At 70.4% G+C, this 57,671-nt stretch carries 52 protein-coding genes (1 of these 52 cut by a window edge); 33 read left to right on the top strand and 19 right to left on the bottom strand.

Features of this window, described 5'->3' with window-relative positions; genetic code table 11:
• Window positions 1-161 precede the first annotated feature (161 nt).
• From FB384_RS08460 to dnaB, 10 genes are all read left to right on the top strand, one after another.
• Window positions 162-1,106 carry a hypothetical protein gene (locus tag FB384_RS08460; RefSeq protein WP_183781141.1) on the top strand — a complete coding sequence of 315 codons (945 nt, stop codon included), beginning with the start codon at window positions 162-164 and terminating at the stop codon, window positions 1,104-1,106.
• A gap of 213 nt (window positions 1,107-1,319) precedes the next feature.
• On the top strand, window positions 1,320-1,652 hold the full coding sequence (gene rpsF / locus FB384_RS08455) for a 30S ribosomal protein S6 (RefSeq protein WP_183781138.1): 333 nt from the start codon (window positions 1,320-1,322) through the stop codon (window positions 1,650-1,652).
• A 10-nt stretch (window positions 1,653-1,662) separates the two neighbouring features.
• Window positions 1,663-2,169: a single-stranded DNA-binding protein gene (locus FB384_RS08450; protein ID WP_183781135.1), complete on the top strand. Its 507-nt coding sequence runs from the start codon at window positions 1,663-1,665 to the stop codon at window positions 2,167-2,169.
• A gap of 59 nt (window positions 2,170-2,228) precedes the next feature.
• The gene (gene rpsR / locus FB384_RS08445; protein ID WP_030530255.1) at window positions 2,229-2,477 is read left to right on the top strand and encodes a 30S ribosomal protein S18; all 249 of its coding nucleotides are present in this window, start codon (window positions 2,229-2,231) and stop codon (window positions 2,475-2,477) included.
• A 14-nt stretch (window positions 2,478-2,491) separates the two neighbouring features.
• A complete protein-coding gene (rplI, locus tag FB384_RS08440; RefSeq protein ID WP_183781132.1) occupies window positions 2,492-2,947 on the top strand; it encodes a 50S ribosomal protein L9 in 456 nt (151 codons plus the stop codon).
• A 310-nt stretch (window positions 2,948-3,257) separates the two neighbouring features.
• The gene (locus FB384_RS08435) at window positions 3,258-3,701 is read left to right on the top strand and encodes a hypothetical protein (RefSeq protein ID WP_183781129.1); all 444 of its coding nucleotides are present in this window, start codon (window positions 3,258-3,260) and stop codon (window positions 3,699-3,701) included.
• A complete protein-coding gene (locus tag FB384_RS08430; protein WP_183781126.1) occupies window positions 3,698-4,339 on the top strand; it encodes a DUF3558 domain-containing protein in 642 nt (213 codons plus the stop codon). Before FB384_RS08435 ends, FB384_RS08430 begins: the two co-directional genes overlap by 4 nt.
• A 63-nt stretch (window positions 4,340-4,402) precedes the next feature.
• A complete protein-coding gene (locus FB384_RS08425; protein WP_183781123.1) occupies window positions 4,403-5,887 on the top strand; it encodes a PPE domain-containing protein in 1,485 nt (494 codons plus the stop codon).
• Window positions 5,888-6,074: 187 nt separating this feature from the next.
• Window positions 6,075-6,860, top strand: coding sequence for an ESX secretion-associated protein EspG (locus tag FB384_RS08420; protein ID WP_183781120.1), 786 nt, complete (start codon window positions 6,075-6,077; stop codon window positions 6,858-6,860).
• A 704-nt stretch (window positions 6,861-7,564) separates the two neighbouring features.
• Window positions 7,565-10,156: a replicative DNA helicase gene (dnaB, locus tag FB384_RS08415; protein WP_323985169.1), complete on the top strand. Its 2,592-nt coding sequence runs from the start codon at window positions 7,565-7,567 to the stop codon at window positions 10,154-10,156.
• Window positions 10,157-10,190: 34 nt separating this feature from the next.
• Here the strand turns inward: dnaB and FB384_RS08410 are convergent, their stop codons facing one another.
• Window positions 10,191-10,916, bottom strand: coding sequence for a dienelactone hydrolase family protein (locus tag FB384_RS08410; RefSeq protein WP_183781114.1), 726 nt, complete (start codon window positions 10,914-10,916; stop codon window positions 10,191-10,193).
• Window positions 10,917-11,105: 189 nt separating this feature from the next.
• On the opposite strand from FB384_RS08410, the gene FB384_RS08405 reads away from it, so the two are divergent.
• Window positions 11,106-11,597, top strand: coding sequence for an SRPBCC domain-containing protein (locus tag FB384_RS08405; protein ID WP_183781111.1), 492 nt, complete (start codon window positions 11,106-11,108; stop codon window positions 11,595-11,597).
• Between the two features lie 46 nt (window positions 11,598-11,643).
• Here FB384_RS08405 and FB384_RS08400 read toward each other — a convergent pair whose 3' ends face one another.
• On the bottom strand, window positions 11,644-12,225 hold the full coding sequence (locus FB384_RS08400) for a helix-turn-helix domain-containing protein (RefSeq protein WP_183781108.1): 582 nt from the start codon (window positions 12,223-12,225) through the stop codon (window positions 11,644-11,646).
• 110 nt (window positions 12,226-12,335) lie between these two features.
• Here FB384_RS08400 and FB384_RS08395 point away from each other — a divergent pair, with 110 nt between their 5' ends.
• Window positions 12,336-12,968: a class I SAM-dependent methyltransferase gene (locus tag FB384_RS08395; protein WP_183781105.1), complete on the top strand. Its 633-nt coding sequence runs from the start codon at window positions 12,336-12,338 to the stop codon at window positions 12,966-12,968.
• A 343-nt stretch (window positions 12,969-13,311) separates the two neighbouring features.
• Here FB384_RS08395 and FB384_RS08390 read toward each other — a convergent pair whose 3' ends face one another.
• On the bottom strand, window positions 13,312-14,616 hold the full coding sequence (locus tag FB384_RS08390) for a DUF222 domain-containing protein (RefSeq protein ID WP_228726273.1): 1,305 nt from the start codon (window positions 14,614-14,616) through the stop codon (window positions 13,312-13,314).
• A gap of 97 nt (window positions 14,617-14,713) precedes the next feature.
• On the opposite strand from FB384_RS08390, the gene FB384_RS08385 reads away from it, so the two are divergent.
• Both FB384_RS08385 and FB384_RS08380 read left to right on the top strand, forming a co-directional pair.
• Window positions 14,714-14,878 carry a hypothetical protein gene (locus FB384_RS08385; protein ID WP_183781102.1) on the top strand — a complete coding sequence of 55 codons (165 nt, stop codon included), beginning with the start codon at window positions 14,714-14,716 and terminating at the stop codon, window positions 14,876-14,878.
• A 49-nt stretch (window positions 14,879-14,927) separates the two neighbouring features.
• The gene (locus tag FB384_RS08380) at window positions 14,928-15,572 is read left to right on the top strand and encodes a M15 family metallopeptidase (RefSeq protein WP_183781099.1); all 645 of its coding nucleotides are present in this window, start codon (window positions 14,928-14,930) and stop codon (window positions 15,570-15,572) included.
• Here the strand turns inward: FB384_RS08380 and FB384_RS08375 are convergent.
• The 4 genes from FB384_RS08375 to FB384_RS26795 form a co-directional block, all read right to left on the bottom strand.
• Window positions 15,532-15,987 (bottom strand): hypothetical protein, encoded by a 456-nt coding sequence (locus FB384_RS08375; protein WP_183781096.1) that lies wholly within the window; start codon window positions 15,985-15,987, stop codon window positions 15,532-15,534. The genes FB384_RS08380 and FB384_RS08375 overlap by 41 nt on opposite strands.
• Window positions 15,984-16,748 (bottom strand): SDR family oxidoreductase, encoded by a 765-nt coding sequence (locus FB384_RS08370; RefSeq protein ID WP_183781094.1) that lies wholly within the window; start codon window positions 16,746-16,748, stop codon window positions 15,984-15,986. The genes FB384_RS08375 and FB384_RS08370 overlap by 4 nt, the downstream gene beginning before the upstream one ends.
• Before the next feature lie 74 nt (window positions 16,749-16,822).
• Complete coding sequence (locus FB384_RS08365; RefSeq protein WP_183781091.1) at window positions 16,823-17,098, bottom strand: hypothetical protein; 276 nt, start codon at window positions 17,096-17,098, stop codon at window positions 16,823-16,825.
• A 76-nt stretch (window positions 17,099-17,174) separates the two neighbouring features.
• The gene (locus FB384_RS26795) at window positions 17,175-17,417 is read right to left on the bottom strand and encodes a sigma factor (RefSeq protein WP_228725986.1); all 243 of its coding nucleotides are present in this window, start codon (window positions 17,415-17,417) and stop codon (window positions 17,175-17,177) included.
• Window positions 17,418-17,567: 150 nt separating this feature from the next.
• Between FB384_RS26795 and FB384_RS08355 the strand changes: the two genes are divergently transcribed.
• A complete protein-coding gene (locus FB384_RS08355) occupies window positions 17,568-18,335 on the top strand; it encodes a dioxygenase family protein (protein WP_183781088.1) in 768 nt (255 codons plus the stop codon).
• Between the two features lie 116 nt (window positions 18,336-18,451).
• On the opposite strand, the gene FB384_RS08350 is transcribed toward FB384_RS08355, so the two are convergent.
• A complete protein-coding gene (locus FB384_RS08350) occupies window positions 18,452-21,721 on the bottom strand; it encodes a beta strand repeat-containing protein (protein WP_183781086.1) in 3,270 nt (1,089 codons plus the stop codon).
• A 199-nt stretch (window positions 21,722-21,920) separates the two neighbouring features.
• Window positions 21,921-23,294, bottom strand: coding sequence for a hypothetical protein (locus tag FB384_RS08345; protein WP_183781082.1), 1,374 nt, complete (start codon window positions 23,292-23,294; stop codon window positions 21,921-21,923).
• A gap of 416 nt (window positions 23,295-23,710) precedes the next feature.
• Between FB384_RS08345 and FB384_RS08340 the strand changes: the two genes are divergently transcribed.
• From FB384_RS08340 to FB384_RS08325, 4 genes are all read left to right on the top strand, one after another.
• On the top strand, window positions 23,711-24,895 hold the full coding sequence (locus FB384_RS08340) for an AI-2E family transporter (protein ID WP_258936739.1): 1,185 nt from the start codon (window positions 23,711-23,713) through the stop codon (window positions 24,893-24,895).
• 13 nt (window positions 24,896-24,908) lie between these two features.
• Window positions 24,909-26,063 (top strand): MacS family sensor histidine kinase, encoded by a 1,155-nt coding sequence (gene macS / locus FB384_RS08335; RefSeq protein ID WP_183781075.1) that lies wholly within the window; start codon window positions 24,909-24,911, stop codon window positions 26,061-26,063.
• Complete coding sequence (locus FB384_RS08330; RefSeq protein WP_183781072.1) at window positions 26,060-26,713, top strand: response regulator; 654 nt, start codon at window positions 26,060-26,062, stop codon at window positions 26,711-26,713. The genes macS and FB384_RS08330 overlap by 4 nt, the downstream gene beginning before the upstream one ends.
• Before the next feature lie 508 nt (window positions 26,714-27,221).
• On the top strand, window positions 27,222-27,845 hold the full coding sequence (locus FB384_RS08325) for a DUF1707 SHOCT-like domain-containing protein (RefSeq protein WP_183785170.1): 624 nt from the start codon (window positions 27,222-27,224) through the stop codon (window positions 27,843-27,845).
• 66 nt (window positions 27,846-27,911) lie between these two features.
• On the opposite strand, the gene ptsP is transcribed toward FB384_RS08325, so the two are convergent.
• The gene (gene ptsP / locus FB384_RS08320) at window positions 27,912-29,540 is read right to left on the bottom strand and encodes a phosphoenolpyruvate--protein phosphotransferase (protein WP_183781069.1); all 1,629 of its coding nucleotides are present in this window, start codon (window positions 29,538-29,540) and stop codon (window positions 27,912-27,914) included.
• A gap of 31 nt (window positions 29,541-29,571) precedes the next feature.
• A complete protein-coding gene (locus tag FB384_RS08315) occupies window positions 29,572-30,519 on the bottom strand; it encodes a ribokinase (RefSeq protein ID WP_323985167.1) in 948 nt (315 codons plus the stop codon).
• Window positions 30,520-30,874: 355 nt separating this feature from the next.
• Here FB384_RS08315 and FB384_RS08310 point away from each other — a divergent pair, with 355 nt between their 5' ends.
• Window positions 30,875-31,780, top strand: coding sequence for a TetR/AcrR family transcriptional regulator (locus FB384_RS08310; protein WP_183781063.1), 906 nt, complete (start codon window positions 30,875-30,877; stop codon window positions 31,778-31,780).
• A 94-nt stretch (window positions 31,781-31,874) separates the two neighbouring features.
• Here FB384_RS08310 and FB384_RS08305 read toward each other — a convergent pair whose 3' ends face one another.
• Both FB384_RS08305 and leuS read right to left on the bottom strand, forming a co-directional pair.
• Window positions 31,875-32,843 (bottom strand): hypothetical protein, encoded by a 969-nt coding sequence (locus FB384_RS08305; RefSeq protein WP_183781060.1) that lies wholly within the window; start codon window positions 32,841-32,843, stop codon window positions 31,875-31,877.
• Between the two features lie 255 nt (window positions 32,844-33,098).
• Window positions 33,099-35,951 (bottom strand): leucine--tRNA ligase, encoded by a 2,853-nt coding sequence (leuS, locus tag FB384_RS08300; RefSeq protein ID WP_183781057.1) that lies wholly within the window; start codon window positions 35,949-35,951, stop codon window positions 33,099-33,101.
• Between the two features lie 379 nt (window positions 35,952-36,330).
• Between leuS and FB384_RS08295 the strand changes: the two genes are divergently transcribed.
• On the top strand, window positions 36,331-36,759 hold the full coding sequence (locus FB384_RS08295; protein WP_183785168.1) for an SdpI family protein: 429 nt from the start codon (window positions 36,331-36,333) through the stop codon (window positions 36,757-36,759).
• Window positions 36,760-36,909: 150 nt separating this feature from the next.
• Here FB384_RS08295 and FB384_RS08290 read toward each other — a convergent pair whose 3' ends face one another.
• The 4 genes from FB384_RS08290 to FB384_RS08275 all read right to left on the bottom strand — a co-directional run bounded on the left by FB384_RS08290 (window position 36,910) and on the right by FB384_RS08275 (window position 39,873).
• Window positions 36,910-38,133, bottom strand: a complete 1,224-nt coding sequence (locus FB384_RS08290) for an MFS transporter (protein ID WP_183781054.1) — start codon at window positions 38,131-38,133, stop codon at window positions 36,910-36,912.
• Between the two features lie 148 nt (window positions 38,134-38,281).
• Window positions 38,282-38,776, bottom strand: a complete 495-nt coding sequence (locus FB384_RS08285) for a MarR family winged helix-turn-helix transcriptional regulator (protein WP_456319891.1) — start codon at window positions 38,774-38,776, stop codon at window positions 38,282-38,284.
• 70 nt (window positions 38,777-38,846) lie between these two features.
• On the bottom strand, window positions 38,847-39,314 hold the full coding sequence (locus FB384_RS08280) for a PNPOx family protein (protein WP_183781051.1): 468 nt from the start codon (window positions 39,312-39,314) through the stop codon (window positions 38,847-38,849).
• A 91-nt stretch (window positions 39,315-39,405) separates the two neighbouring features.
• Window positions 39,406-39,873, bottom strand: coding sequence for a DUF6194 family protein (locus tag FB384_RS08275; RefSeq protein ID WP_221212672.1), 468 nt, complete (start codon window positions 39,871-39,873; stop codon window positions 39,406-39,408).
• 26 nt (window positions 39,874-39,899) lie between these two features.
• On the opposite strand from FB384_RS08275, the gene FB384_RS08270 reads away from it, so the two are divergent.
• Window positions 39,900-40,634: a MerR family transcriptional regulator gene (locus tag FB384_RS08270; protein ID WP_183781048.1), complete on the top strand. Its 735-nt coding sequence runs from the start codon at window positions 39,900-39,902 to the stop codon at window positions 40,632-40,634.
• Window positions 40,635-40,819: 185 nt separating this feature from the next.
• Here FB384_RS08270 and FB384_RS08265 read toward each other — a convergent pair whose 3' ends face one another.
• The gene (locus FB384_RS08265) at window positions 40,820-41,401 is read right to left on the bottom strand and encodes a YqgE/AlgH family protein (RefSeq protein ID WP_183781045.1); all 582 of its coding nucleotides are present in this window, start codon (window positions 41,399-41,401) and stop codon (window positions 40,820-40,822) included.
• A gap of 326 nt (window positions 41,402-41,727) precedes the next feature.
• Between FB384_RS08265 and FB384_RS08260 the strand changes: the two genes are divergently transcribed.
• The gene (locus FB384_RS08260) at window positions 41,728-43,635 is read left to right on the top strand and encodes a TNT domain-containing protein (RefSeq protein ID WP_183781042.1); all 1,908 of its coding nucleotides are present in this window, start codon (window positions 41,728-41,730) and stop codon (window positions 43,633-43,635) included.
• Window positions 43,636-43,741: 106 nt separating this feature from the next.
• Here FB384_RS08260 and FB384_RS08255 read toward each other — a convergent pair whose 3' ends face one another.
• Window positions 43,742-45,181, bottom strand: coding sequence for a CCA tRNA nucleotidyltransferase (locus FB384_RS08255; protein WP_183785162.1), 1,440 nt, complete (start codon window positions 45,179-45,181; stop codon window positions 43,742-43,744).
• A 158-nt stretch (window positions 45,182-45,339) separates the two neighbouring features.
• On the opposite strand from FB384_RS08255, the gene FB384_RS08250 reads away from it, so the two are divergent.
• From FB384_RS08250 to FB384_RS08205, 10 genes are all read left to right on the top strand, one after another.
• Window positions 45,340-45,831: an NUDIX hydrolase gene (locus FB384_RS08250; RefSeq protein ID WP_183781040.1), complete on the top strand. Its 492-nt coding sequence runs from the start codon at window positions 45,340-45,342 to the stop codon at window positions 45,829-45,831.
• 59 nt (window positions 45,832-45,890) lie between these two features.
• Window positions 45,891-48,089: a DUF6049 family protein gene (locus FB384_RS08245; protein ID WP_183781037.1), complete on the top strand. Its 2,199-nt coding sequence runs from the start codon at window positions 45,891-45,893 to the stop codon at window positions 48,087-48,089.
• A gap of 1,184 nt (window positions 48,090-49,273) precedes the next feature.
• Window positions 49,274-51,139 carry a murein biosynthesis integral membrane protein MurJ gene (murJ, locus tag FB384_RS08240; RefSeq protein WP_183781034.1) on the top strand — a complete coding sequence of 622 codons (1,866 nt, stop codon included), beginning with the start codon at window positions 49,274-49,276 and terminating at the stop codon, window positions 51,137-51,139.
• A 91-nt stretch (window positions 51,140-51,230) separates the two neighbouring features.
• The gene (locus FB384_RS08235) at window positions 51,231-52,778 is read left to right on the top strand and encodes a protein kinase family protein (protein ID WP_183781031.1); all 1,548 of its coding nucleotides are present in this window, start codon (window positions 51,231-51,233) and stop codon (window positions 52,776-52,778) included.
• 127 nt (window positions 52,779-52,905) lie between these two features.
• Window positions 52,906-53,517 carry an RNA polymerase sigma factor SigM gene (sigM, locus tag FB384_RS08230; RefSeq protein WP_183647489.1) on the top strand — a complete coding sequence of 204 codons (612 nt, stop codon included), beginning with the start codon at window positions 52,906-52,908 and terminating at the stop codon, window positions 53,515-53,517.
• Complete coding sequence (locus tag FB384_RS08225; RefSeq protein WP_183781028.1) at window positions 53,514-54,314, top strand: hypothetical protein; 801 nt, start codon at window positions 53,514-53,516, stop codon at window positions 54,312-54,314. Before sigM ends, FB384_RS08225 begins: the two co-directional genes overlap by 4 nt.
• 241 nt (window positions 54,315-54,555) lie before the next feature.
• Complete coding sequence (locus tag FB384_RS08220; RefSeq protein WP_323985166.1) at window positions 54,556-55,767, top strand: Cmx/CmrA family chloramphenicol efflux MFS transporter; 1,212 nt, start codon at window positions 54,556-54,558, stop codon at window positions 55,765-55,767.
• A gap of 169 nt (window positions 55,768-55,936) precedes the next feature.
• On the top strand, window positions 55,937-56,938 hold the full coding sequence (gene trxB / locus FB384_RS08215) for a thioredoxin-disulfide reductase (RefSeq protein WP_183781025.1): 1,002 nt from the start codon (window positions 55,937-55,939) through the stop codon (window positions 56,936-56,938).
• Between the two features lie 8 nt (window positions 56,939-56,946).
• Complete coding sequence (gene trxA, locus FB384_RS08210; RefSeq protein ID WP_323985288.1) at window positions 56,947-57,312, top strand: thioredoxin; 366 nt, start codon at window positions 56,947-56,949, stop codon at window positions 57,310-57,312.
• 269 nt (window positions 57,313-57,581) lie between these two features.
• Window positions 57,582-57,671, top strand: the 5' end (the start) of a protein-coding gene (locus FB384_RS08205) for an N-acetylmuramoyl-L-alanine amidase (protein ID WP_183781020.1). The gene runs 1,104 nt beyond the window's last position; the window shows 90 of its 1,194 coding nt (coding positions 1-90); it begins with the start codon at window positions 57,582-57,584; its stop codon lies off the right edge, out of view.

Below are 57,671 nucleotides of genomic sequence, written 5' to 3'. Positions count from 1 at the left end.
GACGATTCGGCGACGGTGAGTGGTTACCGGCCCGTATCCGTCCGCCCACCCGGTCGTTTACCTTGATAACGCCTCGCTGTGCCGACGCCGCAGGCTTCAGGTCCAGGCCGGGCAACGCCGTTCGGAAAGGGATACCGCTCGAAGTGCGTACCAAGACCGCTTTGACCCGCGCGCTGGGTACGGCCGCCGCCACGGTGGTCGCCGCAGGCCTGACCGCACTGTCCGCGCCGGCCGCAGCCGCCGAGACACAGACGATCGTCGACTCGTGCACCTCGACGGCCGCGGCCCCGATCGGCGCGAAGGTGGTGGTCGACGGCGCCGCGGTCAAGGGCCCGGTCCGTACCGGTGCCGAAGAGGCGAAGACCCAGATGCTGCAGGCGACGTGGCCGAAGAAGCTGGCCGAGGAGATCTCGAAGCACAAGCTCGAGGTCGGCACCGTGCCGAACAAGGCCACGGGCGCCATCGGCGGCGAACCCATCGCCGCGGCCGTGGGCGAGGCACTCGACGGCCACTGGGCGCTCGGCGTCATGCCCAGTACGAAGGAGCGCGTCCTCGAGTCGATCAAGAACAAGGTCGGCGGCGTCTGCGGGATGCCGGTGGAGGCCACGAACTACTCGAAGCCCACGAGCTCGCGGCCGCAGTCGCCGAACCAGGGCTCGAACCCGCAGCAGGGCGGCGGCTCCTCCGGTGAGCACCAGCAGCAGCCGTCGCAGCCCGGTGGCCAGCAGCGCGGCGTTCCTGTCACGCCGGACGGCCCGCAGGGCAGCGGCGATGCCTACGCGGCCCCGCGCGACTACAGCGACATCCCCGAGGCCTCCGCACCGACGCAGGGCAGCGCCGTACCCCCGGACATGCGGTACTCGCCGCAGGACGGGGTCCCCGGTGCCCCGGATTCGCCCGAGTACGGCGTGCTGAGCGACGGCGGCATCGGTGAGGGCGGCAAAACCGGCGGAGGCGACGTGCGCAACGCGGGCAACGCCGACGCGCTCGCCGCCGACGACGCGGCCCCGAACCAGGTGCAGCTGCCGATGCTGCTCGCCGTGGTCGCCCTCGCGGGCGTCACCGCGGCACTCGTCCGCACCTGGGTTCTCCGCAAGGCCGCCTGACCCCACGGCTTCCGGTTGCGCCCCGAAGGAGCCCTTCGGGGCATCCGCCTGCCTCCCCCGGGGACGCGCGGCGGTGGCTGACGTGGCCGTTCCGGTGCGATGACCGGCCCCGGAACAGGTCTCGTCGGCCCCGGCGGTTAGACTGTCGGTTCGACATTGCCCTCCTGCCACGGATCGTCCGTGGCCGCCCGAGCCCATAGGAGGTGAGTGGTTGTGTCACGCCATTACGAGGTAATGGTCATCCTCGACCCGTCGCTCGACGAGCGGACGGTCGCACCCACCCTGGAAAACTTCCTCAAGGTCATCCGCAACGCGGGTGGCAGCGTGGAGAAGGTCGACATCTGGGGTCGTCGCAGGCTCTCGTACGAGATCAACAAGAACGCCGAGGGCATCTACGCGGTGCTCGAGCTGATCTCCGAGCCCGACGACGTCAAGGAGCTCGACCGGCAGCTGTCGCTGCAGGAGACCGTGCTGCGCACCAAGGTGGTCCGCCGCCAGGAAGTGCGCGGAGCCAAGCGCGCCGCGAAGATCGCCGCGAAGGCCTGAGGCGGCAGCCATGGCCGGAGACACCATCATCACGGTGGTCGGCAACCTGACCGCGGACCCGGAACTCCGGTTCACGCCGTCCGGTGCCGCCGTTGCGAACTTCACCGTCGCCTCCACCCCGCGCCAGTTCGACCGGCAGAGCGGTGAGTGGAAGGACGGCGAAGCGCTGTTCCTGCGCTGCAACATCTGGCGCCAGGCCGCGGAGAACGTCGCCGAGACGCTCACGCGAGGCGCTCGGGTCATCGTGCAGGGCCGGCTCAAGCAGCGGTCGTTCGAGACCAAGGAAGGCGAGAAGCGGACCGTCGTCGAGCTCGAGGTCGACGAGATCGGCCCGTCTCTGCGGTACGCGACGGCCAAGGTCAACAAGGTCAGCCGCGGCGGTGGCGGCGGCGGTTTCGGTGGCGGAGGTGCTGCGGCGCCCGCGGCCTCCGGTTCCGGTGCTCCCGCCGACGACCCGTGGGGCAGCGCGCCTCCCGCCGGCGGCGGTGGCGGCTTCTCCGACGAGCCGCCGTTCTGAGACCGCGCTCGCCAGTCCCGACATCAGCAACCACGCACTAAGTTCCCCAGGAGTACACAGTGGCTAAGCCACCGGTTCGTAAGCCGAAGAAGAAGGTCTGCGTCTTCTGCAAGGCCATCAAGCAGGGCCACCCCGAGGCCATCGACTACAAGGACACCAACCTGCTGCGGAAGTACATCTCCGACCGCGGCAAGATCCGTGCCCGTCGAGTCACCGGTAACTGCAGCCAGCACCAGCGCGACGTCGCCATCGCGGTGAAGAACTCGCGCGAGATGGCGCTGCTGCCCTACACGTCGACCGCGCGCTGAGAAGGGAGTCAGTCATGGCGAAGATCATCCTGACGACCGACGTCGACCACCTCGGCGGCCCCGGCGACATCGTCGAGGTGAAGGACGGTTACGCGCGCAACTACCTGCTGCCGCGCGGCTACGCGATCCCGTCCTCGAAGGGCGCGGAGAAGAACATCCGCACCATCCGCCGTGCCCAGGAGGCCCGCCGGGTCCGCGACCTCGACCACGCCAAGGAGCTGAAGACGCAGCTCGAGGGTATGGGCCACATCGCGGTCGCGGCGAAGGCGTCCGAGGGTTCGAAGAAGCTGTTCGGTTCGGTCACCACGGCCGACATCGTCGGTGCGATCAAGGCCGCGGGCGGCCCGCTGCTCGACAAGCGGGTCATCCACGTCGACGGTCACATCAAGACCGTCGGCAAGCACGCGGTGACGGCCCGTCTCCACCCCGATGTGAAGGCGGACGTGAAGCTGGATGTGCAGCCCAAGTAAGTCCTGAGCTCACACGCGAATGGCGGGTCCTCCGACACGGAGGGCCCGCCATTCGTCGTTGGGTGCCCCGACCCCACGGCCGACCCACGCGGGTGAACAGTCCTGGGTGAACAGTGCGTGAATCGCCCGGCAGACGCCCAGCGCCGGAGGCCGGTTCCCGTCGCGGGCGAAGATTTCCGGACGCGAAGGAAACCTTTCCGCTGCCAGGATCGTCCTACTTTCGACACGGTTGACGCCCTCGACCGGGGGCGTAAAGCTTGCGGACAGGCGGTGTCGAACCGCGACGGGGGACGAGAGGAAGGGGCAGCAGGTGGAAGCGCAGATCGCCGGCGGCGGCGGGGGCATGTTGTCGAAGATGCCGACGCCGATGGTCCACATGACCAAGAACACGGCGAGCTTGGGCGAGTTCGCCAAGCAGGCGGCGAGCTCGGCGGCCGGCGGTGGCTACTCCTTCAGCCCTGAGGAAATCGACGCGGTGTTGTCGCAGTGGGAGCAACTGCGCGACGACCTGCAGAACGACGTCGACGAGGCCAACCGGATCGCGGGCGTGCAGGCACCGGGCAACGAACCGGCGAGCAACACGTTCGTCGGCTCGGCCAACCCTGCGGGACAGGCGCTGCTGCAGCAGACCATGAGCATGCTCAAGCACACCGAGCAGTACATCGAGGCATTGAAGAAGGCCAAGGGCGTCACCGAGGCCGCCGACGCGCAGGCCGCCGAGGACGCGGGCAAGGCCGGCGGGGTGCTTGGATGAGACGCCGCCCCGCGGGTGCGGTGCTCGCCGCGGCGGTTGCCGGCCTGGTGCTGTCGGCCTGCGGTTCCCCGACCGAAGGAGAGGCGACCGGCGGGGGCGACCCGTCGGCGCCTGCCTCGTCGGCGAGTGAGCCGGGCCCGTCGTCTCCTGCCGACGACTCGAGCGGACAGGCACCGCGAGTGAGCGATCCGGTCGACGTCGCCGCCCTCGAACAGGATCCGTGCGCGGCGCTGTCGAACTCGCAGACGCAGGAACGCAACCTGGAGCAGGGCGAGTCCGAACCGATGTCCGACGGTTCGCCGACCTGCATCTACCGCTACGCCGACGGTTCGGGCAGCCGGGTCCGGTTCGTCGCGGTGCAGGATTTCGCGAATGGTCTGGACGACGTCTACGCCAGGGCCGACAGCCTCGCGGTGTTCGAGCCGACCGAGGTCGAAGGCCACCCGGCGGTGGTCACGCAGACCCACCGCGACGACCGCGACAACGGCTTCTGCGACCTGCAGGTCGGGCTCACCGACGAGTACGTGGTGTCGCTGATGGCCCAGGTCACCGAGGCGAGCGAAGACTATCCGCAGGGATGCGAGGTCGCCGAGGTACTCGCCGGCGACATGATTCACAACCTTCGAGGGGACGCGTGACGCAGATGGAACCGCCCTCCGCCGCGCCCCGTCAGAACCACATCGCGACCAAGGGAGCCTGAGATGGTGCTGCCAGTTCTCGTTCCGATCGCCGCCGGTGCGGGCGGCTACATCGCCGACTCGGTGGCGAACAGCCAGGACGGTCAACAGCAGGTCAGCTCGTCCGGCTGCATCGACGCATACCAGATTTACCAAGCCATCACGGGCGGTCCCGGCACTGCCTCACTGCACGACGGTCAGTCCGCGACCGAGGTGCTGCAGAGCCGCTACCAGCAGCGCGTGGCGCAGATCGAGCAGCTCGACAAGAAGATGGACGCCGCCTGGACCGGTGAAGGCGGCTCCAGCGCCCGGATGGGCGCCGAGCCGCTGAAGGTCTGGATGGAGGATTCCAACGCGAACCTCGCCAAGAGCGGCGCCGTCCTGAACAACCAGTCGAGCGCGTTCGAGAAGGTCCGCACGACGGTTCAGCCGCTGCCGAACAATCCGCCGGAGAGCGGCTTCTGGAACGACGTGGCCCCGTGGGAGACCGACACGGACCGCGAGATCCAGCAGTACAACGAGAACGCCAAACGCAATGTCGCGGCGTTCGAGGCGTACAACAGCGAGAGCACGCACAACGCCAATTCGATGCCGCAGTTCAGCGAGATGCAGGGCTCGTTCGGAGACGTGTCACTGGCCGAGTCGGGTGTCGCCGAGGGCGGTATCGCCAAGGACTTCATCCACAACGGCGGCGGGTCTGCCGACGGCAGCGGTGGCAGTGGAGGTGCCGGCGGCTACGGCACCGGAGGCGGCAGCGGTAGCGGCGGTGGTAGCGGCGGTGGTCAATACCCCGGCCCTGGCACGCCCGGCCCCGGCGCTCCCGGTCCCGGTACGCCCGGTCCCGGCACGCCCGGTCCGGGCAACCCCGGGCCCGGCTACCCGCCCGGCACACCCGGTCCCGGCACTCCGGGGCCCGGTTACCCGCCGGGGACCCCCGGTCCCGGTGACTCCTGGGATCCGTCGATTCCGGGTCGCCTGCCCGAGGACGACAGCACCAGTTCATCGGGCTTCGACACGGGCTTTCCCAACGGGCAGTTCGGTGGCCCGTACGCACCCGGCACGCCCGGCCCTGGCGCGAGCAACTTCGGCCCCGGTAGCAGCAACTTCGGTCCGGGCGGCACGAGCGCTTACGGTCCCGGTGCCGTCGGATTCGGTCCGGGCGGCAGCGGTGCCGGTTCGGGTTACGGCTCGGGTTCCGGTTACGGCTCGGGTGCAGGCGGCGCGGCCGGTGCAGGCGGCGCCGGTGCGGGCAGCGCGGGCGCGGGCGGCGCGGCCGGCCGTGGCGGTGCGATGGGCATGGGCGGTGGCGCCATGGGCTCCGGAGCCGGTGCCGCGGGCGCCGCGGGCGCGGCGGGAGGCCGCGGCGGCATGATGCCGATGGGCGCCGGTGGACGTGGCCAGCAAGGTGACGACGACGAGGAACACGAGCGCAAGTTCATGATCGACGAGGACGGCAACAAGCTGTTCGGCACCGATCAGAAGACCGCTCCGCCCGTGATCGGCGAATAGGACATACCACCCATACGGGTCGGATATACCATTACGGCTCACCCGATCGGGCCGCTGCCACGTAGCTTCTCGGCAGCGGCCCGATGTCTGGCCCACCCGGTTCCACTCGACTCAACCCCTGGCCCGATGCCGCGGCCGGACTCCGGTCCGCGGGCCCGCGGGCCGTGCACCCCGAAGAGGCAGCGCCGTGCTCGAGCACCAGGAGATTCTCCGTACCCGCACCCTCGTCCGCCTGCTCCAGCGGACGGGAACCGAACCACACGCGACTCTCGAGAAGGGCGCGACGTGGTACAGCCGCGAGGCGCTGCAGCAAATCGACGCCGAGATCCATGCCGAGCTCGCGCGCGTCGGCCTGGCGAACGAGAACGGGGTGCACCCGGACCTGCTGGCGACCGTCGAGGCCATCGGTCACCCCGAGCTGGAGTTCTACGGCTGGATCAGCGGCCTGCACGACGGCGCGCCCGTCGACCTGTCCGTGCTGGCGGGCAGCGGCCGCGGTGAGGCGTTCACGCTGGTCAACAACGAGGCCGCCGGAGTGGTGGTACTGGCCAGCGTCCCGGCGCGGGAGCTGGTGGACGCGTTCCTGCTGCAGTTGCCACAGCAATCGCCCGCGAACGCGCACGCACTCTCGGTACCGAAGGCCAAGGTGGAGGGCCGGAAGGGCGAGTCGCTGAGCGAGGACTCGCTGATGCGGTCCGAGGTGCCGGACGCGGCCCAGCGGGAGCTGAACGAGTTCAAGCGCATCATGGGGCTCGAACGCACCGGTGGTGGGCAGTTGTACGTGGCGGCACGGAACCGGTCCGGACAACGCCAGCGCGCGGAGAAGCCGATCACCTACCTCGACACCGCCGAGGGCCGTTGGCTGGTCGAGGAGACCCCGGGCACGGGTGAGCCGATGCTCGCCGCCGCGCCCGCGACGCCGGAGCTGCTGCGATCGCGCCTGCGTGAGGCGCAGCGCACGCTGGCCGACTGACAGGCTGCCCCCGGCCTCCGCTGCCCTCTCGACGGTGCGTGATGAACGGTGACAGTGAGTGCCCGCTCGTTCGGCCGCTGGACAACCCGCCCACAGCACTCGCCGTGATCACACCGGCACCGGCGATATCCACAGCCCGCAACGCTCCCGGACTCTCGCGACACGCCGAAGGAGCGGTTTCCGCCGACACGCCGAGAGTGTGACCACAAACTTATCCACAACCTGCCCACAAGTATTGACCAGGGGCTTTCCCTCGGACGGGCGATGGTTTCCCCACCTTGTACACAGGCCGACGGCACGTTGTGACTGGTTCAGCCCACTCATCCACAGGCAATGCACAGCGGGACGCACACCGGTCCCCAGGCCCAATTGCAATGCGCCGTCCGAGCGATCTAGCGTGCTTCTCGCGCGCCCGTCTGCGCGTGTGAGGCAGCGACCCCGGCGGCGCTCCGACAGTGCCGTCCGGCGGCCGGACTACGGTATGATTCGAACTTCCGTTCGATGTCCAGGCGTACGCAGGCCCGGCCGGGCGGTGGCCGTGCCCGCCGGACACCCCGCACGAGGGCGCCCGGCACCGTGGAGACTCGAACGGCGCACACGGCCGATCGACAGCCACGGCAACCACGACCACCGAGACAGCCACGAGAGCCACGACATCCACAACAGCGGATGCTCGAACGACGACGAAGGAGGTGCGCGAACCGGTGGCGATCACCGACGACCGCGGTCCCACGACGAGCGGCGGCGAGCACGGCACGTTCGACCGCCAGCCGCCCCAGGACGTCGCCGCGGAGCAGTCCGTGCTCGGCGGCATGCTGCTGTCGAAGGATGCGATCGCCGACGTCGTCGAGGTGCTGCGGCCCGGCGACTTCTACCGGCCCGCGCACCAGGCGGTGTACGACTGCATCCTCGACCTGTACGGCCGCGGTGAACCCGCCGACCCGATCACGGTGTCGGCGGAGCTGGAGCGCCGCAGTGAGCTGAGCCGGGTCGGCGGAGCGCCGTACCTGCACACGCTCATCGCGACCGTGCCCACGGCCGCGAACGCCGGGTACTACGCACAGATCGTCGCGGAGAAGGCGGTCCTGCGACGGCTCGTCGAGGCGGGCACGCGGATCGTGCAGTACGGCTACGGTGCCGACAACAGCGGCGGCGACGGTAACGACATCAACGAGGTGGTCGACCGCGCCCAGGCCGCGATCTACGAGGTCACCGAGCGCCGCACCAGCGAGGACTACGTCGCGCTTGAGGAACTGCTCCAGCCGACGATGGACGAGATCGACGCCATCGCCTCCCGCGGCGGTGACGCGCAGGGCATTCCCACCGGCTTCACCGACCTCGACGACGTGACGAACGGGCTGCACCCCGGTCAGATGGTCATCGTCGCGGCCCGGCCGGGTGTGGGTAAGGCGCTCGCGCTCGACACGCAGCTGGCCACTCCGTCCGGGTGGACCACGATGGGCGAGGTGCAACCGGGTGACCAGCTGATCGGCTCAGATGGGCGGCCCACGACCGTCGTGGCCGCGACCGACGTCATGCACGGCCGCCCGTGCTACGAGGTGGAGTTCTCCGACGGAACCGTGATCGTCGCGGACGCCGAGCACCAGTGGCTGACCGACACGCGCGCATCCCGGCGGGGAAACGCCCGCGCCGAGGTCCGCACCACCGAGCAGCTCGCCGCCACGGTCCGGTGTGGCACCGCCGACAGCCGCGTCAACCACTCCGTACAGCTCGCGCAGCCGCTGGATCTTCCCGAACGCGTCCTCCCACTGCACCCCTACGCGCTCGGTGCCTGGCTCGGCGACGGCCACGCCGCAGCCGCCCGGTTCACCACCGCCGACCCGGAGATCATCACCTACCTCGAAGCCGAGGCAGGGCTGTTCGTCCCCAGGACCGGCAAGTACGCGTACACGTTGCGCTTCCCGGAACCCGAACCGACGGAATTCCGGTCCTGCGTCGTCTGTGGCGCGGCGTTCCTACCGCGGACCAGTGAGGTCAGGACCTGCGGCCAGTCGTGCGGTGGAAAGGCGCGCTTCGTCTCCGAACCCGTTCCGGCCCCCTCGTGTCCCGACTGCGGGAAGCCGTCCTCGGGTTTCCGACTGTGTCAGGAATGCCGCGATCACCGCGGGACCGTGCAAGCGGTGTTGCGGACTCTCGGCGTGCTGGGCGACAAGCACATTCCGGTCGACTACCTCCGCGCTTCGGAGGAACAACGACGAGCGCTGCTGGCGGGGCTCCTCGACACCGACGGCACCGTGACGGCCTCGGGCGGTGTCCAGTTCTCCGTCACCGACGAACGTCTCGCGGACGGCGTGTACGAGTTGGTCGTCGGCCTCGGCTACCGGTGTTCCCGGACCACCAAGCAGGTGCGTGGACGAACCGAAGCGACGTCGGTGGCGCACACGCTCACGTTCACGACCCATGACCGCGTTTTCTGGTTGCAGCGCAAACACCTGGTGCACAAGGAACAGCTCACCGGGCGCAGCCCGCGGCCGACCCCGCGGTACGTCGTGGAGGTCCGCCCCGTGACCAGCGTGCCCGTGCGGTGCGTCGAGGTCAGCGCGGGGGACCACCTGTATCTCGCCGGACGCTCCATGGTCCCGACACACAATTCGACCCTGGGCCTGGACTTCGCCAGGTCGTGCTCGATCAAACACGGCATGACCAGCGCGATCTTCTCGCTGGAGATGAGCCGCACCGAGATCGTCATGCGCATGCTGTCAGCCGAAGCACGCATCCGACTGGCCGACATGCGCGGTGGCCGCATGTCCGACGACGACTGGACGCGGCTGGCGCGGCGCATGAGCGAGATCAGCGAGGCGCCGCTGTTCGTGGACGACTCGCCGAACCTGACGATGATGGAGATCCGCGCGAAGGCCCGCCGCCTCAAGCAGCGCAACGACCTGCAGCTCGTCGTCGTCGACTACATGCAGCTGATGACGTCGGGCAAGCGCGTCGAATCGCGGCAGCAGGAGGTGTCGGAGTTCTCTCGGCAGCTGAAGCTGCTGGCGAAGGAACTCGAAGTGCCGGTCGTGGCGATCAGCCAGCTGAACCGTGGCCCGGAACAGCGGACCGACAAGCGTCCGATGCTGTCGGACCTGCGTGAATCCGGTTCGCTGGAACAGGACGCCGACATCGTCATGCTGATCCACCGGCCGGACGCCTTCGAGCAGGACGACCCACGCGCGGGGGAGGCGGACCTGATCCTGGCCAAGCACCGTGCCGGTCCGACGAGCACGATCGCCGTCGCCCACCAGCTGCACTACAGCCGCTTCGCCGACCTCGCCCAGCAGTAGCCGGGCACGGCCGGACGCGCGGCCGTAGCCGGAGTCACGTCGACACGGGCAGGCATTCGGCGAGCAGGCCGACGACGTCGCGCCACGCCCGCTCGGCGTGCAGCGGGTGATGGCCGACGCCGGGGAGCACCTCCTGGTCGACCGTCGGATGGTGGAACGCGTGGAGCGCTCCGCCGTAGACCACGAGGCGCCAGTCGACGCCCGCGTCCTGCATCTCGGCGGCGAACGCGTCCCGCTGCTCCGGCGCCATGATCGGATCCTCGGAGCCGACCCCGGCCCACACGGGGCACCGAATGTTCCGTGCTTCGTCGGGCCTGCCCGTGACCAGGCCGTTGACCGTGCCGATCGCGCGGAGGTCGGCGCCTGCGCGGCCGAGTTCCAACGCGACCGCACCGCCGGTGCCGTAGCCGACGGCGGCGATCCGCTCGGGGTCGGTCCGTGGTTCGCCGCGGAGCACGTCGAATGCCGCCTGGCCGATGTCACGCAGCCGGTCCTGGTCGCCGAGCAGCGGACTCACCCGCGCCAACATCTCGTGCGGGTCGGTGAACCAGTGCCCGCCGTGGAGGTCGAAGGCCAGCGACACGTATCCGAGTTCGGCGAGGGCGTCGGCCCTGCGGCGCTGGACGTCGGACACCCCAGGGCCTTCGGGGCCGAGCAGGACCGCGGGTCGACGTCCGGATCCGGCGGGGAGCGCGAGGTGGCCGACCATCGTCAGGCCGTCGGCGGGGTATTCGACAGTGCGCGTGGTGACAGCTGGCATGGAGTCGAACGTAGGCCACGTGGGTACCCGACGGTCCCGTGTTCACCCGCGGCGGAATCCGCTCCGGAGCTCTGCGGTGGCGGTATCCCGGTGTGACCGCCGCCGACTCGGGAATGGACGAGTACACCGAGCCACATCTCCGCGCGCCCACCGACCTCACGGCACCGCCGACACCCGAAGGGCATCACGATGACCGACACCCGCACCACACAGGTCCATACCGTCTACATCGATGCGCCGGCCGAGAAGGTGTGGCAAGCACTCACCGATTCCGAGTACACGAACAAGTTCGGCTACGGCGGCGAGGTCACCTTCGAGGCGCAGCCGGGTGGGCGGATGGTCCACCACACGACGCCCGCGATGAAGGAGATGGGCATGGGCGATGTGGCAGTGACCGCCACGGTCGTCGAGATCGACGCGCCGCACCGGCTCGTACTGGACTGGCAGGCCGCCTGGCACACCGACGAACCGCCGCAGCGCCTCACCTACGACGTCGTCCAGGGCGCGTCCGGTCTGACCAGGGTGACCCTGACGCACGACGTGACCGATGCCCCGGAGACCGGGAGCGACGTGGCGGGCGGCGGCGACGCGGAACGGGGCGCAGGCGGCTGGCCGTGGATCCTGTCCAGCCTGAAGACACTGCTCGAGACCGGCCGCACGATGACCACCGCGGGCAGCTGACACCCGCGGACCGACCATCGGACGGTGGTCGGGGCACCGCGGCGCACTAGGGGCGGTAGCTGGCACGCACGTGGAAGCGTTCGCCCTGCGGGCCGAGGATGCTGAGGAACTCGGCAGGACGTTGGTCGGCGTTCCCGAACCAGTGGGGCAGATGGGTGTCGAACTCGGCGACCTCGCCCGCGGTGAGCACGAGGTCCTGGTCACCGAGGATGACGCGCAGCCTGCCGCTGAGGACGTACAGCCAGTGGTAGCCCTCGTGCGACCGGGGCGTCGGGGTCCGGTCGTTCGGCTCACCCGGCAGGATGTGCTTGAACGCCTGCAACCCGCCCGGCCTGCGCGTCAACGGCAGGACGGTCAGGCCGTCGCGGCGCATCGGCCGCGGGTACACGCGCGGATCGCCGACCTCCGGCGCTCCGACCAGGTCGTCCAACGCCCGCCCGTACGCCCTCGCCAGCGGCAGCAGCAGGTCGAGCCCCGGTTTGCGCTGTCCCGATTCGAGGCGCGACAGCGTGCTCACCGAGACGCCCGTGAGTTCGGACAGCGCGCCCAACGTCAGGTCCGCCTCCGCGCGCAGCTTCCGCAACCGCGGTCCCACGGCCGTCAACACGGCCTCGAAGTCATCGTCCATGCCCGGAATTGCAGTTCCGGCAACACGTGTTGTCAACGCGCGCGGTCACGGTGTTGCGGATCCGGCAAGAGGGTTTGTCGGTTCACGGTCGGCGAGCGCACCGTGGCGGTATGACTCAGCAGCAGACCGGCGGCGCCGCCTTCTGGGACGAGCGCTACCGCGAACAGGAGCAGCTCTTCAGCGGAAACCCCAACGGCGTGCTCGTCACCGACGTCGCAGACTTGCCGCCGGGGCAGGCGCTCGACGTCGGCTGCGGCGAAGGCGGCGACGCGGTGTGGCTCGCGCAGCGCGGCTGGCACGTCACCGCGATCGACATCTCACGCGTGGCACTGGAACGAGCGGCTCGGACCGCCCGCGAGCACGGCCTCGGCGAGCGCATCAGCTGGGTCCGCGGCGACCCCACGACCACGCCCCCGCCAGCGCGAGCGTTCGACCTCGTGTCCGCGCACTACTTCCCGCTGCGCCGGGACGCCGGAAGCGGCGCCGAATCGGGACGCGGTGCGCTCCGCAGCCTGCTCGACGCCGTCTCGCCGGGCGGGACGCTGCTGTTCGTCGGCCACGACCCGAGCGGCGTCGACGAAAGCCACGAGCCGCACGCCTACTACCAGCCCGACCAGGTCGCCGAGCTGCTCGACGACGACTGGAACGTCGAGTGCCACGAGACCCGCGCCCGCACGTCAGCCCCGCCCGAAGGCACGCACCACACCCACGACGTCGTGCTCCGCGCCCGCCGCCGTCGGTGAAGGGCCCGCTCACACGGCGCGTCGACGTGGCGGCGCGGCAGACATTTCACCCTGAGGAGGGCGATCTCTGGTCGCCGCTCTAGAGATGTCTTCGCGCAAGCTCCGCGATCCGGCTCCAGGGCAGGTGGCGCCGAAGCAGCCCGGCTCGCTTTCGCGGATTCGGTTCGCTTCTGGCGGCATCTGCCGCTACCTGCACGACTGCAGGAACCTTGCCCAGAGCCTCGGCCATCCAGACGAGCGAAGCAGGGCCAAGAAGCCGATTGTAGGTCCGCTTCGCGCTCGTGTTCGGTTGACGCCTTCCTAACCAGCCCCTCGGTGCAACTAGCCCGGTGGCCGGGTCCACCTAGAACGGCGGGCTGTCGTCGTTCTGCCGTTCCGCGTCGGTGGTGTCTCGCGCCGGTGCAGCTACGACGGCTTGGCGATGTACCGGGGCGTCGCGTCCCAGTACGCGACGTGTCGGGCTGTCGTGTCGCGCGGCGCAGCGCGCCGAGGTGTCGCGTGTCGGGGCAGTGCGTGTCGGGGTGAGGACGGGGTGGCGGTGTGCGGTGTAGGTCGCCCCGTGTGGTGTGGTCACGCGGGTGTTGCCGTGGACGGGGTCGTAGCGGGTGTTCCAGCCGGGCTGGTCTTTCAGCCGGTGGTGCCGTCGGCAGCGCGGCCCGCCGTTGGCGACCGAGGTTGAACCACCACCGCCGCCGTCGTCGGTTGTGGCCCAGGGGTGTTCGTGGTCGTGGTCGCAGTGCCGGGCCGGTCGGTGGCACCAGGGCATGACGCATTCCCGGTCCCGCACCCGCACCAGCTCGCGGATCACCGCACTCGGCCGCCGCCGCCTGCGCCCCAGATCGACCGGTTCGCCCGTGCCGGGATCGCACAGCACCGCGCGCCAGATGCTGCGCTCGTTGGTCATGATCTCCCGGGCGATCGGGGCGGGGATCGGCCCGTACCCGTCCAGCTCACATCCCTCGTCGGAGATCGCCAGGGCCGCATCCACCGGAATATGCAGAGACACCATCGCCGCCGCCTCCAGCGGCGTCACCCCGGGATCGCGTCCCAGCAGCAGGTCGGCGGTAACGTCCGCGCGCAACTGGTCGAGGGTGCGCTGGTCGCCACCGCGGCGCAGCGACCGCGCCATCCCATCCACCCGCGAATAACACGCCGCCGCCACCTCCGCCGGCAGGCTCACCTCCAGCGACGACATCACATGCTCACCCGGGGCGAGTTCCAGCTTCCGCTCCACCCGCGCCCGGCGGGAACGCTCAACCTGCCCACCCGGGTCGACCCTCTCCACCAACCGTCGCACCCGCTGGGCCAGGTTCCCCGGCTGCCACGCCGTCTCCGGCGCATCCACCAACTTGTCCGCCAACAAAGCATCGACGCTCCGGGCAGCCTCATCGTCGAGCGGGTCGACCACCGCCAACACCCGCCGCGCTCCGTACGCCTCGAGCTCACCGGCCCGCATCGCGTCGAGCAGCTGCGGCATCCGCCGCACCAACGAGGCACCGTCGTCGATGCGGCGTTCGACCTCCCGCGTCGAGACCCGCAACACCGGCGTCAACTCCTCCGCCACACCGCGGTCATCACCCACAGCCGCCGAAATATCGGCCAGCAGCGCCAGTTCCTCGGCATCCAGCCGCGCCCGCCGACCCCGCAGGCCCTGCAGCCGCTCGATCTTGTCACCAACACCGTCGTCCCCACGTCATCCACAACCTCCATATTATCGAACTCATGGTCGAAACAACCATTACACAATGGAGTGGACCGATGCCGACCGCGCAGCCGAAAGCTCGACCAAGGAAACGACTCGGGGCGGCCCGCACATGGTCGGCCGGTTCCATCGCCGCACGGTTCTCGACCTGCCCATCGATCCGGCAACGCGCAGCGGAAGTCTGCTGGCCCTGGTGCTCCAGCCATAGATCGTTGTGGTCATGGTTCTCGGATGGAGCGCTAGGGCATGATCACGTCATGAGCGACGTCATTCTGATGTCCGATCCCCGGGTCGCTGCCGTGCCTGTCGATGACTGCGATGAGCCACTTGTCGATGTGGGAAGCGACGGCGAGATTCTGGTGGACGACCGCCGACGCGACCCGGCAGGCGATTTCCGCATGGTTCGCCGTGGCGTACACGAACGGATCCACCACGCACAACGCCTGCTTCCCGCCGGGATGCGTTTCCTGTTCGTCGAGGGCTACCGCCCACCCTCGCTGCAACGCCGCCACTTCGAGGAGTACGCCGCGACCCTTGCCACTGCCCAGCCCGATTTGTCGGGCGATCAACTCCACGCTGCAGCCAGCCGTTACGTGTCACCACCGGAGATCGCTCCGCACAGCGCAGGCGCGGCGGTCGATCTCACCCTCGCCGACGCCGAAGGACGCGAGTTGGACCTCGGCACCCGCGTGAATGCCAACCCGGAGGAAAGCTCCGGAGCCTGCTACATGGCTGCCTCGAGCATCAGCGACGAGTGCCGCACCCGTCGCGAGGTGCTGGCGGCGGCGCTGACCGGCGCGGGGTTGGTCAATTACGCGACCGAGTGGTGGCACTGGTCGTACGGTGACCGCTACTGGGCTCTCACGAGCGGAGCCCCGGCTGCCGTCTACGGTCCGGCCTGAGTTCACGGCCTCGGCCCGTTCCCAACCTGGTGGTCAGCACCAGCAGGACGGCGGGGATGGCGACCGCAGCGGACAACGCGATCATCAGGCCGATTCCTTCGGCCTGCGTGAGGTGGTGCAGCAGCCGGGCGTGGATGACGACGTGGGCCACCGCGAACACCAGGTAGCTGACCAGAGCGATCCGGGCCAGATCGCGCGTGGTCACGACGAAGGCCGCGATCAACACGACCGACAGAGCCAGGCTCATCGCGCCGTAGTCGAGCATCAGATGTTCGTTGTAGTCCATGCGCATGCCGACCCACGGGATCGCGAAGAACGCCCGCGGGAACAGCAGGGCCCAGCAGCCGATGACGAGCTGCGTGGCGAGGAGGAACCCCAACCCGCCGCGCAGTACCGCCGTGACACCCGTGTTCATCCCGGCCTCCTCGTCGCCCCTGCCAGGAACTCGTCGAACGTCGTCCGGCCGGCGGCGTTGCCGGGGACGAGATGTCTCCCTTCGCGATAGCCGCGGAACGTCCTGCCCGGCAACGGAAGCGGCAGCACGACTCGGCGACGGCCCGTGACCTGCAGGTATGTCCGGGCGAGTTCGCGAGTGGTGCGGATCTGCGGGCCACCCAGATCGGCCACCCGGCCCGCCGCGGGCTCCGCGGCCAGTGCCGCCAGGCGATCGGCCACATCACGCACGTCGATCGGCTGGAAGCTGACACCCGCAGGCACCGCGACGGCGGGAGACCACCGCTGCATGGCGAAGAACGTCGCGACGAGGTCGTGGAACTGCGTCGTGCGCAGGATCGTCCACGGCAGTTCGGAGTGTTCGACGAGGCGCTCGCAGTGCTGTTTCGCCCGGTAGTAGGCGAGCGGTATCCGGTCACTGCCGGCGATGGACACGTAGACGACGTGGGGTCGGCCGGCGCGGTGAGCTGCGGCGAGCAGATTCCGCGTGGCCGCCACGTCGCCGCGCCCATTGGTCGTCGCACAGTGGACGACGACCTCCACACCGGCGACGGCGGTCGCCACCCCGGCACCCGTCCGCAGGTCGCCCCGCACCCACTCCGCGCCCCGATCGTCCGCGTGCCCGCGACTCAGCACCCGCACCTCATGACCGGCGGTCAGCTTGTCCACAACGGCTCTGCCCAGGGTGCCCGTACCACCCGTGACCAGGATCGAAGTTCCCATCGGTCCCACCTTCGGATCGGCGTGCGACACCGCCCGTCGCCGGCGGACGGCATCGCGCGCAACTGGCATTCCCCTTACGAATCGGACGGCCACGCGGAGTGTGACAGCCGCAGAGTCCGGGCCGAGGCGAAACCGAGCTTGTCCGGGGTCGCGGCGATTCGGATTCCGGTGATGACACCGTCGCTCACCTCCAGCACCAGCACCCGACGAGGCCGGGCCCGTGCACGCTCGACCGCTGCACGGCGGGCCGCCGCCGCGTCGCCGTTGACCTCGGACACCACCAGATCCGGACTGTCGCCTGCCTTCGCCAGCGTGCCGAGCAGATACCGCGCCACCTTCGAGCTGCCCACCACGGAACGGCGCGCCCACCCGGCCACCGCCGTCGGCCCAGGAGACGACGTCCTCGGACAGCAGCCGTTCCGGCAGCTACGGACCCGGTAGTGCTCCCGTCGGGTCCTGGCGGAGGTGAGCCGGTTCAGGCAGAGGTTCGTCGCAACCCGGACAGCCACGCCGACGGCGTCCTGATCGTCTCCGGCTGCGCGCCGTGCCACCTGACGAACGTGTCTCCTGCAGGACGTCCTCGGCGTCGGCGGCCGAGCCGAGCATCCCGTACGCCACCCGGAACACCAGCGGCCGGTGCCGTTCGAACTCGGCCACGTCGCGTGTCATGACGTCGCCGCATGACAGGGACAGTGAGCCAGGGAACCCACCCGACCTGCGGTGACGGACACCTCTGTACGCGAACCGTGGACCAGGCGTATCGTTGTCGTTGAAATTTCAACATGATGCCGAGAGTTGTCGACCACCGGAGGAGGCGTCATGACCGACCGGATGCCCGTGCTGTACCTGAGCCACGGGGCGCCGCCGCTCGCCGACGACGCCACCTGGACCCGCCAGCTCGCCGACTGGTCCACCGATCTGCCGAAACCGACGTCGATCCTCGTCGTCTCCGCCCACTGGGAAGAGGCACCCGCCACGCTCGGCGCCACCACGACGGTCCCGCTCGTGTACGACTTCTGGGGCTTCCCCGACCGCTACTACGAAGTCACCTACGCGGCACCCGGCGCCCCCGACCTCGCCGCCGACGTGCGGAAACTCCTCGGCGAGAACGTCCACGACGACCCCACTCGCGGCCTCGACCACGGCGCCTACGTACCGCTCGTCGAGATGTACCCCGGCGCCGACATACCCGTCCTGCAGGTGTCGCTGCCGACCCTCGACCCCCGTGCGCTCTACGACTTCGGCCGCCGCCTCGCCCCGCTCAGGGACCGCGGCGTGCTGATCATCGGCAGCGGCTTCTTCACGCACAACCTCGTCGCGATGCGCCAGACCGACGGCTCCGCCGGAACGCCACCCGCGTGGTCGGCCGAGTTCGACGACTGGGGTGCAGGCGCACTGTCCACCGGCGACATCGACGCGCTCCTCGACTTCCGGCACAAAGCCCCCGCGGCCGGGATCGCCCACCCGAGGACCGAACACTTCGCGCCACTGTTCGTCTCCCTCGGCGCAGGCGAGGGCCGCCGGCCGGACACCGTCATCGACGGCTACTGGCACGGCCTCGCGAAACGCTCCGTCCAGCTCGGCTGATCCACCGGCACCGGCGATCGCCCCACACACGGAAGCGGGCCCCGGAAGCGTCATCGCTTCCGGGGCCCGCGAATCACTCAGTCGGCGTCACACGGCCGACGGCGGATGTGTTCGGCTCAGATGAACGCACCCAGGCCGTAGCCGTTGACGGCCACCTCGTCGGCCGCGCCCTGCAGCGCGTCCGCGTCGGCCGGCACGTCCGCCGGAACCTCCGGAGCCGACGGCACGCCGCCGAAGTCCGCGGAACGCATGTCCGTACCGCCCAGCTCGACACCGTTCAGCGACACGTCGTCCAGCGCACCCGCGAACTCACCCTGCGTCGGGTCGGCCGGCAGCTGCGGCACGTGCGAACGCTGCGCCGGCATCGCGGGCAGCTCCGGGGCACCCGCACCGGACAGCTCCGGCAGCAGGCCGTTCACCGGCAGCTCACCGGCGGGCAGGTCGCCCGCACCCGGCATGCCCGGCGCGGCGGGCAGCTCCGGGGCCGACGGCGCCGCGGTGGGCGTCGCCGAACGCTGCATCGGCGAAGCGGAAGCCAGCTCCGGCGCCCGGTTGGCCAACGCGTCGAAGTACGGCGTGTTCGGCATGCCCGTCGCGGGCAGCTCCGAACCGGTGATCTGCTTGTCGATGATCGGGTCGATCGGCGCGTCGGCGACGGTCAGGTCCGTGTCGTTGCTGGCCATGGTGGTGGCCTGGCCGAGCAGCGCGAGCGGCACGTCGTACACCTGCGCGACGACACCGATCGGACGCTGCATGTCCACACCGGACAGCGCCTGCTGGTCGCCGGCCGTCGTGGTGGTGCCGCTGGACTCGCCCACCGTCGTGTTGTCGCCGATGGCGTTCGCGACCCCGCCGACAGTGGCTGCGTTGCCGAACAGCTGCGCCACCGCGGTCAGCGGCACGTCGACGATCGAGCCGGAGATCGCGCCGCCCATGCCGGACGTCTCCTTGTCACCGCCGGAGGTGACGTCCACGAAGTTCGCACCGGCACCGTTCGCGACACCGGTGAGGCTGGCCGCGTTGCCGAAGGCCGACACGATCGGCATCGCGTCGGCGCTGACGATGTTGCCCGCGATCGAACCGCCGTCGCCGACGGTCTCCGAGTCGCCGCCCGCCTCGGAGACGACGTCGTTCACGCCGGTGCCCGACGCGGTGCCGATCCAGTTCGCGCCGTTGCCGAACACCGACGCCGCGCCACCGGCCGGAACCTCGACCAGGTTGCCCGCGATGGAGCCTTCCTCACCCGACGTCGTGGCGTCGCCGCCCGCCATCGAGTCGGTCAGGTTGCTGCTGGTGCCGTGACCGTTGCCGATCCAGCTGGCGCCGATCCCGTGCACCTGCGCGGGCATCGACACCGGGACGAAGCCGATGTTGCCCGCAATCGTGCCCTTGTCGCCCGCAGCGGTCGCGTCGCCGCCGGCCTCGGTGATCGTGTCACCCTCGCCCTCGCCGATGCCGTTGCCGATCCAGCTGGCGCCGACACCGAAGACCTGCGCGGGCAGCGCCACCGGCGCCTGCACCAGGTTGGCGTTCGCGAAGCCGTAGTCGTCGATGGTGCTGCCGCCACCGCCGGCGATGACCTCCTTGGTCTCCTCGCCCTCGCCGACGCCCTGGCCGATCCAGCTGCCGCCGACGCCGAAGACCTCGACCGGCGTGGCCAGCGGCACCTGCACCAGGTTGCCCGAACCGGAGGACTCGTTGGCGAGCGTGCCGTTGTAGCCGCCCGCGTCGACGAGCTTGTCGGACTCGGCGCTGCCAGAGGCGTTGCCGATCCACGCGCCGCCCACGCCGAACACCTCGGCGGCCGACGCGATCGCGGCCGAAGCCGTGTTGGAGGACAGGACGGACTCGTCACCCGGCGTCAGCGTGTCGCCGCCGGCGACCGCCTCGGTGCTGTTGACGTGGTCGTTGGCGTGCGCGTTGCCGATCCACGTGCCACCGACACCGAAGATCTCCACCGGCAGCGCCACCGGGGCGTCGACGATGTTGCCCGAGCCCGCGGCCTCGTTGCCGTTCGTGTTGGAGGCGCCGCCCGCGGTCATCGTCGCGTCGGACGCCGTGCCGCCGGCCTGCCGGTCGCCCGAGGTGCCCGTCGCGGCGTTGCCGATCCACGAACCCGCGACGCCCGTCACCGACGCCAGCGACGCGACCTGCGGCTGGGCGATCGTGCCGGATGCGAAGCCGTTCTCGCCCTCCGTCTGGATGAAGCTGTCGATGTCGTGCATGCCCGGCGAGGTGTCGTCGCCCGCGGCGGCGTCGACCATCGACGAACCGGATGCATCGGCGTCACCGCCCCACGTGGCGGCGTTGTTGGCTGCCCGCACCGGCAGCGCGACCGGAGCGCCCACCACGTTGCCCGCGACGGAGCCGCCCTCGCCGTTGGTGGCGAGGTAGCCGCCGCTCTCGGCGGAGCTGTTGGCGTCGAAGTCGGTCTCCGAGTGGCCGAGGAACCATGCGATGGCGTTGCCCGACACCTGCACCGGCGTCGCCAGCTGCGGCGAGACGACGTTGCCCGCACCGGCGCCGTTGGAGCCGTCGGTGTCCACGTCGCCCGTGGTGGTGGCATCCTGCGACGCGCTGCCCGTGGACTTGCCCGAACCGAACAGGCTGCCCGCGTTGCCGGAGATCTGCACCGGCGCCGCCCAGTCGAGGGCCACGACGTTGCCCGCGAGCCCACCGGAGGAGCCGTCGGTGCTGACGTCGGAGTTGTGCTCGTAGGACTGCTCGGAGTCCGAGTGCACCTCGGCGTCACCGAGGATGCCCACCGCGTTGCCCGTGATCTGGATCGGCAGCGCGATGTTGGTGTCGACCTTGTTGCCCATGAACGGGTCGTCGCCCGGCTCGGGCACCTGACGCGCGTCGGTGCTTCCGGCCTGCTGCGTGAGCGTGTCCGTGACCTGATCGGCCTGCGGAACGGACTCAGACACCGGCCCGGGGAGCCGGTCGGCGCCGGCATCGGTCGCCTTCGTGACCGGCGATTCGGCGCTCGGCGCGGCCTTCTCGGTGTGCGGGCCCGTCTGGGTCATCGCCGCATTGCCGCGGTCGGCCGCGGACTGCACGCGCTCGGTGACGGGGGCCGCAGCGTCGTTGACCTTGTCCGTGACGGGCTGGGCCTTCTCCATCGCCGGAGCGGCGGCCTCGTTGACCTTGTCCGTGACGGGCTTGGTGCTGACCTCCCTGTCGACACCGGGCAGGTCGTGCTGGCCCATCGGCGTGCCGACCGCGTTGTCCTCGATCTGAACGGGAACGCTGACGCCAGCATCGAGCGGACCGGCGGGGGAGTCCGGGTCGACGTTCTCGTCTGCGGAAGCGATGCCGGTACCCAGCATCATCATGCCACCGGTCACCAGCGCGGTCTGCAATCCGCGCTTCGCCCAGGTCTGCATTATGTGGTGTTCTCCTTTTCCTAGGTTCCCTGTTGAGAGGGCATATTTGCGCTCCGCCGAACGCGCGGGGACATGAGGCGGATGGCGAGCACGCCGAAAGGCGCGTCGCAGGAAATGCGGGGAAAGGAAAAGCCGACGCGGAGAATAAAAGCGGAAAAACGGAATCCGCAGGGGCGCGCCGGCTACCCCGCGGAAGTGATCAGTCGGGCGTCACACCGGGCTGCGAACCCGGGGACATCGACTTGTGCAGCAGGCCGGAGCGCAGGGCCGCACCCACGGCGGCCACGGCGAACGGCTCGGCCGTGGTGATGACGGCGCCGGACGGCGCATCGGCATGCGTGCTGCCGGCGATCGACGAGTGCGACGGCACGGATGCCGGCACGTACTGCGGGTCGAACTCCGGGACCGACGACCTCGTCGGCTCGCCGGAGTCGGTGTCGACGGCGGCACTTTCGGTGCTCTCGCCGTCGTGACCGGTGTCGTGGACACCGGACGTCTCATGGTGACCGTGGTCCGAAGTGGACGTCACGGTGTGATGCCGCTCGCCGCCGGGCGCGCGGGCGTCGGCGTCGTGCGGTGAAGTCTGGGGCGCGCCTTCGGACAGGTCCGGGCCGCCCGGGCCCATCGGCACGTCGGACGGCGACGGCAAGTCGGCCGGATCGGCCGTGAAGCCGGACCACGGCAGCTCGAAGCCGGACCAGTCGTCCCAGCCGACCGAACGGTCACCGGACCAGTCGTCGGCGGCTGCGCGCAGCGCGTCACCGAAACCGTGAACGGCCTCGCGGGCCCGGCCGGTGACCTTTTTCCAGGTGTGCTCGGCGTGAGGTCGCGCTGCGGAACCGTCGGCGGCGCCGCATGATTCGGACGGCTCGGCGGTCTCCGGCGTGTCGGTGTCGTCCGGGCGGTCGGCGTCCGGGCGGTCGGCGTCCGAGTCCTGGCACGTTGCGCTCTCGGCGTCGCCGGAGGCTTGGGTGGCGTCGGCACTTTCGGCCGGCTCGGCGGCATCCTCGGCATCCGCGGCGTCGGCGGGCACATCGGCAGCCGCCAGGTCTCGGCCACGATCGGCGAAGCGGCCGATGTCGAACCGGTCGCTGTGCGCGTCGTCGAACAGGCCGCGCACGTCGGTCGGACCGGGCGCGGCTGGGTCACACTCGGCGAGATCGCCGGCGTCGACACGGTCCGCGAGGTGGCGGCCGAACGCGGTGTCGGCCGATGCCTCATCGGCCTCCGAGGTGTCGCTCTCCGGCGCACCACCGTGGTCCACACCACCGTCCGGCGACTGCGTCTGCCGTCCGTCGGACCAATCGCCGGAGGACTGGGAATCGGCTGCCTTGGAGCTCGAGGAACCGGAGTCCTTCGCTTGGGAATCCCCGGCACCGGAGGTGAACGGCACGTCCGCCGACGGCTTGGCGTCGCCGATGTTGTCGAGCGGGTTCTCGACCGCGGAGGCGGACGTCGCGCCGAAGCCCCATGCGATCGCGGTGGCGGCCGCTGCGCCTCCGGAGACGGTGAGCGCGCGCCACAACCACCGACGGACGCGCCGGGCGTCCGGTGTCGGGGTCGTCGCTGTCACGCGCACTCCTCGCGAATCTCGAACCCGCACGAATCGGCATCGGGGAACGCCGGTGCGTGCAAGGGCCTCACAAGCCTCGTCCCGTCAGCGCCCACCCTTGGACACCGCGGAACATGAAGAAGAATCGGAAAATGAATTCCGGCGCGGTTTCACCCGCGTGCCGATGACAATGGCAAACCCGAGCCCCGGAAATCACGTCCAGCACGACTTGATGGCACGAAGGTGTGAAAATCACGCGCCGTATCAACGCATCACTCGGCGTAGCAGCCACCGCCCGTAGATCGACTCACCGCACACGGCGACGTCGACCTCGATACGGTTAGCCCGTGGACGACGACACGGCCCGGACGCCCGGGAGCCTCCCCTCCGACCCCGCATCCCACGGCAGCCCCCTCGACGCCGACGTCGCACGATCGGTGCCGAAGGGCTTCCGGGTCGCGGCAGCGTTGTCCTGGCGGTTCCTGGTCATCGTCGCCGCGCTGTACGTCATCGGGGAGGTCGTCGGCTACCTGCCCGTCGTCGTGATCCCGCTGTCGGTGGCGCTGCTGCTCGCCGCGTTGCTGATCCCCGCGGTGCACCGGCTGATGCGGATCGGCCTGCCGCAGACATTGGCGGCCGTGATCGTGCTGATCGGCGGACTCGGTGTCGTCGGCGGGCTGCTGACATTCGTCATCATCCAGTTCACCGAAGGCCTGCCCGCGCTGCAGCAACAGGTCTCGCAGAGCCTCGAACAGATCGAGGACTGGCTCATCAACGGGCCACTGCACCTGCAGCAGACGCAGATCCAGGACGCCATCAACAACGGCGTCCAGTTCATCCAGGACAACCAGGCCGCGGTCACCTCCAGCGCACTGACCACCGCGGGCACCATCGGCACGTTCCTCACCGGGTTCCTGCTGACGCTCTTCATCCTGATCTTCTTCCTGACCAGCGGAAACCAGATCTGGACGTTCCTCATCCGCGGCGTGCCCCGCAACGTGCGCGATCGCGCCGACCTCGCGGGCCGCCGGGGGTTCACCTCGCTGATCAACTACGTGCGCGCGACCGCCGCCGTCGCCGTCGTGGACGCCGTCCTCATCGGTGTCGGCCTGTGGATCATCGGCGTTCCCCTCGTGGTGCCGCTGTCCACCCTGATCTTTCTCGGTGCGTTCGTCCCGATCATCGGTGCCGTCGTCACCGGTGCCGTCGCGGTGCTCGTCGCACTGGTGACCAACGGCTTCATCGCCTCGGTCATCGTGCTGGCCATCGTGGTCGGCGTCATGCAGGTCGAAGGCAACGTCCTGCAGCCGCTGCTGCTCGGCCGTTCGGTGCGGTTGCACCCGCTGGCCGTCGTCCTCGCGATCACCGTCGGCCTGACCGTGGCGGGCATCCCGGGCGCCCTACTGGCCGTCCCACTGCTCGCGGTGCTGAACGCCGGCATCAAATCGCTGGTCCACGGCGACGAATTCGAAGGTGACGGTGATCCCGTGACCGGAACCGATGTGGCCGGATCCGAGTCCGACCCCGGCGGTACGGACCACGACGACCCGAACGCCGCATCCCGGGACACGAATTCCGACACTACGGTGACGACCGGCGAATCAGACAGATCAGAGGAGTAGTCAGGCGGCCCCGATGACGACCGCATCCAAACCGAACCTGCTCGACCCGATCACCCCGTTGTGGTGGGGAACCATCGTGTTGCGGTGGATGACTCTGGCGTTCGCGCTGGGTGCGGTGATCGTCCACTTCCACGAGTACCGCAACCTGGCCCTGGCATGGGGCGCGTGGGCCGTGATGCTCGTGTGGTCGATCGTGACGACGGCGGCGTTCGTGCGCGTGCGCACCCGCTACGCGGGTCTCGTCGTGGCGGACGTGGTCGTGACGTGCGGCATCATGCTGCTCTCGCAGCTGGCGCTGTCCGAGTACCAGTTCGCCATCACCGCGCCGCTGCTGACGACCGTGTGGGCGTCCGTCGCGCCGCTGACGGCAGGCGCGCGCTTCGGCGCCGTCGGCGGGGCTGCAGGCGGGCTGATCGTCGCCGTGTGCACCGGTGTCGCCCGCTGGAAGTTCGACCTGGACGTCGCACGCGACGGGCTGCTGCTGTTCGCCAGCGGCACGATCATCGGCATGGCCGCGACGACCGCGCGCCGGTCGCAGGCGGTGGTCTCGCGCGCGATGCGGGCCGAGGCCGCCACCGCCGAACGCGAACGCCTCGCGCGCTCCATCCACGACAGTGTGCTGCAGGTGCTAGCGCGGGTGCGCAGGCGCGGCGCCGAACTCGGCGGCGAGGCCGCGGAACTCGCCAAGCAGGCGGGCGAGCAGGAGATCGCGTTGCGGGCCCTCGTGACGTCGGAACCCCTCGGCCCCAGCGACGGCAACGCCGACCTGCGCGCCGCACTCGGGGTGCTGGCGACCTCGAGGGTGCAGGTCTCCGGACCCGCCTCCGAGGTGCGGCTGCCCGCGGACACCGTCGGCGAACTGCTGACCGCCGTGAAGGAGGCCCTCTCCAACGTCGACAAGCACGCGGGCGAGGGCGCGAAGGCGTGGGTGTTGCTGGAAGAGCTCTCCGACGAGATCGTACTGACGGTCCGCGACGACGGGCCAGGCATTCCCGAGGGCCGGCTCGAAGCGGCGGCCGAGGAAGGACACATCGGCGTCGCCCAATCCATCAGGGGCCGGCTCGCCGAACTGGGCGGGACGGCCCGGCTCGACACCGCACCCGGTGCGGGAACCGAGTGGGAAATGCACCTGCCACGACCGGTCGACCTGAGGAGGACCACCCGATGACGGTGTCGGTGATGATCGTCGACGACCATCCGATGTGGCGGGACGGCGTCGCGCGGGACCTGAGTGAACACGGCTTCGACGTGCGCGCCACGGCGGCTGACGTCGACTCGGCCGTGCGGGTGGCGACCACGGTCACCCCCGACGTCGTGCTGATGGACCTCAACCTCGGCGAACAATCCGGGGTCGACGCGATCAGGGCGATCGCCGGACAGCTGGCCGACACCCGGGTGCTCGTGCTGTCGGCCAGCGGTGAGCACGCCGACGTGCTGGAGGCCGTGAAGGCGGGCGCGTCAGGCTATCTCGTCAAGTCGGCGTCCGTGACCGAGCTGGTCGACGCCGTGCGGCGAACCGCCGACGGCGACCCGGTGTTCACGGCGGGCCTTGCCGGAATGGTCCTGGGCGAGTACCGGCGGATGGCCGAAACACCGAGCGGAGGCGATCCGCCACCCCAGCTGACCCAGCGCGAACAGGACGTACTGCGGTTCGTCGCGAAGGGCCTGACGGCGCGGCAGATCGCCGACCGGCTCGTCATCTCCCACCGCACCGTGGAGAACCACGTGCAGTCGACGTTGCGGAAACTCCAGCTGCACAACCGCGTCGAACTCGCCCGATACGCCATCGAGCACGGTCTCGATCAGGAACAGGAGTGAGCCTCCTCCGACATCCGGTGTGGTTCGGGGGCGGTTCTCAGGGGTTTCCCGGATCCGCCGCGGCGGTCGCGGTCGTACCGTTCTCGGTGTGACTGAGTACTCCAGCGACGCGACTCCCGCCGACGGCGCGCACGCAGCCGCGCCGGGTGCCGATGCGACGAGCTCCGCGGAGCCTGCCGACACGGCGGAACCGGCGGCCACGGCCGACCCGGGCTCGGCGACATCGGCTGAGTCCGCGAGCGCCGCGGAGTCGGGGGACACCACGGGCACCACGGGATCGGCTGACACTCCGGGGTCTGCGGGCACGCCGGAGTCGGCGGGCGCCACAACGTCTGCGGGCGCCACAACGTCTGCTGGCGGCACAACGTCTGCTGGCGCCGCGGGGTCGGCGGGCACGCCGGGGTCGGGGGGCACTCCGGGGTCGGGGGGCACTCCGGGATCGGCTGACACTCCGGGGTCTGCGGGCACGGCGTCCGAGTCGGCTCCCGGTGCGACCCATCGGGAGCGGCTGCGGAACCTGCGGGTGTCCGACGCCGAGCGCGAGCACGTCGTCGAACTGCTCCAGCGCGCGATCGGTCACGGCATGCTGGACCTGGACGAGTTCTCGGAGCGCACCGACACGGCGCTCGGGGCGCGCACGCGGGGTGAGCTGAACTCCGTGCTGGTCGACCTGCCCGGATTGCGGCACGAGGACGCCGTACCCGCCGCCGGAGCTGCGAGCCCGGCCTGGACCGGTGGGCAGCCCGACGACCCGTGGATCGACCGGCCGACGGGCAGGCGCGTCGAACTCAAGGGCGTCGGCAGCACGCTCGTGCGCCGCGGCCGGTGGCGGGTGCCGACGGACATGCTGGTGCGCAACAAGTACGGCGAGACGAAACTCGACTTCTCGTCGGCGGAGTTCACCAGCAACGCCGTGCATGTCGAACTCGACACGAAGTGGGGTTCGGTCAACCTGATCGTGCCGGAGCAGGCGTCGGTCGACCTGAACGGGATCGACGAGCTGAAGTGGTCGACGCTCACCGACAAGACAGACTCGACACGGGCCGCGGGCACGCCGCGGATCGTGGTGACGGGCCGGGTCGTCGGCGGTTCGATGACGGTGCGGTACCCGCGCCGCAGCTGGCTCGCCTGACCGCGTCCGGCCGCCGACGACCGCCGCTCACCGGCGAACGTGTCGGCGGCGGCCGAACCCCTGGCCCTACTTCGTCGCCGTACGGGCCGCCTGCGCATTCGGCGCAGCCAGCGCCTGCTCGGCGGCACGTTCGCACTCGGCCAGCGTGACGCCGGCGAGAGCGGCACCGACGGCGCGCACCGACGCGGCGTTCATCGACAGGCTCGTCACGCCGAGGCCTGCCAACACTCGGGCGAGTCCCGGGTCGGCGGCTGCCTCGCCGCACACGCCCGCGGGTTTACCGGTCGCCTTGGCCGCGTCGCCGACCATGCCGATGAGCCGCAGTAGTGCGGGCTGCCACGGGTCGTTGAGCGTGGCCACCGCGCCGAGCTGCCGGTCGGCGGCGAAGGTGTACTGGGCGAGGTCGTTGGTGCCGACGGACACGAAGTCCACGGCTTCCAGCACCTCGCGGGCGCTCAGCGCCGCGGCGGGCACCTCGATCATCACGCCTGCCCGCGCGATCCCGGCCGCGCGCGCCCGCTCCGCGAACCACGCCGCCTCGTCGGCGGTGGCGACCATCGGGGCCATGACGGCGACGTCGGCACCCGAGTCGGCCGTCGCGCCCGCGATGGCCTCGAGCTGACGATCCAGCACGCCGGGCCGGTCGAACGCCACACGCACCCCGCGGACGCCGAGCGCCGGGTTCGGCTCCGCCTCCGGTGCGAGGAACGCCAACGGTTTGTCGGCGCCCGCGTCGAGCGTGCGCACGATGACCGGCTTGCCGCGGAACGGTTCGAGGACCGCGGCGTAGGCCGAACGCTGCCCGTCGACGCCCGGTTCGTCGTCGGCGTCGAGGTAGCAGAACTCGGTGCGGAACAGGCCGACACCTTCGGCGCCCGCGTCGGCGGCGGCACGCGCATCGGTGGGCGCACCCACGTTGGCCAGCACCTTCACGCGGTGACCGTCGGACGTCTCACCCGTGCCGTTCCACTCGGCGGCTCCGCCGGCGGTGGCCGTGACGACGGGCGCCGCCGGATCGGCCGCTTCGACCGTGCCCGCGTCGCCGTCGACCACGAAAGCCTCGGCGTCGAACGTCAGCGCACCCCGCACGGCCACGATCGCCGGGATGCCGATCGACCGCGCCAGGATCGCCGTGTGGCTGGTGGGACCGCCTTCCTCGGTGACGAGCGCGAGCACCTTCGCCGGGTCGAGCCCAGCCGTGTCCGCGGGGGCCAGGTCACGGGCGACGAGCACACTCGGGGTGGTCAGCTCCGGAACGCCGGGCGGTGCGATGCCGAGCACCTCGGCGATGATCCGGTCACGCACGTCGTGGACGTCGCGGACGCGTTCGGCCATGTACCCACCCGCGTTGGACAGTGCCTGCGCGAAGTGGCCCGCCGCCTCGTAGACGGCGCGGGCCGCAGGGATGCGCTGCGCGGTGACGAGCTGTTCGGCCTGACTGACCAGCGACGGGTCGGCGGCCATCGCGGCCGTGGTGGTGAGGATCGCGGCGGCGTCACCGGTCGCGGCGGAAGCCATCGTTTCGAGCCGGGCGGCGACCTTCTCCGCCGCGGGGCCGATCAGCGCGGACTCGGCGTACGGATCATCCGGTCCCGGCGTGCTCGCCGGCTCCTCGATGGTGTCGGTGACCCGTACGACCGGGCCGCTCGCGCGGCCGGGGCTGACGCCCACGCCGGACAACTTCGCCTCGGCCATGTGCCTGATCCTCCCAAACCTGATCGGAAACTCAGCTTAATTCGTCGAGCAGCGGATACGAGGGCTGGGCGCCGCGCTTGGTCACCGACACCGCGGCGACGTCGACCGCCCGGCGCGCCGCGTCGGCAACTGTCGCACCCGAGGCCAGCCACGTCACGAGCGCGCCGGTGAAGGCGTCGCCCGCTCCCGTCGTGTCCACGGCGGTGACCTGCGGCGATGACACCTCCACGTGGTCGATATCCGCCTGCTCGCCGCGGGTGGCGACGAGCGCTCCCTCCGGTCCGCGCGTGATCACGACCGCGTCCGGACCGAGGTCGAGCAGGCTGGCCGCGTCACTGTTGTGACTGTCGTGGCCGCCACTGCCGTCGCTGCCGCCACTGCCGTCGCTGCCGCCACTGCCGTCGCCGTCGGTGCCGAGTAGCCAGGCGGCCTCGTGTTCGTTCACCACGAGGACGTCGAGGTGCCGCAACGTCTCCTCGGACAGCTTCGCCGTGGGCGAGAGGTTCAGCACCGTGCGGACGCCGGCCCGTGCGGCGCAGGCGATCGCGTGCTCCACGACGTCGAGCGGAACCTCGAGCGAGGCGACGAGCACCTTCGCGCCCGCCGGGTCGGCGGCATCGGCCGGGGCGAGCGCGTGGTTGGCGCCGGGGGAGACGAGGATCGAGTTCTCGCCGTCGGGGGTCACGGTGATGTACGCGGCCCCGGTCGGCCGGTCGACCACACGCACGCGGTCGGTGCCGACTCCGGAACCGCGGAGCGAGTCGAGCAGCAGCCTGCCGTGGGCATCGTCACCGACCGCGCCGATCAGTGCGACGTCGGCGCCGAGGCGGGCGGCGGCCACGGCCGTGTTCGCCCCCTTGCCACCGGGGAGGATCTGCGTGTCACCACCGAGAACGGTCTCTCCACCTGCTGGCCGGCGATCCGTGGCGACGACGAGGTCGGCGTTCGCCGAGCCGACGACGAGAACAGCTTCGGTCACCCCTACACCCTGCCATGCCGCCGGTGGGGGCATTTGCAGATGCAGATATGCGGACGCAGATGTGAAAGTTTTTGTAACTGCGGCGGCGATCAGTGCGACAATCAGGCGAGCCGCCCAGCACAGGCGTTCCTACTTTCGAGTGAGACGGGAACGTCGGCGTCATGGTTGGAGCCTGCAAGGGCTCTCACAGGCATGCCGCGTTCGCGCGGTGTGTTGTCCGGCGGGACCGTCCGGTCCGGTCGGGCGTCGGGTCGCCGGCATCGGTCACGTAGCCCCCCGAGTGATCGGTGCCGGCGGCGCCCCGACTTCACCGATGAACTGCACGCGGTGGGCGCGGCGAACATAGACTTTGCGGATGGACAGGCCGTCGAGCCCACCTCCCCGTTCAGGCCCGGTATCTGCGTCGAACGCGGTTCCTGAGTCGAACGCGGTTCCGGCGCAGGATCCGCAGCCGTCCAACCCGGCCGGCTCGGCGGGCCCCGCACCCCGAACCGGTGCGGCACCGCACCGCGGCGGACGGGATCAGGCGGGCAGGCGCAGGGCTCGGGAGCGCGCCGCCACCGATCGCGACATCCGGCAGACGGCGCGGACGCTCCTCGTCGAACACGGACCCGAGGCGGTGACGCTGCGCGCGATCGCCCGCGAACTGGGCATCACCGCGCCTGCGCTGTACCGGTACTACGGATCGCGCGACGACCTGCTCGAACACCTCCGCGCCGACGTCGTAGCCGACCTGGGAGAAGCCCTGGCCGGTGAGATCGCCGGGCACGAGGCCGGCGGACCGCGGCGGTTGTTCGCGATCTGCCGCGGGTTCCGGCAGTGGGCGTTGGCGCACATCAACGAGTTCACGCTGGTGTTCGCGTCGGGTGCGACCGCGGCGACGAGCAGTACGGCCAAGTTGCAGCAACTCACCGAACCGTTCGGCAGGCTCTTCCTCCTCGCCGCGGGCGACGTGCTGCTCGCCGACGAGGCGGCACTACCCAGCGACGACGTCGTGCCCGCCGAGCTGCGCGACGATCTGGCCGGTTACCGCGACGCGCTACTGGCTGTGCTGGCCGGGGCCGGAATCGACGTGCCGCCGCAGCGGCTCACCGTGGGTACGACGTACCTGATGATGCAGTTCTGGGCGCGGCTGTACGGCCACGTCACCCTCGAGGTGTTCGGGAACTATCCGATCCCGCTGGCGAAGCCCGATGCGCTGTTCGACGCCCTGCTGGCAGACCTGGCCAGGGAGATCGGCCTCGACACCACCGTGACCTGAGCGCCCCCAAGGTGCCCGTGCCCCCGAGGGCACCTTGGTTGCATTGAACGCGACGAATCCTCCCCTCGCGAAGCCGCCCCAGCGGGCCGTCACGTCATGCAGCGGGGAACTCCGGCCCACTGGACGTCGACCCCCGCGATGCTGACGCGCTGTCGAGTCCGACGATCCGCACCCGTGGGCGACCGAGTTCGGAAGCGGCACGGTAGGCGGCTTCGAGCTCACTGCGCACGGTGCTCGGGTTGCCTCGCAGTTCCGAAGGCAACGTCTGCACGACCGGAACGCTCACCTGGCCGTACCGGGAGTTGCGTTTCACGGTCCGGTCGTACGCGTCCCGTGAGTAGTGGAACTCGGCCGAGTCGATTTCCCACGCCAGTCCGACGTCGTCCCACCAGGCGTCAGGAGTGGCGATATACCGCCCATCAGGGGAGAACAGCTTGACGTTCCAGTGGGTCGGCGGACGAGACATCGCTGCGGTGAGCCGCTTCGCATCCAGTTCCGCGACGGATCGCAGGTGTGTGATCTCGCTGAGGATCCGTCGGGGAATCGCCGTGCCGCGTTGCCCACCGATGTCGAGCTCCACCCGAAGGTCGTCGGGCGTGCAATGTCCGCGCTGCATCGCTTCGAACAGCAGATTCGCGACCGGTTCATCAGCCCGAAGCCGGCGTGCGGCGTCCAGCGCCGCCCGCCGGACCGTAGCCACAGGAACATCGTCGATGTACGTACTTCTCGGCATGCGTCGGGTCCGCTCGACCAGTACGAAACCAGAACTTTCGACACGATGCGTGTGCGGGATCAGGATGTGGATCTTCTCGGGATCGCGTGCCGTTGTGCCGAACTTGTTCAGGCGCAAACCCTGCCGTCGACATGCGTGAACACCCGTGATCAGCGCGCCCGGACCGCCGTACAGCAACGCGGCTGTCAACTGTTGGTCGAGGGTCGGTGGGGAGTTCTCGAGCAGAATGATGCCAGGCAGGAGACGCTGCCACGGCCCACCGGGAAGGCAGCGGCGATAAACCGTGCTCTTGTCGACGGTCAGTTCCTGCAGCGTTGCCGCGCGCGTCACGCCCAGTCTGCTGTGCAGCCTTAACGTCTCGGGGTTGTCAGCCCATCGCCCTCGTCTCATCCGTCCGATCGTGCGGACCGCCGGGGGACGACGGAACCACTGATCGTCATCCCTGTGGACAACCGGCGCGATGTGGACAACTCGCGTCCACGGTTCGACACGACCGGCCCGTCGGCGATTCGGACCGCCGCCCCCAGGGGCACTTTGGTTGCATTGAGTGCAACCAAAGTGCCCCTGGGGGCTTTCCGCACTTCCTCAGACGACGACGTTGACCAGCTTGCGCGGTACGACGATGACCTTCTTCGGCTCGCCGCCGTCCAGCGCCGCCGCGATCTTCTCGTCGGCCAGCGCCGCCGCCTGCACGTCGTCGGAGCTTGCGTCGGCCGCGACCGTGATCCGCGAACGCACCTTGCCGTTGACCTGGATCGGGTATTCGACCGTGTCGTCGACCAGGTACTTCTCGTCCGCCACCGGGAACGGGCCGTGCACCAGCGTGTCCGGGTGGCCCAACCGGTGCCACAGCTCCTCGGCCATGTGCGGGCACAACGGCGCCAGCATCAGCACCATCGGCTCGGCCAGCGCGCGCGGCGTGGCCCCTGCGGAACCGTACGTCTTCGTGACGTGGTTGTTCAGCTCGATCAGCTTCGCGCCCGCCGTGTTGAACCGCAGCTCGGCGTAGTCCTCGCGCACGTTCGCGATGGTCTTGTTCAGCAGCTTCAGATCCGTCTCCGACAGCTCGTCGTCGGAAACGCGCAGGTCACCGCTGTTCTCGTCGACCACAAGGCGCCACAGTCGCTGCAGGAAGCGGTGCGCGCCGACGACGTCCTTCGTCGCCCACGGCTTCGAATCGGCCAGCGGCCCCATGGACATCTCGTAGAAGCGGAACGTGTCGGCCCCGAAGGTGTCGGCCATCTCGTCGGGAGCGACCGAGTTCTTCAGGCTCTTGCCCATCTTCCCGTATTCCTGGGTGACCTCTTCGCCGTTGTGGAAGAACTTCCCGTCGGACTCGGTCACCTCCTCGGCGGGTACGTACACGCCACGGGAGTCGGTGTAGGCGTAGGCCTGGATGTAGCCCTGGTTGAACAGCTTCCGGTACGGCTCGGACGACGAGAGGAAGCCCAGGTCGTGCAGCACCTTGTGCCAGAACCGCGAGTACAGCAGGTGCAGCACCGCGTGCTCGACACCGCCGACGTACAGGTCCAGCCCGCCCGGGTCGTTCACGCCGTGCTCGGCGGCACGCGGACCCATCCAGTACCGCTCGTTCTCCGGGTCGACGAACTGCTCCTCGTTCGTCGGGTCGACGTAGCGCAACTGGTACCAGCACGAACCGGCCCATTGCGGCATCACGTTGGTGTCGCGGCGGTACTTCTTCGGCCCGTCGCCCAGGTCCAGCGTGACCTCGACCCAGTCGGTGGCCTTCGCCAGCGGCGGCTCGGGCTCCGAGTCGGCGTCGTCCGGGTCGAACGTCTTCGGCGAGTACTCGTCGACGTCCGGCAGCACGACCGGCAACTGGTCCTCGGGCAGCGGGATCGGCGTGCCGTGCTCGTCGTAGACGATGGGGAACGGCTCGCCCCAGTACCGCTGCCGCGCGAACAGCCAGTCGCGCAGCTTGTACGCCGCGGTGCCCTCGCCGTGGCCCTTCTCCTCCAGCCAGCCGATGATGGTCTTCTTGGCGTCGTCGACGCCGAGGCCGTTCAGGCTGATGTCCTCGTTGGTGGAGTTGATGGCGGTGCCGTCACCGGTGTAGGCCTCGTCGGCCGGGTGCCCCTCCGGCGCCTCGACGGTGCGCAGGATCGGCAGCTCGAACTTGGTCGCGAACTCGAAGTCGCGCTCGTCGTGCGCCGGCACCGCCATGACGGCGCCCGTGCCGTACCCCATCAGCACGTAGTCGGCGATGAACACCGGGATGGACTCGCCGTTGGCCGGGTTCGTCGCGTACGAGCCGGTGAACACGCCGGTCTTGTCCCTGGTCTCCTGGCGGTCCAGGTCGGACTTGCGCGCGGTCTCCTTGCGGTACGCCTCGACGGCCTCGGCCGGTGTCGCCGCGCCGCCCGTCCAAGCCTCCTTCGCGCCCTCGGGCCAGGCGTCGGCGGTCAGCTTGTCGACCAGCGGGTGTTCGGGCGCCAGCACCATGTACGTCGACCCGAACAGCGTGTCCGGGCGCGTGGTGAACACCTCGATGGTGTCGTCGCCCACCGGGAATCGGACGTTCGCACCGCGCGAGCGGCCGATCCAGTTGCGCTGCATGGACTTGACCTTCTCGGGCCAGTCCAGCAGATCCAGGTCGTCGACCAGGCGGTCGGCGTACGCGGTGATCCGCATCATCCACTGCCGCAGCGGCTTGCGGAACACGGGGAAGTTGCCGCGCTCGGTCAGCCCCTCGGCGGTGACCTCCTCGTTCGCGACGACCGTGCCCAGGCCGGGCGCCCAGTTGACGGGCGCCTCGGAGATGTACACCAGCCGGTACTCGTCGATGACCTTCCGCTGCTCGGCGGCCGACAGCTCCGACCAGGCGCGGCCGTCCGGCGTCTCGCGCTCACCGGCCGCGAACTGCTTCTCCAGCTCCGCTACCGGCCGCGCCTTGTTCTCGCGGTCGTCGTAGTACGAGTTGAAGATCTGCAGGAAGATCCACTGCGTCCACTTGTAGAACTCGATGTCCGTGGTCGCGATGCGGCGGCGCTCGTCGTGGCCGAAGCCCAGGCGGCGAATCTGGTCCAGGTACCGCTCGATGTTGCGCTCGGTCGTGGTGCGCGGGTGCGTACCGGTCTGCACCGCGTACTGCTCCGCGGGCAGGCCGAACGAGTCGAAACCCATCGTGTGCAGCACGTTCCGGCCGATCATGCGGTTGTACCGCGCGAACACGTCGGTGCTGATGAAGCCCAGCGGGTGGCCGACGTGCAAGCCCGAACCCGACGGATACGGGAACATGTCCTGCACGAACAGCTTGTCGGACGGCATCGGCGCGGACTCGTCCGAGAGCGGGCCGGCCGGATTGGGGGCGTGGTAGGTGCCGTGATCGGACCAGTAGTCCTGCCAGCGCCGCTCGATCTGCCCCGCCAACGCCGCGTTGTACCGCTGCGCCGGGGTCGTATCGCTGCCGTCTGTCATCTCTCGCCGGAACCCTTCCGCACTCGTGGCCTGCCCGCCTGTGGCATCTGGTCTAACGCCCTGAAAAGCAATCGACCCCCCAGCCTGGAGGCATGAGGGGTTCGCCGCGCCGACCGCTGGTCGCGGGTCAGCGCGGCCGGCTAAGGAGCAGGCTCGCCGAATTCACGGTGCCATGGTAACTCCCGATGTCACCCGGTTTACGTAGGCGTACTGGTCCGGGGCCGCAACCGGCGGTGCGATCACACCGGGTGCCGCCGCCGTGACCCCGCGCACCGAGCATCACCGCGGCCGTTTCCGCACGGCATGACGCTGCGCACAGCCGGTTCGGGTGTCGACATGACGATCCGGTCCGCTGCGTATTCTCGGGGTCGTGATCGTCGTGATCGTCGCCTCGTTGATTCCCGCAGTCCTCGGCGTCCTCGTCGGCTGGGGCGGTGTCCTCGGCCTGCGCGAGAAGCTGCCTCGTGACCGCGGGGCAGGCGTGCGCACGCGGGCGACACTGCGCAGTGACGAGGCGTTCCGGGTTGCGAACCGCGTTGCGGGGCTGCCGACCATCGCGGCGGGCGCCGTCGGCGTGCTGGCAGGCGTGGCCGGTTTCGTGATGCCGAGCATCTGGGGAACGGTGATCGCCGCGGCGATCGGCCTCGTCGGCATGTTCGCGCTGGTCGCGGGCGGTGGAGCGCTCGGGAACCGGGCGGCGCAGGCCGTGCCCGAGCCGGCGCCCGAACCCGCGGGCTGCGGCGGCTGCGCGTGCGGCGGAGGCGGCTGCGGCGCTCTTGCAGCCGCGCAAGCCGACGAGGCGCAGTAGCCGGGTTTCGATGCCCCAAGGGCACCTTTGGGGCGCCCACACGTTCGTGTCGAACGTGCCCAGTAGTCGCATGCCCATTGGGCCGTTGCGTCCGCCTCGGATGGGCCGAGGCGGGAGGGCGTGCCCTGGGAAGCTTTGAGCACTGCGACGTCACGGCCGTTCGAAGGTTCGCAGCGGGCGGTCGGTGAGCGTCAGCACGCACAGGCCCACCACGCAGAGCAGGCCGCCCGACACCGCCGCGAACGGCGCCGACGTCATCCCGGCGACACTGCCCGCGCGGAAGTTGCCCACATCCGGGCCCGCCGCGCCGAGGACGAATTCCACGCTGCTCACCCGTCCGCGATACGAATCCGGCGTCGCCAGCTGCGTGGTCGCGCCGCGCGACACCACCGCCATCACGTCGCATGCGCCCGCGACCGCCAAGCAGCCGAGCGCGACCCACAGCGGTTCCGCCAGCCCGAACCCCGTCAGGGCGACGCCCCATCCCAGCGACCCTGCGAGCTGCACCGCCCCGAGTCGCCGGGCCCGGGCGAACACGCCCGATGCCAGGCCCGCCAGCAGCCCGCCCACGGCGATCGCCGACAGGAACCAGCCGATCAGCCGCGGATCGCCGTCGAACCGCTGCGCGGCGATCGCCGGGAACAGCGCCACCGGCATGGCGACCACAGTCGCCAGCACGTCCGTCAGGAACGACCCGCCGAGCACCGGGTTGACCACCACGAACCGCAGCCCCGCCGCGATGGAACGCAGCCCGGGACGGTCCCCGCCCTCCGGCCGTATCGAGGGCAACCCGCCCAGGCCGCAGGCGGCCACCAGCAGGAACGCCGCGTCGAGCGCGTACGCACCGGCCGGGTCCCACGCCGCCGTGACCACTCCGCCAAGTGCGGGCCCCACCAGCAGCGCCACCTGGAAGCTCAGGCTCGACAACGCCAGCCCGGCGCCGAGCTGCCCGGACGGCAGGAGGTTCACCGCCAGCGTCCGCCGCGCGGGCGCCCCGAGACCGGCCAGCGCTCCCTGCACCCCGACCAGAACCAGCAGCAGCACGAACGACCGCAGCTCCGCAAACGCTTGCGCCGCGAGCGACGCCGCCGCGACCGTCTGGCCGACCGTGGTCCACAGCACGAGCCGCCGCCGATCGACGGCGTCGGCCAGCGTGCCACCGACCAGTCCACACACCACCATGCCGACCGCCTGCGCCAACCCGACGGCGCCGACCGCGAACGAACTGCCCGTCAGCGCCCACGCCTGCGCGAGCACCGCCACCACAGCGACCTGCTGCCCGAACATCGACGCCGAGGTGCTGATCCACAGCCTGCGGAAGTCCGCGCTGGTTCGGAGCGGCCGCACGTCGACGAGCGCGCGACGCAGGCTCACGACCCGATCCCGCAGGGAAGTTCCGCGCAGCCGGGTTCAGGGCGGCGGTGTTCAGGGCGGCGGTGTTCGGATCCGGGGTGTTCGGCGGGGTGATGCGCGGCGCGGTGGCGTTCGGGGTCGTGCCGAGGGGCGCGCGGCCCCGGCACGCTCACGGCGAGTCCGGAAGCCGGGCTGCGATGCGATCGCGGAACGACCTCCGTTCGAGCGCGGCGGCCATGTCCTCGACGACGCGACCGAAGGAGTACGGCAGTTCGGCGTCGAGCTCGGCGACGGCCTCCTCGGTGGCGCGCCACTCGGCTTCGAGGAACGGCAGCAGCTCGCGGCCTGCGTCGGTGAGTTCGACGACGCGGGTGCGCGCGTCGTCGCCGGGACGCGTGACGACCAGGCCGTCGCCGCGGAGGGAGGCGACCGTCTGGCTCATCGCCGAATGCGTGACCTCGGTGGCTTCGGCGAGCTTGCGAATGGTCATCGGTCCGCGCCTGCCGAGGCGGATCAGCGGCATCGTGTGTCTCGGCCGGACGTCCACGCCGCGTTCGGCGTACAGCCGCGCGATCTCGCCGTCCATCGCGTCCTGCAGCCTTCGCAGGGGTCGCCAGAAGCCGACGTCGGTCGGATCGCCTTGACCAGGGGTTTCGTCACTCACCCGAAGACTGTAACAGGGCTTATATAAGCACTGTCACATTGGCACGGCCCAACTGGCCGTCCGCAGCCGGCTACCCGGCCGTGCGAACCCGCAGGAACTCCTCCATCGAAAAGACCTTCGCCCCGATCCGGGCGGATGGCGGCAGCAGATCGGCCACGTCGCCGTAGGGCATCACCGCCGGATCGACCACCCGGTGGCTCGCACCGTCGTGAACGATCGTGGCCTCGCCGGCGGCGAGAATGTTGCGAGCCCAGTCGACCCGCGAGGTGTACGGCAACGCGATCAGGAAGCCGCCGCTGATCGGCACCGGGGTCACCGGCGTCGCGTACTCGCGGCCGCTCGTGCGTCCCCGGTGGTGCACCACGCCGTTGCCCCGCCCGGCGGTGCCGGCGGTCGGCAGTACGGCCGGGGTCATGACGTGCTTGCTGAACTGACGGACCCGGTCCTGGACGGCGGGCGACTTCCGACGCATCGCGACGACGAACGCGCCCAGCGCGGCGGCCACGGCGACGAGCACGGAGATCAGCAGGCGGCGCATCCCCCAACCGTACGGTGAGGCCACTACCGCTGCACGACGCTCGACAACCCCGAACCGGGCCTGCGCGGGATCCGAATCGCGGCACACAGGATTACGTCGGCCCACCCCGGTTCGCCCGCGCCATGACCCGGCGATGGGCCTCGCGCACCAGGTCGGCGACGAGCCCGTGCGTCCGTTCCCCCGGGTTGACGACGGCCACCAGGCCGGCGCGCGCATACACCGGATGCGGCAGCACCGTGTCGGTCGCCGCGAGGTCGACGTTCGCGAAGTCCACAGCGGCCGCAGGCCGTCCGACGAGCTGGGCGAAGCGCTCACGGGTGACCTGCACATTGATCCGCCACCGGCCGTCGGCGTCGAGCCGGGACTCCTCGTCGCCGGGATAGTTCTTCGTGACGATCGTGGCGTAGGGCTGTATCCGCTGCGGAACCTGCCCGTCCGGCGAGTAGTAGAAGAAGTGATCGCCCCACGCGAGCTCCGGATACGCACTGCCCGGCTCCGGCGAGAGCACCAGCGAACCGGAAAGGGACCGGGCCACTCCGAGAATGTCGTCGATGGTCATGACTCAAGTCTGTTATTGAAGTGCTTATGGAGGGTTCGACGACCGGCGACCGCTCGCTGACCACGGCTTCCCTAGCCTCGGCGTCCGGGTACAGCCCACAGCAGGTGCGCGACCTCGAACGTCTCGGCGTCATCCCGCCCGCCACGAGGGCCCCGAACAACTACCGGCGATTCACCCCACGACACGTCGTCGCGCTACGTGCTTACCGAGGGCTGGCCGCCGCAATCGGCCCCGTCGTCGCACGCCGCACCCTGCGAGAGGTCCGCACCCTGCCGCTCGACCAGGCGGCCGCCGTCGTCAGCGCACTCCACGTCGACCTGACCCGCCTGCGCACGCAGGCGCTCGACGCAGTGGCGGCGCTCCGGACGATCCGCTCCGAGACCGACTCGTACACGGCGGAGACGTCGGCCGACGCCATGTCCATCGGCGAGCTGGCGGAGGCACTCGGGGTGCGCACCTCGACGTTGCGGTTCTGGGAACGCGAAGGGCTGGTGCTGCCGGAGCGGGTCACGTCGTACGGGGCGCGGCGATACCCGCAGGGCGCCATTCGCGAGGCGCGCATCACGGCCGCGTTGCGCGCGGCTGGCTACGGCATCCCCGCGGTGCGCGGCACCCTCGAGACCGTCCGCGAGCTCGGCGACGTCGACGCGACCGTCGAGGCACTCCAGGGCAGATTGACCGACCTCGCCCACCGCATGGTCGCCCTGGTCGCGGCGGGCGCCGACATCGCGGCGCTGCTCGGCGACGCGGAACGGGGATGACATGCCGACGGGCCGGCCGGAGCCGTCGCGGACGCAGAACACGCGGGAGGACGCAGCCGCGCCCAGCGGATCGTCGAGGGGTGGTGGTCGGGCGACGGGCCGGAGCAGAACACGCGGGTCTGGGCGCAGAACACACGGTGCTGAATGCAGGACACGCGGTGCTGGGCGCAGGACACGCGCGTCGGTCAGTTGAGTTGCAGGTCGCCCGGGTGAGTGGCGAGCAGTGCGGTCGGCAGGCCCTGCCTGCGCAGGACGTGTGCCCACAGGTCGCGGTGGGGCGTGGCCAGCACGTCTCCCGGCAGGGCGGGCACGATCAGCCAATCGCCGCGGTTGATCTCCGCGGCGAGCTGTCCCGCGTCCCAGCCCGCGTACCCGGCGAACACGCGCATGCCGCGAACCTTGGCGACGAGCTCGTCGGGGTCGGCGTCGAGGTCGACCAGCGCCACGGGACCGCGAACCGCGATCAGACCTTCCAGTTCGGAGGCGTCCTCGCCGGTGCGCAACGCGGCCAGGCACAACGCCGTCTTCTTCTCCACCGGGCCACCGACGAACACCGATTCCGGCTCGACGACGTGCGAACCCCAGCCCGGCAGAACCTCACCCACCGGCACTTCGCTCGGCCGGTTGAGCACCACCCCGAGCGTTCCCTCGTCACGATGATCGATGACGAACACGACCGTCCGCCGGAAGTTCTCGTCGAACATCGTGGGGGCGGCGACCAGCAGTGTTCCCGGTTCCACCTCGGAGTCCGCTTGCACGCCGGACATGATCCCACCCACGTGGGTGGGCGAAGGGAACGGAGGGGCTGTTTGCGGTATCGCCAACGTCCCTCTGGACCTGACGTGAAACTTGCTGTAAGTGAGCGGATCCCGGCTCGCCGTGATCGGTAACCCGTTAAGGTGAGGCGGGCCGCGCGACGGCCGTCCGGGGCCACGCTGGGGGCGAGTCCCGGGCCGGGTCACGACCCGCTGGAGCGCGGCCGGGCGTCGGGGGGGGCACGCTCCGCGGCCGAGCGGGCGAGTCCGGCGAGGGTGGATACAGTAAAGCCCGCGTGAACCGCGGGTGGGGACCGAAGCGAGGGGGAGAGGAACGCGTGCGACACCGAGTCGAAGTGGCAGAGCGGCCGGACGCGTTGTACGCGCTGTGGAACGGGCAGATGTTCCGCGCGCAACGTTCGACGACCGATTCCAGTGTGCTGCTGACACCGTTGCCCGGCGAGGACGCGCCCGAGGAGTTCGACACCGAGGCCCACGGCACGCGCGGCAAGGTCGTCCCCGCGGAGGAGGCGCCCGCGACGTTCGCCCTCCACACCTACTGTCTCCACGACGACGAGCCGTACCTCGTCGAGCCCGCGTCCGACGACGGTGAGCTGATCCTCCGCTGGACCGGCACCGACGAACAGCGTGCCCGCGATCTCGGCCTCGTCGACCTCACCACCAGGGTGAAGGACCCCGACACGATCACCGCGCTGTGGCAGGAGCGGCACGACTTCGCCGCCGCCCACACCCCGCGGAGCGAACCGGGCACGGGTGACGTGCAGGCGCTGCTCAAGGCCATCGGGAGGACGCTGCTGGGGTTCCTGCCGTCCGGCTGGCAGCGGGTGGCGGCACAGTTCCGGCAGGTGGGCGACTACTCGGAGCTCGAGGTCAAGGCCGACGCGGGAGAGGACACCGCGGTGTCGCTGTCGGCTCCGCCGCAGCTCGGCCAGCTGATGTCGCAGCTGCGGTCGGCGATGTACACACCGGAGGACGGCACCTGGTTCCAGGGCACGTACGCACTCGACCCGCAGCGCAACTTCGATTTCGACTTCGACACGGTGGCCGAGCCGCAGTGGCAGCTACCGCCCGCGGGCAGACGTACCGCACGCACCTACGATGCCGAACTGGAGTACTTCCCGCGCAAGGAGCCGCCGCCGTGGCTCGCCGGCAAGGCGGGCAAGCCGCTCGACGTCGAGTTCCGGCACGCGCGGGTGCTCGACAGCGGCGGCGAGGGCGAGCAGCCGGTCGTCAACCGGCCGCCGCTGCCGCAGGAGGAGATCCCGCGCGTGCTCGGGTACCTGTTCCGCGCGCCGGTGGTGCTGGCCAGGCAGGGCGGGCTACGGGACGTGTTCGCCCCGCAGGGCGCGCCGCACGACGTGCCGGATGCGTTCCACACGGACGGCACCTGGATCTGGCCGGCCGCTGTGCCGCACTACCTGCGCAAATACGGTGTGCCGCCGGAGTCGGACCTGCTCGACGCGATCAGGGCGCAGCAGTACAACGTGCCGTACGCGAACCGATCGGTGCGCGTGACGGCCGAGGCCGACCTGCTGGGCAAACCCCGGCCACCGCGTGCACCCGAGGACGTCGCGGAACCGAGCACCCTCACCAAGGTCCAGCGCGGCGTGGAACCGCGGCGGCTGCGCGCGTCGGAGGTGCTGTCGGCGCTGCGGATGCGGCTCGCCGAGTACGGCATCGGTGAATCGGCGTACCGGATCGGGGCGACCGCCGACGACGTGTGGTGTCTGCACCGCACGGCCAACGGCTGGGAGGTCGCGCGCTACGCCGACGGTGCCCCGGTCGAACCGCGCTACTTCCCGCGGGTGCACGACGCCGCGGAGGCACTGCTCGGATCGTTGTTGCTGCTGCCGGGGCGCATGGGCGGCGGCACGTCGGCCGAACAGGAGCACCCGACGGATTGGCCGATCCAGCCGCTGCGCGGGGAACCGCCGTTGCCGTTCTTCCGCAACAAGCGCATGGTCACGTTGCCCGTGGGGATGCGGCTGCGGCGGTTCGGAGGCGAGCAGGGCAACCTGCTGCACCCGGACCGGACGCCGTTCCCGGAGACGTCGCTGCCGACCGAACGCGAAGGTGACCTGCGGACGTTCGTCGTCAAGCGGCCGGTGCACGTGCTGACGGGCGTGACGGCCCCGTGGGGGCCGCTGCCCGGCGGAGCGGTCGGGTACCTGTTGCCGCGTCCCATCGGCGCCCATGTCGAGTCCGGCGCGCTGGAGCGCGTGTAGCCGTCACGAACGGCCCGTTCACACCCACACCCACACCCTCCCGGCGATGCCCCGAAGGGCACCCGCCGGGCGGGTGAAGGGTTGCCGACCGGGAATCGGCCTCCCGCTAGTCGGCGGGGTCGATGCCCTGCTCGGTGGCCCAGCGGCGGAGTTCGGCGACGGCCTCGTCGTGGTCGAGCGGGCCGCGATCGAGGCGCACTTCCTTGAGGTGCTTCCACGCCTTGCCGACGATCGGTCCGGGTTCCACGCCGAGGACGCGGATGATCTCGTTGCCGTCGAGGTCGGGGCGCACCCGTTTGAGGTCCTCCTCCTCGGCGATCCGCGCGATCCGGGCCTCGAGGTCGTCGTACGTGCGCTGCAGCGCGGCGGCCTTCCGACGGTTGCGGGTCGTGCAGTCGGCGCGCACGAGCTTGTGCAGGCGCGTCAGCAGGTGGCCCGCGTCGTTGACGTAGCGCCGCACGGCCGCGTCGGTCCACTCGCCCTTGCCGTAGCCGTGGAACCGCAGGTGCAGGTACACGAGCTGCGACACGTCCTGCACGATCTCCTTGGAGTACCGCAATGCGCGCAAACGCTTGCGCGCCATCTTGGCACCCACGACCTCGTGGTGGTGGAAGCTCACCCCGCCACCGGACTCGAACCTGCGCGTGTCCGGCTTGCCGATGTCGTGCAGCAGCGCGGCCATCCGCAGCACCAGGTCCGGCTCCGACGCCGGTTCGTGGGAGGTCTCCAGGTCGACCGCCTGCTCCAGCACCGTCAGCGAGTGCTGGTAGACGTCCTTGTGCTGGTGGTGCTCGTCCATCGCCAGGCGCATGCCGGGCACCTCGGGCAGCACGACGTCGGCCAGCCCCGTCTCGACCATCAGCTCGAGCCCGCGCCGCGGCGCCTTCCCGAGCAGCAGCTTCGACAGCTCCGCCTGCACCCGCTCGGCCGTGATGCGCTCGAGCTCACCGGCCATGTCCCGCATCGCCGCGACCACCCGGTCGGCAGGCGTGAAGTCCAACTGCGCCACGAACCGTGCCGCGCGCAGCATCCGCAACGGGTCGTCGGCGAACGACTCCTCGGGCGTCGCGGGCGTGTCGAGCAGGCCGGATGCCAGCGCCGTCATGCCGCCGTGCGGGTCGACCAACGTCTTCGTCGACAGTTCGATCGCCATCGCGTTCGCCGTGAAGTCGCGGCGCACCAGGTCACCCTCGATCGTGTCGCCGAACGACACCTCGGGGTTGCGGCTCACGCGGTCGTAGACGTCGGCGCGGAACGTGGTGATCTCCAGCTGTACGCCACCCCTGGCCGCTCCGACGGTGCCGAACTCGATGCCGGTGTCCCACACGGCGTCGGCCCAGCCGGACACGAGCCGCTGGATCGCCTCCGGCCGCGCGTCGGTGGTGAAGTCGAGGTCCGACGACAGTCGGCCCAGCAGTGCGTCCCGGACGCTCCCCCCGACCAGGTACAGCCGGTGGCCCGCGTCGGCGAACCGCGCAGCCAGCTCGTCGGCGACGGGGGACACGCGCAGCAACTCCGCGACGGCGTTGCGCTGGGCGTCCTTCATCGCTCGCAGCTGGGATTCGGTGGTGTTCACGGCGGCCTGGTTCACGCCTTCGCGACCTCCGCGACGTCTGCGGCACCCGCGGGCCGGCGGGTGTTTCGGTTCAACACGGACACAGCAAGCCAGCCTACCGGCGGCGCGATGTGATCTAGCATCGCAGCATGCCTGGATCGGCCGGTCGCTCCGGTGATGCCACACCACGGCGCCGGCCGCGGCGCCGTCGAGGGCGGCGCATGACGACTGTCGACGAGACCTCCGCCGGTGGTCTCGTGGTCGATCCTGCACGCACGCACGCCGCGCTCATCGGCAGGCTGAACCGGCACGGCCGCCTACTGTGGTCCCTGCCGAAAGGCCATATCGAGGACGGTGAGACCGTCGAGGACACGGCCGTACGCGAGGTTCGGGAGGAGACCGGGATCGTCGCACGGGTGATCCGCCCACTGGGTTCGATCGACTACTGGTTCGTGGCCGAGCGCAGGCGGATTCACAAGACGGTGCATCATTTCCTCCTCGAGGCACACGGCGGCGAGCTGTCCGACGACGACGTGGAGGTCACCGAAGTGGCCTGGGTCCCGCTCGACGAACTGGATTCACGGCTCGCCTACACCGATGAGCGCAAGCTCGTGCGCAAGGCGCGAGAGTTGTTCGGGTAGCGGACACGCACGCCGGCAAGCACGCGGGCAGGCACGGACAGGCACGGAGGCGGCGAGCAGTGAAGAGGTTCAGCGCGTTCGCGCTGGCGTTGGCCTTCCTCCTCACGCAGGGGCTGTCCGCTCCCGCCGCGACCGCAGCGGCGACGACGGCGCTCGGCGCCGCCGACCGGGCCGCCCACCTGCAGCCGGCACAGGCCCAGCCGAGCCCTGAGCAGCGCCTCAGCGCTCCCGACCTGCTCGAGCTCGACATCGACACGTTCTCCCCGCGCATCCTCACCGCGGGGGAGGCGGACCGGACGCGCGTGCAGGTCACGGGCACGGTCACGAACACCGGCGACCGCGACATCTCCGACGTGGTGGCGCGCCTGCAGGTCGGCCAGACGGTCCCGACGACGTCGGCGTTCCAGCAGGCCGTCAGCGAGCCGCCGCCCGCTGACGCAGGGACGACGGAATGGGTGACGCTGACCGACGCGCTCGCGCCGGGGGAGTCGGCACCGGTGCGGTTCGACGTCCCTGCGGCCGACCTTCCGCTGGCGACTCCCGGCATCTACCCGCTGCTGGTCAACGTCAACGGCACCCCCGCTTACGGCGGACCCGCACGGCTCGCTTCGATGAACCTGCTGATGCCGGTGATCGACCCGCCGAGCGAGGCCGCGCCCGCGCGGACCACGCTGCTGTGGCCTATCACGGCGACCCGGCCGCGAGTGGTGTCCCAGCCGCACGACGACACGATCATGCTCGCCGACGACGGTCTCGCCACCGCGCTCGCGCCGGGCGGCCGGCTCGACGCGCTGGTCGAATCCGCGCTGGCCAAGCAGGAGAACTCGGCCCTGTTCGGGTCGATGTGCTTCGCGATCGACCCGGAGCTGCTCGACACCGTCGAGGCGATGACCGACGGCTACCGCGTGCGCACCACCGACGGGCACGTCGAAGGACAGGGCGCGCAGGACGCACGCAACTGGCTGGACAAGCTGCGCTCACTCGTGGCGTCGCACTGCGTCATCCAGTTGCCGTACGCCGACGCGGACCTGGGCACGCTCGCCGAGGTCGACTCCGAGACCGACCTGACGAGCATGGCCGTCGGCGGTGGACCGTCGATCCTGCAGCGCACGGGGGTGCAGCCGCGGCAGGGTGTGGTGTGGCCAGCGCACGCGCTCGACAAGGACGCGATGTCGGCGGCCACCGCGGCGGGCGCGCGAACGTTCCTCGTCCCGCCGGCGGCATCGACGAGCGCCGACGCCATTGGCCGCGTGTCGACCGCCGGGCAGGCGAGGACACTGACGTACGACCCGCTCGTGTCGGCGGCACTGACCGGCCGCAAGGCACGCGGCAACCGGCTGACCGCGGTGAACGACACCGAGGTCGCCACCCAGAACGGCATCGCGGCGCTGGCGCTGCGTGGCGGACTCGGCGAGCAGACCGGCGGACCGTTGGTGATCGCGCCGCCACGGCGGATCAACGCGACGACCGGTGAGCTGACCGCCTTCCTCGACGCCTACGCCCAGCTGCAGCAAGCGAACATGCTGACCCCGACGCCGCTCGACGAGGTACTGGCCACTCCGCCGCAGGGCGCGGCACCGGCCAGGGAACCGGGTGACGGCTCCGCCGCAGCCGCGCTCGACGCGGATCTGCTCAACTCGCTGTCGGGCACCGAAGCCACCACCGCCGAGCTGAACCGCGCGATGCGGGTCGACCCGGCGCGGCAGGTTCCGCCGGCCGAGCTGCTGAGGCCCCTGCACAACGCCGTCATCCGCGCGACGTCGTCGGCGTGGAGCGCCCGTCCCGCGACGGCGATGGCGGCGGCCCGCAGCGCCGAGGCCCAGCTCGACGACCTCACCGGACACGTCACCGTCGCGACGCTGGCTCAGCCGGTGCTGCGCGGGTCCGAGTCCGCCCCGTTGCCCGTGAGTGTGAGCAACGACCTGCCGGTGCAGATCCGCGTGCGGCTGCAGCTGGAGAACATCGCGGGGCTGCGGCCTGCGCACATCCCGGTGCAGACGCTGTCGGCCAACAGCACCTTCAGCCCGCAGGTGCCGGCCGAGACCCTCCGGTCGGGGCGGTTCAAGATCACCGTGTCGCTCACCACGCCCGGCGGTGCGAACCTCGGCGAGCCCGCCGAGCTCGAACTCAGCTCCACGGAACTCTCGACCGTGACGCTCGTCATCACGATCGTGGCCGGCGTGGCGCTCGTGCTGCTGTCGGGCAGGCGGATCATCCGCAGGATCAGGCACACGGGCGACGGCGAACCCACCTCGTAGCGAGGCCGAACGGCGGCGGCCTCACGTGCGCAGCCGTGACCGGTCACGCACCGCTACGCACGCCCATCCGAAACGGTCCCCACGGGACCTGAGTTTTACGGCCGTGCGCATTACCCTGAACCGAGCTTGACGCCGAGTTGATGGGGCACGCGTTGGACAGACAGCCGGGCCGGCCACCCGAACCCGGGGGCAGGCCGGGAGGACCGGCGAGGCCAGGGGGGCCAGCAGCATCCGAGGGGGATGACGCCATGCAGTGGCCGGGTGACTCCGCGGAGCCGCCTGCGCAGGATCCGCGCGCCGTCGACCCCGACGATCCCGACGCGCGCCGCCGAGACCCTCGCGGCCATGACCCCCGCGGCTCCGAGCCTCCCGAACCCCTCAACCGGGATCGCGACCGCCGGGAACACCACCCCGGGCAGCGCCCCGACGGCGACCCGCGCGAGCCCCGCCCTCCGCGTGCGGATCCGGGCTCCCGAGCGACACCGCCGCCGGGTCCGCCCGCCGCGCCACCCGCCGGGCCGCACGAGCCACAACGGAACGGTCGCCGCGCCCCAGAGGCCGGCGACCGGCGTGTGCCGCCACCCCCGGATGCCGAACGGCCTCCCCGTCGCGGCGCGCCACCTCCTCCGCAGGGAGCCGGGCCGCAGCAGCGGCCGCAGGGCCCGCCACCCGGCAGGCCACCCGTCGATCCGCGGGCGGGCCAGGAGCCGCCGCGTCGCGGCCACCCCGGCGGCCCGAACGCGCAGGGCCCCGGCGCCCCGCCGCCCGGTCAATCCGGGCCGCCGCAGGGCAGGCAGGCACCGCCGCCGGACCGCACGCGGCGCACCCGCCCTGCGCCGCCGCCGGCGGATCAGCGTCCACCGCAGGACAGCCCACCGCAGGACCGTCCACCGCAGGACCGGCCGCCCGAGCCACCCCCCGGCAGGCCGCCGCAAGGGTCCGCGGCTCCGCCGCCACCGGCTGCGGACCGGTGGCCGCCGCCTGACGAGCAGCTGCCGCCCGACCCGCGCCGCAAGCCGCCACGCCGTGGCAGGCCTCCCGAGGCCGCGCGGCGCGGTCCGGTGCGCCCGTGGCAGGGCGGTCCGCCTGCGGACCGGCCCGACGGTGCGGGCGTTCCCGGCGAACCCCCACGCCCACCACACGGCGGTTCCCACGACGGCCCACCGCAGGACCGCACCCGCGCCATGCCTGCACCGGAGGGACAGCCGCCACGCGGACCGCAGGCCCGCCCGACACCGCCACCGCTGCCGCCCGAACCGGACGCGACGGTCTACATCCCGCCGCGCTCGGCGCGCTGGCCGGGGATAGACCCGGACGTGCAGGGGCCGTACGACGAGCTCGCGACACAGATGATGCCGCGGATCCTCGACGGCCCCCGGCACACGGAGATCGGCGAACGGCTTCCCGCGGTCGGCGTCGACGAGCGCGCCGAACCCGAGGCCGAGCCGCAGCCCGCTGCGAAGAAGCAGTCACTGGCCAAGGCCACGGGGCGGATGGCCATCGCGACCATGACCAGCCGCATCACGGGTTTCCTGTGGAAGGTGCTGCTGGCGTGGGTGGCCACCTTGGGCGTGCTGTACGACTCGTTCACGGTCGCCAACACGATGCCGCTGATCATCAACGAGCTGCTGCTCGGCGGCGTGCTGACCAGTGTCGTCGTGCCGCTGCTCGTGCGGTCGCAGGACGACCCGGACGGCGGCGAGTCGTACACGCAGCGCCTGATCACGATGGCGATCACGATCCTCGGCATCGGCACGATCGCCTCGACCGCGGCCGCGCCGTGGCTGACGTCGCTGCTGATGGACGACTCGGGTGATGCGAATCCGCAGTTGGCGACGTGGTTCGCGTACCTGCTGCTGCCGGGCCTGTTGTTCTACGGCCTGTTCGCGGTGCTCTCGGCGGTACTCAACGCCAAGCAGATCTTCGGGCCTGCCCAGTGGGCTCCGGTGGTCAACAACCTGGTCATCATCGTCACGATCATCGCGTTCGCGCTGGTCCCGGGCGATCCGACGATCGTGCCGACGACCATGACCGACCCGCAGGTGCTCGTGCTGGGCCTCGGCGTGCTGACGGCCATGACCGCGCAGGCGCTGTTCCTCGTTCCGGCGCTGCGCAGGGCGGGGTTCCGGTTCAAGTGGAACTTCGGCCTCGACGAGCGGCTGAAGGAGTTCGGCGGGCTCGCGGCGTGGATCCTCGGGTACGTCGTCGTCAGCCAGATCGGCATGGTCATCAACACGCGCGTGCTCACGGCGGGCGCGGCCGGTGGCGCGTCGATCTACTCGAACGCGTGGCTGCTGTTCCAGCTGCCCTACGGCGTCATCGGCGTGTCGCTGCTGACCGCGCTGATGCCGAAGATGAGCAGGGCAGCGGCCGACGGCGACCACCGCAGGCTCGTCGGCGACCTCTCGTACGGGTCGCGGCTGACCACCCTGATGCTGCTACCCGTGTCCGCGGTGATGGCCGTTGCGGGCACGTCGATCGGTGTCGCCCTGTTCGCGCTGGGCAAGGGCTCGGTGGAAGACGCCGAACGGCTGGGGCAAGCGCTTGCGGTGTCGGCGTTCGGCCTGTTGCCGTACGCGCTCGTGATGTTGCAGATGCGCGTGTTCTACGCCATGAAGGACTCACGTACGCCGACGCTGATCATGGTCGTGATGACGGTGGTGAAGATCCCGCTGCTGTATCTGGCGCAGGCACTGCTTTCACCGACCCACGTCGTGCTGGGCGTGATGATGGTCAACTCGCTCGTGTTCGTCGTCGGCGCGGTCCTGGGACAGGTCTGGCTGTGGGTGAAACTGGGCAACCTGCGCAGCAAGCGAGTGGTTGGCGTCATCCTGTTCACGGTCGTCGCCAGCGTGCTCGGTGCCGCCGCCGCGGCGGCGGCAGGCATGCTCGTTCCGGACTTCCTCGGGATCATCGGCGGCGCCTGGGTGACGCTGATCCTGCAGGGCATCGTCGGAATGGGTGTCTCGTTCGGGGTACTGATGGCACTCAAGGTGGATGAGCTCGCACCGGTGACCAGGAGAGTCACCCGGTTGCTGGGCCGTGGCTAACAACGGAAGACACCGCCCTTGCACTGCGTGTTCACGTACCCTCTCTTAGAGACAGCAGGGAGCGAGAGCCGAATTTAGGGGGTCAGGCCGGATGGGCACGAGAGCGCAGCGTGGTGCGCTGGCGCCCGGCGGGGTCGTCGGTGACGGCCGCTACCGCCTGCTCGCGCAGTTCGGCATCGACGAACGCGCGGGCGCCCACCTGTGGCGTGCGCGCGACGGGCAGCTGCGCCGGGACGTCGCGCTGACCATGCTCGTCGGCGACCCTGCCGACCCGGAAGCCGCCCTGCTCGGCAGGCGCACGCTCGAGCGCGCCGCGCACGCCGCGACGTTCGAGCACCCCGGGGTGGCCCGGGTGCTCGACGTGCTGTCACTCGGCAGCGGCATCTCCTCGTCGGAGGGGCTGCTGGGCATCGTCGTGGCCGAATGGACCAAGGGCACCGACCTGATCGACCTTGTCGCCGAACGCCCCGTCGAACCCGGCGCGGCCGCCCGCATGGTGCGTGCCCTCGCCGAATCGGTCGACCAGGCACACCAGTCCGGCCTCGTGCTCGGGATCGACCACCCGCAGCGGCTCCGGCTCACCCCGGACGGCAGGCTGCGGCTGGCGTTCCCCGGCCCGCTGCCCGACGCCACGCTGCGCGACGACGTCAAGGCCCTCGGCTCGGTGCTGTATCTGCTGCTCACCGGGCGGTGGGCGCTGCCGGGCGGCCCGCCCGCGCTGCCGCCCGCACCGAAGTCGCCGACCGGCAGGATCGTGCCGGCCAAGTCGCTGCAGCCGCGGGTGCCGCCGGAGCTGTCGGCACTGTCCGTACGCACCATCGAGGACGGCGACCACGGCGGCATCCGCACCAGCGCGGCGATCCTGCGCGCGCTCGACCACGCCGCCGAGGCAGCCGAACGCGCCAAGCAGGCGCAGGCCGAACCGGCCGAGCCCGACGGCAGCGTGTGGACCACGAAGAAGCCGACCAAGGACAAGGCGCGTCGCCGCAAGCTCGCACTCGGTGTCACCGCACTCGTGTGCGCCGCCGTCGCCGTGCTCGCGTGGCTCGGCATGATGGCCATCAACTTCTTCCAGGACGACGGCGACACCTCGGGCCCGCCCGTCAACCTCGCCGACCCACCTGCCCAGCAGCAGGACGGCGGGCAGAACAACGGAAACGGCCAGAACAACGGAAACGGCAACCAGCAGACACAGACCGGCCGGCCGGTGCAGCCGTCGGAGATCACCGTCTACAACCCCGAGGGTGAAGGCGACAGTCCCTCGGACGCGCCGAAGGCCACCGACGGCGACCCCGCCACCGTGTGGCGCACCGACCTGTACAAGCAGCAGCTGCCCGCGCTGAAGCGTGGCGTCGGCCTGCTGGCGACCTTCGACGAGTCGATCGACCTGTCGAAGGTGCGGGTCATCGCCGACAGCCCCGGCACCGAGGTGGAGATCCGCACCAGCGACTCGCCGAACGCACCCCTCGACGCGACCGAGGTCGTCGGCCAGGGCAAGCTCGACGACATCAACACGACGATCTCGCTCGACCAGCCCGTCGACAGCACGCACGTGATCGTCTGGGTCAAGACCCTGGGAGGCGAGGAACCCGAGCTCAACTCCGAGTTCGGCGAGGTCAAGTTCCTGCCCTCGGCGTGACCGCCCCGCGCAGCGGGCGTCGCCGACCCGCCCGGGCCGACGACGACATTCCCGGCAACGCGATGTCACCCGGACGATCCACGCAGGGCGTGCTCACGCCGTAGCGCTCCTTAGTAATCTCTTCCGGGTGACAGCGCCCACCGCCGAGCCCACCGATGCGGATCTGATCAAGGCGCACGCCGCCGGCGATCCGCACGCGTTCAACGAGCTCGTACGCAGACACCGAGACCGCATGTGGGCCGTCGCCTTGCGCACGGTCCGCGACCCGGAGGAGGCCGCCGACGCGCTGCAGGACGCATTCATCTCGGCTTTCCGCGCGGCGTCCAACTTCCGCGCCGAGTCGCAGGTCACAACGTGGCTGCACCGGATCGTCGTGAATGCGTGCCTCGACCGCATCCGCAGGCGTCAGGCCAAACCGACCGTGCCGTTGCCCGAGGAGGGGCACCAGGAACCGGCAGTGCCGCGTGATTCGATGGCCGAACGCGAGACGTCCCTGGTCATCAAGGAGGCACTCGACCAGCTGCCGGAGGATCAGCGCGCCCCGATCGTGCTCGTCGACGTCGAGGGGTACTCGGTGTCGGAGACGGCCGAGATGTTGGGTATCGCTGACGGCACGGTTAAGAGCAGGTGTGCGCGAGGTCGCTCCAAACTGGCGAAACTTCTCGGTCATCTACGGAACCCGACGGAGGAAGGCGGCGTCCCAACTTACGAAAGCAAACACGGGGAGGGACGACGATGACGGACGAGTTCAGGGGGAATGGCGGGACCGCCGACGGTTCCGCGTTGTCTGTCGACGTGCTCGCCGACCTGCACGCCGGTGCGCTGAGCGAGAGCGAAGCGGCCGAGCTGTGGCCTCGCGTCAACGCCGACCCGGAGGCGCGAGCCGTCATCGAGGCGCTGGAGGCGGCCCAGGCGGACCTGGGTTCCCTGAGCCGCGAACCGGTCGGGCCGATGCCCGCCCACGTGGCTTCGCGGCTCGACGCGGCGCTCGCCGACGAACAACGCACGCGTGAGCAGCAGGCCGCAGGAACGAACGTCGTCAGTCTCGACCGTGCTCGCAGCAGGCGGAAGAAGCAGGGCATGGCTGCCGGTTTCATCGCGGTGGCCGCCGCGGTCGTGGCCGCTGTCGCGATCGCCGTGCCGAATCTCGGCGGAGGCAGCGAGACGCCGGGAGTGGCGCAGCCCGCACCGTCGGAGCAGTCCGGCGACAGCGATGCCGGTGCTCCTTCGGACGATTCCGGGCCGCTGGCGTTGACGAAGGACAACGGCGACCTGGCCGCTGCGATCGGCAGCGTCCAGGCGGTACGCGACTTCGGTCCGCTCGAGACGAGGAGCCGCTTCGACCAATGTGTCCAGGCGGCGGGAGCCGACACGAGCAAGGAGCCGGCCGGGGTGCGGCCGGTCACCATCGACGGTGAGGAAGCCGTCATGGCGATCTACACGACGGGCGAGTCCGCCCAGTTCCGCGTGGTCGCAGTGAGCGCGGACTGCAGCTCGGCACCGGTGGTCGACCGGGTCATCGGCGCAGGCGGCTGAGCCGCCTCGGCCGGATTCCCGGCCGAGCAACGCCCGGCGGCGCAGATTCAGCGAACGGCCGGCGGCGTCCACTCCAGGACGCCGCCGGCCTTTTCGTGCGCCCGGTCGAGGGCCGCGTCCCGGTCGAATCCGCGGGGACGTCCGCGCGTCGTGGTGGAGGCCATACCGCGAATTTTATATCGATCGATACATAACTGCTAGGCTCAGCATTTGCTATCGATCGATACAAAAAGGGGTGGGCGTGGCAGCGAAACGGAGCGGGATGCCGCTCGCGATCTGGGGCATCGGATTCGGGATCTTCGCGCAAGGCACCAGCGAACTCATGCTCGCCGGTCTCCTGCCGGAGATGGCGGCCGACCTGGACGTGACGATCCCCACGGCCGGCTGGCTCATCAGCGCATTCGCACTCGGCATGCTCGTCGGCGCACCGACCCTGGCGGTACTGACCCTGCGCTGGCCGCGACGTTCCGCACTGCTCGTCTTCCTGGCCGCGTTCGTACTCAGCCACGTCGTGAGCGCCCTGACCGACAGCTACGGGCTGCTGCTGGCGATGCGGTTCGTCGGCGCGTTCGCCTACGCGGGCTTCTGGGCCGTCGGCGGCAGCACCGCGATGGCTCTCGTCGGGCCCGACCGACGCGGGAGGGCGATGAGCATCGTCGCGGGAGGACTCACGGTCGCGACCGTGGTCGGCCTGCCCGCAGGCACCTGGATCGGGCAACACCTGGGCTGGCGCGGGGCCTTCTGGGCGGTCGCGGTCCTCTCGTCCGTCGGCGCGGCCGCGATCATCGCCGCGGTTCCGCCCCTCCGGCCGGAGAACCCGCCGAGCCTGCGCAACGAGCTGCGCGGCCTCAGGCCGCCCCGGCTGTGGCTCTCCTACGCGATGACGGCGGTCGCCACCACCGCACTGCTGGGCACCTTCTCGTACCTGGCCGCCATGCTGATCGAGACGACCGGCCTCGACTCGACGTGGGTTCCTGCGGTGCTGTTCGGATACGGATTCGGTGCCCTCATCGGTATCGCGATCGGGGGAAAGACCGCCGACCGTCATCCCAGGGCCGTCCTCGGCATCGGGTTCACCGGGCTGCTGATGACCTCGCTGCTGCTCGCTCTCACCGCGCACCACGTGGGCACGACCGTCGTGCTCGTGGTCGCGCTCGGCGTGCTCGGGTTCGGCACCAACCCGGCGCTGAACTCCCGCTTCATGACCATCGCCCCCGACGCGCCCACGCTCGCCGTTTCGGGAAACGTCGCCGCGTTCAACGTCGGCATCACCCTCGGTCCCTGGATCGGTGGCCTCGTACTCGCGGCCGGTCACGCCTACCCGGCCGTCCCGGCCGTCGGAGCCGCGGTCGCCGGGCTCGCACTCCTGCTGTGGGCCTGGGACCTCACACTCCAAGCCCGCGCCGGCCGGCCGAAGCGCACCGTCGGTCAGGAGCCGAGCGTGGCGCGCTAGCGGCGTAATACCGGGGGCGCACGGTCGGCAATGGACCTTTCCCGTCCACATCGCGGGAGCGCACGCCGGCGAAAGACCCGTCACATGCGGGCGTGGGCCACGGCGGGAACAGACGCACCTACGATGCTGTTGGACCCGGTGTCAGGCGTTATCGAAGCGGAGGAAACCAGTGGCTGCAGAGGACGTTCGGAACCTGATCATCGTCGGGTCGGGTCCCGCGGGGTACACCGCGGCCGTGTACGCGGCACGCGCACAGCTCGAGCCGCTGGTGTTCGAGGGTTCCCAGTTCGGCGGTGCCCTCATGACGACGACCGAGGTCGAGAACTACCCGGGCTTCCGGTCCGGCATCCAGGGCCCGGACCTGATGGAGGAGATGCGCGAGCAGGCCAAGACCTTCGGGGCGGACCTGCGAGCCGAGGACGTCGAGCAGCTCGAACTGACCGGCGACGTCAAGTACGTCACCGCGAACGGCAAGCGCTACGCCGCTCGCTCCGTCATCCTCGCGACCGGCGCCGCGCCGCGTTACCTGGGCGTTCCGGGTGAGCAGGAACTGCTGGGCCGCGGCGTGTCGTCGTGCGCGACCTGCGACGGCTTCTTCTTCCGCGAGCACGACATCGCCGTGGTCGGCGGCGGCGACTCGGCGATGGAGGAGGCGACGTTCCTGACGAAGTTCGCCAAGACCGTCACGATCGTCCACCGGCGCGAGGAGTTCCGCGCTTCGAAGATCATGCTCGAGCGCGCCCAGCAGAACGACAAGATCCGCTGGCAGCTGAACTCGCAGGTCACCGAGGTACTCGGGGACGGCACGGTGGCCGGCCTGAAGGTCAAGGACACGGTGACGGGCGAGGAGTCCACGCTGGACGTGACGGGTTTCTTCGTCGCGATCGGCCACGACCCGCGCAACGAGCTGTTCCGCGACCAGGTCGAGGTCGACGAATCGGGCTACGTGCTCACCAAGGGCCGCAGCTCGTACACCAACGTCGACGGCGTGTTCGCCGCAGGCGACCTGGTGGACCAGACCTACCAGCAGGCCGTCACCGCCGCGGGCAGCGGCTGCACCGCGGCCATCGACGCCGAGCGCTGGCTCGCCGAGCACGCCCACGTGGCCGAAGCGGCGGAGACCTCCGAGATGGTGGGCGGCGGCTACGCGACCGCCGGCGCCGCCCACTGACCGATCCGATTTCACCAGGTACCAGGCCCAACGACACAGAAAGAGGCACCATGACCGACACCGTCAAGGTCACCGACTCCAGCTTCGCCGACGAGGTGCTCACGAACGACAAGCCCGTGCTCGTCGACTTCTGGGCCACCTGGTGCGGCCCGTGCAAGATGATCGCCCCGGTGCTCGAGGAGATCGCCTCCGAGCACAAGGACAAGATCCAGATCGCCAAGCTGGACATCGACGAGAACCCGAACACCGCTCGCGACTATCAGGTCATGTCGATTCCGACGCTGATCCTGTTCCAGGGCGGCAAGCCGGTGAAGCAGATCACGGGCGCCAAGCCGAAGGCGGCGCTGCTCGACGACCTGTCGGAAGTCCTCTGACGAAGACCGACACGTGAAAGCCCGGGACGTGGTCCTCCCCGTCCCGGGCTTTCGCATTTTCTTCCCGCGATGCGCGTCACGCAGGCGTGGGCCGATCGTCACGTAGGTGATGGGCTTCCGAGACGGGCCTGGCGCGCTCGGCAAGGAAGCGCAAGGCACAATAGTCAGGCGCAGGGCCCCACGTCCTGTATTGGTTTGCACAGCATCAAGCACCGGATCGGGCAGTCATCCGCCCGCTGGTCCGATGCCCAAGGTAGAGCGAGGAGTGCATGCGGGTACTCCGCCGCGGCGACAGCGGACCGGACGTCGCCGACATCAGGTCCCTGCTGGTCAGCCTGGACCTACTCCCGGGTGCGGGC

It is taken from the genome of Prauserella sediminis (assembly GCF_014195435.1).
Lineage (GTDB): Bacteria > Actinomycetota > Actinomycetes > Mycobacteriales > Pseudonocardiaceae > Prauserella > Prauserella salsuginis.
The sequence above is the reverse complement of the archived record's forward strand: the minus strand, read 5'-3'. Positions and strand labels throughout refer to the sequence as shown.

Bases quoted from the DNA above. Each gene is read 5' to 3' on its own strand.
- FB384_RS08350 (WP_183781086.1), bottom strand. From the start codon at position 21,721: ATGCAGACCTGGGCGAAGCGCGGATTGCAGACCGCGCTGGTGACCGGT.
- FB384_RS08380 (WP_183781099.1), top strand. From the start codon at position 14,928: ATGAGCGACGTCATTCTGATGTCCGATCCCCGGGTCGCTGCCGTGCCT.
- FB384_RS08330 (WP_183781072.1), top strand. From the start codon at position 26,060: ATGACGGTGTCGGTGATGATCGTCGACGACCATCCGATGTGGCGGGAC.
- murJ (WP_183781034.1), top strand. From the start codon at position 49,274: ATGCCTGCACCGGAGGGACAGCCGCCACGCGGACCGCAGGCCCGCCCG.
- FB384_RS08410 (WP_183781114.1), bottom strand. From the start codon at position 10,916: ATGCCAGCTGTCACCACGCGCACTGTCGAATACCCCGCCGACGGCCTG.
- FB384_RS08235 (WP_183781031.1), top strand. From the start codon at position 51,231: ATGGGCACGAGAGCGCAGCGTGGTGCGCTGGCGCCCGGCGGGGTCGTC.
- FB384_RS08370 (WP_183781094.1), bottom strand. From the start codon at position 16,748: ATGGGAACTTCGATCCTGGTCACGGGTGGTACGGGCACCCTGGGCAGA.
- FB384_RS08375 (WP_183781096.1), bottom strand. From the start codon at position 15,987: ATGAACACGGGTGTCACGGCGGTACTGCGCGGCGGGTTGGGGTTCCTC.
- FB384_RS08450 (WP_183781135.1), top strand. From the start codon at position 1,663: ATGGCCGGAGACACCATCATCACGGTGGTCGGCAACCTGACCGCGGAC.
- FB384_RS08310 (WP_183781063.1), top strand. From the start codon at position 30,875: ATGGACAGGCCGTCGAGCCCACCTCCCCGTTCAGGCCCGGTATCTGCG.
- FB384_RS08405 (WP_183781111.1), top strand. From the start codon at position 11,106: ATGACCGACACCCGCACCACACAGGTCCATACCGTCTACATCGATGCG.
- FB384_RS08395 (WP_183781105.1), top strand. From the start codon at position 12,336: ATGACTCAGCAGCAGACCGGCGGCGCCGCCTTCTGGGACGAGCGCTAC.
- FB384_RS08355 (WP_183781088.1), top strand. From the start codon at position 17,568: ATGACCGACCGGATGCCCGTGCTGTACCTGAGCCACGGGGCGCCGCCG.
- FB384_RS08265 (WP_183781045.1), bottom strand. From the start codon at position 41,401: ATGTCCGGCGTGCAAGCGGACTCCGAGGTGGAACCGGGAACACTGCTG.
- FB384_RS08250 (WP_183781040.1), top strand. From the start codon at position 45,340: ATGCCTGGATCGGCCGGTCGCTCCGGTGATGCCACACCACGGCGCCGG.
- FB384_RS08400 (WP_183781108.1), bottom strand. From the start codon at position 12,225: ATGGACGATGACTTCGAGGCCGTGTTGACGGCCGTGGGACCGCGGTTG.
- FB384_RS08270 (WP_183781048.1), top strand. From the start codon at position 39,900: ATGGAGGGTTCGACGACCGGCGACCGCTCGCTGACCACGGCTTCCCTA.
- FB384_RS08385 (WP_183781102.1), top strand. From the start codon at position 14,714: ATGGAGTGGACCGATGCCGACCGCGCAGCCGAAAGCTCGACCAAGGAA.
- FB384_RS26795 (WP_228725986.1), bottom strand. From the start codon at position 17,417: ATGACACGCGACGTGGCCGAGTTCGAACGGCACCGGCCGCTGGTGTTC.
- FB384_RS08430 (WP_183781126.1), top strand. From the start codon at position 3,698: ATGAGACGCCGCCCCGCGGGTGCGGTGCTCGCCGCGGCGGTTGCCGGC.
- FB384_RS08275 (WP_221212672.1), bottom strand. From the start codon at position 39,873: ATGACCATCGACGACATTCTCGGAGTGGCCCGGTCCCTTTCCGGTTCG.
- FB384_RS08280 (WP_183781051.1), bottom strand. From the start codon at position 39,314: ATGCGCCGCCTGCTGATCTCCGTGCTCGTCGCCGTGGCCGCCGCGCTG.
- rplI (WP_183781132.1), top strand. From the start codon at position 2,492: ATGGCGAAGATCATCCTGACGACCGACGTCGACCACCTCGGCGGCCCC.
- FB384_RS08425 (WP_183781123.1), top strand. From the start codon at position 4,403: ATGGTGCTGCCAGTTCTCGTTCCGATCGCCGCCGGTGCGGGCGGCTAC.
- leuS (WP_183781057.1), bottom strand. From the start codon at position 35,951: ATGACAGACGGCAGCGATACGACCCCGGCGCAGCGGTACAACGCGGCG.
- ptsP (WP_183781069.1), bottom strand. From the start codon at position 29,540: ATGGCCGAGGCGAAGTTGTCCGGCGTGGGCGTCAGCCCCGGCCGCGCG.
- FB384_RS08225 (WP_183781028.1), top strand. From the start codon at position 53,514: ATGACGGACGAGTTCAGGGGGAATGGCGGGACCGCCGACGGTTCCGCG.
- FB384_RS08255 (WP_183785162.1), bottom strand. From the start codon at position 45,181: ATGAAGGACGCCCAGCGCAACGCCGTCGCGGAGTTGCTGCGCGTGTCC.
- macS (WP_183781075.1), top strand. From the start codon at position 24,909: ATGACGACCGCATCCAAACCGAACCTGCTCGACCCGATCACCCCGTTG.